The following is a 55,110-nucleotide window of genomic DNA, read 5'->3' on the forward strand; positions in this document are numbered from 1 at the left end:
CTTTCGGCTACCTCACCCCGGCCGAGACCAGGCAGCGGCATCAGCACGCCCTCGCGGCATAACGATCACGTGTCCGAGATCACGGGGAAACTTCAAACTGGGCATGGCCCTGACTCCGGGACCGAACATGATCCACCTTGCCTCTCGCGCGATCACCCAAGGCCGTAGGGCGGGCCTGGTCAGCCTGAGTGGGACCGGGGTGGGATTCCTGTGCTACCTGCTGGCCGCGGCCGCGGGCCTGTCCGCGTTGTTCGCCGCCGTGCCGCTGGCGTTCACGTTGGTCAAGCTCGCCGGGGCCGCCTACCTGGCCTACCTTGCCTGGGGCATGCTCAAGCCCGGTGGCCGCTCGCCCTTCGCCCCGGACCAGGACCTGCCTCCGGTCTCTGACACCCGCCTGTTCTCGATGGGGCTCCTGACCAACCTGCTCAACCCCAAGATCGCTCTCATGTACGCCGCTCTTCTGCCCCAGTTCATGGATCCGCAGGCGGGCCCGGACTGGGCGCAACTGCTCCAGCTCGGTGGTGTGCAGATCATCGTGGGGATCTCCGTGAACGCTCTGATCATGCTGGGCGCAGCCCGGGTTTCGGGGTTTCTGGCCGCCCGGCCCCGCGTGATGACCGCTCAGCGGCTCACATCAGGCGGCTTGCTCGGTGTCTTCGCGCTGCGCACTGCCGTGTCCCGTACGCCTGTGTCGGCCTGAGTCATGGCCGCGCGCAGGTGACACCGGCGCGCGGAGGCGGATTGGCGCGGGCGTCGGCCGCGTGCTTGTGGTGAGGGGGCAGCCGCAGCTGGTGCGGGCGTACGTGCCTTTGGGGGCGAGTCACCCGCCCACTCCTGGTTCACGAACTGCTGCAGAGCCTGCATGCCAGATGGCACTGAGCCGTTCCACCTCCCCAAGCTTCACACCCACCAGCACGCCGTTCACCAGGAAAGATCGGGAGAGCTAACGAAGCACGGCTAGGACGTCAACTGCGCCCGCAGCCACTCCTCCACCTCGCCCACGTGCGCGGCGGCCGCCGCTCGGGCCGCCTCCGGGTCGTGGGCCACCAGTGCGCGATGGATGGCCGCGTGCTCCCTGCGCGTCCGTTCGAACGCGCCTTCCTCCTGATAGCCACGCCACACCCGCGCCCGGAAGGTCCTGGACGACAGGCCCTCCAGGATCGCCGCCATCGTGTCGTTGCCGGCCGCCACCGCGATCTCACGGTGGAAGGCCAGGTCGTGGGCGAGGATCTCCTCGGGGTCGTCGGTGGCGTTCATCGCCGTGAGGTGTTTCTCCACCTCGGCGAGCTGGTCGGGGGTGATGCGGGCGGCGGCCAGCGCGGTCGCCGTGGACTCCAGGATGCGGCGGACCTCCAGGAGCTCCACCAGACGCGGGCCCCGGGACAGGTCGGCGACCACGCCGAAGGTCTCCAGGAGGTCACCGGCCTCCAGTTGGGTGACGTAGATGCCGGAGCCGTGCCGCGCCTCCAGTACCCCCAGGACCGTCAGCGCGCGGATCGCCTCCCGCATCGAACTGCGGGAGATGCCCAGCTGGACCGCCAGATCACGCTCGGTCGGCAGCCGCTGGCCCGGCTCCAGGCGGCCCTCGCCGATCATCGCCTTGATCTGCTCGATGGCGCGCTGCGTCACGGTGCCCTTCTGCGGGGCTGTCTCGTCCACGCCACTCCTCCACTCGCCGGATGCCACCCACCGGGATGCCACCCACCGGTGCGCCGCAGTCTAACCGCCGATGTGGTCGGACCACTATGGCCGGAAGTGGGGAAAATGTGCCGTCGAAGGGTATTGCCAACGGTGAGTGGTCTGATAAGTATGCCGTCATCTGCTCGAACACGCTCATGCTCGACCACGCGAAGCACGCTCAACGAGGAGCCGCCAGATGCCCGGCAGGACAGTGGGGAAGCGGAACAGGTTTCGGATCATCGGCGCGGTGGCCGCGGCCGCGAGCGCCTCGCTCGTGCTCGCCGCGTGCGGCAGCACCAAGGACACCGGCAGCGCCGGCAGCGAGGGAGGCGACGGGACCGGCAAGGTAGGCGTGATCCTGCCGCTGCTGACCTCGCCGTTCTGGCAGTCGTACAACGACTACGTGCCCAAGATGGCCAAGTCCGAGGGGGTGGACACGCTGAAGACGGTCAACTCCAACAGCGACCCCTCCCAGCAGATCACCGACATCAACAACGAGCTCAACCAGGGCGTGAAGGGCCTGGTCGTCGCCCCGCTGGACAGCGCCGCCATCGAGGCCGGCCTCGACCAGGCCGAACGCAAGGGCGTCCCGGTCGTCGCCGTCGACGTGGCCCCCGACAAGGGCAAGGTCGCCATGGTCGTACGCGCGAACAACGTGTCGTACGGCGAGAAGGCCTGCCAGTACCTCGGGGAGAAGATCCCGTCCGGCAAGGTCGTGCAGATCATGGGCGACCTGGCCTCCGTCAACGGCCGCGACCGCTCCGAGGCCTTCCGGGCCTGCGTGAAGAAGAACTTCCCGAAGCTGAAGGTCCTGGAGATCCCCGCCAAGTGGGAGTCCGACACGGCCGCCTCGCAGCTGAGCACCCTCCTGAACGCCAACCCCGACATCAAGGGCATCTACATGCAGGCCGGCGGTGTCTACCTCGCGCCGACCCTGCAGACCCTGAAGTCCAAGGGGATGCTGAAGAAGGCGGGCACCGCGGGCCACATCACCATCGTCTCCAACGACGGCATCCCGCAGGAGTACGACGCCATCCGTAAGGGCGAGATCGACGCCACCGTCTCCCAGCCGGCCGACCTGTACGCCAAGTACGGCATGTACTACATCAAGGCGGCGATGGAGGGTAAGACCTTCAAGCCAGGACCGACCGACCACGACTCCACGATCGTCAAGCTGGCCGGCGGAATCCTGGAGGACCAGCTGCCCGCGCCCCTGGTCACCAAGGACAACGTCGACGACCCCAAGCTGTGGGGCAACACGGTCAAATGAGCACCCCACTCGTTGAGGCTCAGGGGGTCGTCAAACGGTACGGCCCCACCACCGCCCTCGCCGACGGCCGCCTCACCGTCCTGCCCGGCGAGTCCCATGCCCTCGTCGGCCGCAACGGCGCGGGCAAGTCCACCCTCGTCACGATCCTCACCGGTCTCCAGGCCCCCGACGAGGGCACCGTCCGCTTCGACGGCGAGCCCGCGCCACCGCTCGCCGACCGGGACGCCTGGCGGAGCAAGGTCGCCTGCGTCTACCAGAAGCCCACCGTCGTACCCGAGTTGACGGTCGCCGAGAACCTCTTCATCAACCGGCAGCCTCTGGAAAAGGGGTTCATCAGCTGGCGCAGGCTGCGGAAGGAGGCCGCCGAACTCCTCGACACCTGGGACGTGCGCGTCGACCCGGAGGCGCGCACCGCCGACCTCAAGGTCGAGGACCGTCAAATGGTGGAGATCGCAAGGGCGTTGAGCTTCGGCGCCCGCTTCATCGTCCTCGACGAGCCGACCGCGCAGCTCGACAAGCGGGAGATCGAGCGGCTCTTCGGCCGGATGCGCGCGCTCCAGGACTCCGGTGTCACCTTCCTGTTCATCTCGCACCACCTCCAGGAGGTGTACGAGGTGTGCCAGACGGTGACGGTCCTCAGGGACGCCCGCTGGATCACCACGGCACCGGTCGCCGACATGCCCCGGGGGGCCCTGATCGAGGCCATGGCCGGTGAGACCATCGCCGAACAGGCCGTGGACATCAGGGGCGTTGAAGACGGCGCCCCGGTTCTTCTCGACGCCCGGGGCCTGACCTCCGACGCCTACCAGGACGTCGACCTCACCGTCCGTCGCGGCGAGGTCGTCGGTCTCGCCGGCATCAGCGGCAGCGGCAAGATCGAGCTCGCCGAGTCGTTCACGGGACTCCACACGCCGACCGGGGGTACGGCACAACTCGACGGCAGGCCACTGCCGTTCGGCGATGTGCAGGCCTCCTTGCAGGCGGGCGTCGGGTTCGTGCCGCGCGACCGGCACGCCCAGGGCCTGGTCTTCGGCATGACCATCGGCGACAACGCCACTCTCAGCGTCCTGGACCGGCTCGGCCGGTACGGCTTCGTCGGCACCGAGCGCAAACGCGGTTTCGCCACCGAGCTGATCGACCGCCTCGACATCCACACCGAGGGCCCCGAGCAGCCCGTCTCCGACCTGTCCGGAGGCAACGCGCAGAAGGTCGTCATGGCCCGCGCCCTCGCCTCCGACCCCCGTCTGCTGGTGCTCATCAACCCCACCGCGGGCGTCGACGTGAAGTCGAAGGAGTCCCTGCTCTCCCGCGTGGACACCGCCCGCGACGACGGCACGGCGGTCCTCGTCGTCTCCGACGAACTGGACGACCTGCGCCGCTGCGACCGCGTCCTCGTCCTCTTCCACGGCCGCGTGGTCGCCGAGCACCCGGCCGGCTGGCGCGACCACGAGCTGATCGCCTCCATCGAAGGAGTGGACCACCATGGCTGACACCCAGGCGCCGCCGGTGAAGCAGGTGCGGGTGCCCGAGGCGCGGGCGGCCCGGACGGTCCTGCTGCGCCGAGCCCGCGAACTCGCCCTCGTCCCCGCCCTGTTGCTGCTCATGGTGCTCGGCGCGTTCGTCAACGACTCGTTCCTCACCGAGCGCAACCTGATCTCGATCCTCGGCGCCTCGGCCGCCCTCGCGATGGTGGTCCTCGCCGAGTCGCTGGTCCTCATCACCGGCAAGTTCGACCTGTCCCTGGAGTCGGTCGTCGGCATCGCGCCCGCCGTAGGAGCGCTTCTCATCCTGCCGGTCGCCCAGTCCGGCTGGGGCACCGAGTTCCCCGCCGCCCTCGCCCTGCTCGCGGTCCTCGTCGTCGGCGCGGCGGTCGGTGCCTTCAACGGCATCCTGGTCGTCAAGTTCAAGCTCAACGCGTTCATCGTGACGCTCGCGATGCTGATCGTGCTGCGCGGACTGCTCGTCGGCGCGACCAAGGGCAAGACCCTCTTCGGCATGCCGGACAGCTTCTACTCCCTGGCCACGACCACCTTCCTCAACATCCCGATGTCGGTCTGGCTCGCCGCGGTCGCCTTCGCCGTCACCGGGTTCGTGCTCAAGTACCACCGCATCGGCCGCTCCCTGTACGCCATCGGCGGCAACGCCGACGCGGCCCGCGCCGCCGGCATCCGCGTCGAGCGCGTCATGCTGGGCGTCTTCGTCGTGGCCGGTGTCCTCGCCTCCGTCGGCGGGATCATGCAGACCGGCTACGTCGGCGCGATCAGCGCCAACCAGGGCCAGAACATGATCTTCACCGTGTTCGCGGCCGCGGTGATCGGCGGCATCAGCCTCGACGGTGGCAAGGGCACCATGTTCGGCGCCCTGACCGGCGTACTCCTGCTGGGTGTCGTACAGAACCTGCTCACGCTCGCCCAGGTGCCGTCGTTCTGGATCCAGGCCATCTACGGCGGGATCATCCTGGTCGCCCTCATGATCGCCCGTGTGACGACAGGGCGTGCCCAGGACTGAGCCCGCCCGCCCCGTCCCCTACCGAAAGGCCTTCCGTGTCCTCGACCCCCGCCCGCATCACCGCGGTCGACACCTACGACATCCGCTTCCCCACCTCGCGCGAGCTCGACGGCTCCGACGCGATGAACCCGGACCCCGACTACTCGGCGGCCTACGTCGTGCTGCGCACGGATGCGGCCGACGGGCACGAGGGGCACGGATTCACCTTCACCATCGGGCGGGGCAACGAGGTCCAGGTCGCCGCGATCGAGGCGCTGCGCGGGCATGTGGTCGGACGGTCCGTCGAGGAACTGTGCGCGGACCCGGGGACGTTGAACCGCGACCTGATCGGCGACAGCCAGTTGCGCTGGCTCGGACCCGAGAAGGGCGTGATGCACATGGCGATCGGCGCGGTCGTCAACGCCGTGTGGGACCTGGCCGCCAAACGCGCGGACAAGCCGCTGTGGCGGCTGCTGGCCGAGGGCGACCCCGAGTGGCTCGTCGCCCAGATCGACTTCCGCTACCTCACGGACGCGCTCACCCCTGAGGAGGCGCTGGAGATCCTGCGGCGGGGGCGTGCGGGATCGGACGAGCGCGCAGAGAGGCTCTTGGAGCGCGGCTATCCCGCCTACACCACCTCCGCCGGCTGGCTCGGCTACGACGACGAGAAGCTCACCCGGCTCGCCGCCCAGGCCGTCGCCGACGGGTTCCGGCAGATCAAGCTGAAGGTCGGCGCGGACCTGGAGGACGACATACGGCGCTGCCGGGTCGCCCGCCAGGTCGTCGGCCCCGGCATCCGCATGGCGATCGACGCCAACCAGCGCTGGGACGTCGACGAGGCGATCCGCTGGACCAAGGCGCTCGCCGAGTTCGACCCGTACTGGATCGAGGAGCCCACCAGCCCCGACGACATCCTCGGCCACGCGGCCGTCCGCAAGGCGGTCGCCCCGGTGAAGGTCGCCACCGGCGAGCACGTCCAGAACCGGGTGGTCTTCAAGCAGCTCCTCCAGGCGGGCGCGCTGGACGTGGTGCAGATCGACGCGGCCCGCGTCGGCGGGGTGAACGAGAACCTTGCGATCCTCCTCCTCGCCGCCAAGTTCGGCGTGCCGGTCTGCCCGCACGCGGGCGGGGTCGGACTGTGCGAACTCGTCCAGCACCTCTCGATGTTCGACTACGTGGCCCTCACCGGCACCACCGAGAACCGGGTCATCGAGTACGTCGACCATCTGCACGACCACTTCCTCGATGCCGTGGTGATCAGGGACGGCCACTACACGGCACCCACCGCGCCGGGCTTCTCGGCCGCCATGCGCCCCGAGTCCATCGCGCGGTACACGTTCCCGGACGGCGGCTTCTGGGCAGAAGACCTCGCCGATGACGCGCACAAGACCGATGACGCGCACAAGAAGGGACAGGCGGCATGACCGACTTCGAGGGTCTCAAGGCCCTGGTGACCGGCGGGGCCTCCGGTATCGGCCGGGCCACCGCGGAACTCCTCGCCGCCCGCGGCGCCCAGGTCGCCGTCCTGGACCTGGACCCGTCCTCGGTGCAGAAGCCGCTGCTCGCCTACCGCGCCGACGTCACCGACGACGCCTCGGTGCGCGCGGCCGTCGCCGCTGCCGCGGCCGACCTGGGCGGTCTCGATGTCGTGGTCAACAACGCGGGCATCGGCGCCCAGGGCACCGTCGCGGACAACGACGACGAGGAATGGCACCGCGTCCTCGACGTCAACGTCGTCGGCATGGTCCGGGTCGCGCGTGCCGCCCTGCCCCACCTGCGTGAGTCCGCCCATGCGGCGATCGTGAACACCTCCTCCATCGCGGCCACCGCGGGCCTGCCGCAGCGGGCGCTGTACAGCGCGACCAAGGGCGCGGTGTACTCCCTGACCCTCGCCATGGCCGCCGACCACGTCCGCGAGGGCATCCGCGTCAACTGCGTCAACCCCGGCACCGCGGACACCCCGTGGATCGGCCGCCTGCTCTCCAAGGCCCCCGACCCGGCCGCCGAACGCGCCGCCCTGGAGGCCCGTCAGCCCACCGGCCGGCTCGTCTCGGCGGACGAGGTCGCCGGTGCCATCGCCTACTTGGCGAGCCCGCTCTCGGGTGCCACCACCGGCACTTCCCTCGCCGTCGACGGCGGTATGCAGGGCCTGCGCCTGAGGCCGGTGGGCCAGTGAACACGCTCGGCGGCAGCGGCGTCCGGGTCAGCGGACTGGCCTTCGGCGGCGCCGTCATCGGCAACCTCTTCACCGAGGTGACCGACGACCAGGCGCACGAGGCGGTGACTGCGGCCTGGGACAGCGGCATCCGCTACTTCGACACCGCCCCGCACTACGGCCTCGGACTGTCGGAACGGCGGCTGGGGGAGGCCCTGAAGGCCTACCCGCGCGCGGAGTTCACGCTCTCCACGAAGGTGGGCCGCCGACTGGAGCCGGCCACGGACGGCGGTGACGACCTGGCCAACGCCTTCGCGGTGCCCGCCACGCAGCGCAGAGTCTGGGACTTCTCGGCCGACGGCGTACGGCGCACCCTCGACGCCAGCCTCGAACGGCTCGGCCTGGACCGCGTGGACGTCGTCTACCTCCACGACCCCGACGACCACGCCGAAGAGGCCTTCCGTGAGGGTTATCCGGCCCTGGAGAAGCTGCGTTCGCAGGGCGTGGTCGGGGCGATCGGCGCCGGCATGAACCAGGCGGAGATGCTCACCCGCTTCGTGCGCGACACCGACGTCGACGTGGTGCTGTGCGCCGGCCGCTACACCCTGCTCGACCAGAGCGCGCTCACCGAACTGCTGCCCGCCGCGGTGGAGCGAGGGGTGTCGGTGGTCGTCGGCGGTGCCTTCAACTCGGGTCTGCTGGCGGACCCGCGGCCGGGATCGACGTACAACTACGCGCAGGCACCGGGGGACCTGCTCGACCGGGCTCTGCGTATGAAGGAGATCGCCGAGCGGCACGGCATCAGCCTCCGAGCCGCCGCCCTGGCCTTCTGCGCCGCCCATCCGGCCGTCGCGAGCGTCCTGGTGGGTGCCCGCTCGGCCGACGAAGTCCGGGACGCGGCCCACCAGTTCACCACGCCCGTACCCGCGGCCTTCTGGCAGGAGCTTCGGGACAAGGGCCTGCTCACCACCGAGGAGCCGTCATGAGAGTCGCCCTGCACACCAAGGTCCGCGCGGACCGCATCGACGAGTACGAGGCCGCCCACCGCGAGGTGCCCGTCGAACTCACCGACGCCATCCGTGCCGCCGGGGCCACCTCGTGGACGATCTGGCGCAGCGGCACCGACCTCTTCCACGTCCTGGAGTGCGAGGACTACGGCCGCCTCCTCGCCGAACTGGAGAAGCTGCCGGTGAACGTCACGTGGCAGGCCCGTATGGCCGAACTCCTGGACGTGGTGCACGACTACTCCGGCGAGGGCGCCGACGCCGGCCTGCCCGTCGTGTGGGAGCTGCCTTGACGGTCGTGGACGTGCACCACCACGTGTGGGACCTCTCCGTGCGGGACCAGGACTGGATCGCCCCGGACAACCCGCTGCGACGGACCTTCACGATCGAGGACCTGGCACCCGAGGCCCGCGCGGCGGGCGTCGGCCGCACGGTCCTCGTCCAGACGGTCACCGTGCCCGAGGAGACCCCCGAGTTCCTGGCCCTCGCGGCCGAACACGAGCTCATCGCGGGCGTCGTCGGCTGGACCGACCTGACCCGCCCCGACGTCGCCGACGAGCTGACACGGCTGCGCGGACTCCCCGGCGGCCGGTACCTCAAGGGCATCCGCCACCAGGTCCAGGGCGAACCGGACTCCCAGTGGCTGCTGCGCCCGGACGTCCGCCGGGGCCTGGCCGCCGTGGCCGACGCCGGACTGGTCTACGACCTGGTGGTCCTCCCGCACCAACTCCCCGCCTGCGTCCAGGCGGCCCAGTCGCTGCCCGGGCTGACCTTCGTGCTGGACCACTTGGGCAAGCCGCCGATCGCCTCCGGCGCCCTGGAACCCTGGGCGACCGACGTCCGCGCCCTGGCCGCCCTCCCCAACACCGTCTGCAAACTCTCCGGCATGGTCACCGAGGCGGACCTCGCGACCTGGACGACCCACGACCTGCGCCCCTACGCCGACACGGTCCTGAACGCGTTCGGCCCGGACCGCCTGATGTTCGGCTCGGACTGGCCGGTGTGCACGCTCGCGGCAACCTACGGTGAAGTCCTGGACGCTGCCCGACAGTTGACCGGCGGTCACGACAGCGACCAGATCTTCGAGGGCACCGCCGTCCGTGTCTACCACCTCTGAACCGTCTCCGTCAGCCGCGTCGGCGGCAGATACTCCCGCACGTACGTCCGCTCCCAGCACGCCCCCGTCTCCCGCAGCTCCCGCCATGTCGTGTACCGGTACCGGAAGAGGCGGGCCCGCACATAGCGGGGCGGGGCGTCCGCCGGGAACGGCGAGCGGCGCAACAGCCTCAGCGTGGCCGGGTCGTTCTCCAGGAGCCGTTCGACCATCGTGCCGAACCACGACTCGGCGTACGCCGGGGACAGCGCGGCGAACCACATCATCCAGTCCAGGCGCAGATGGTAGGGGGCGAACTGGCGCGGCCAGTGCCGAGGAGCGCCCGGCTTGCCCTTGAACTCGTACTCCAGCCACTCGGAGTCCCTGCGGGGTACCTCGTCCGCCGTGCCCTCGACCACCACCTCGTAGCGGACACGGCTGACGCTGCCGAACGCGCCGTAGGTGTTGACGAGATGGAGCGGGTCGAAGGAGCGGTTCATGATCTGGCGGCGGGAGAGCATGTTGCGGACCGGGTGGTAGCTCAGGCCCAGCAGGAGTGCGGCGACGGCGAGGACCACGACCTCGTACCAGAGCGGGGTGGCGGGCACGTCCGGCGCACGGTGCGGGAGGTCCAGCGCCGGCACGGCCAGGACGATGGTGATCCAGTTCAGCCAGGCGAAGTTGCCCGACAGCACCAGCCACAGCTGGGTCACGATCATCAGGGAAGCGGCCGCCGTGGCGATCGGCTGCGGGGTGAACAGCAGGAAGGGCACGGCGAGTTGGGTGACATGGTTCGCGGCCACCTCCACCCGGTGCAGCGGCCGGGGCAGGTGGTGGAAGAACCAGCTCAGCGGACCCGGCATCGGCTGGGTCTCGTGGTGGTGGTCGAGGCAGGTGAGCTTGCGCCAGCAGGGGTCTCCCCGCATCTTGATCAGGCCCGCGCCGAACTCGACCCTGAACAGGATCCAGCGCAGCAGGAACAACACCAGGACCGGCGGGGCCGCCTCGTCGTTGCCGAGGAACACCGCGAGGAAACCGACCTCGAGGAGCAGGGACTCCCAGCCGAAGCCGTACCAGGTCTGACCCACGTTGACGATCGACAGATACAGCAGCCACGGCACCAGCCAGAGCAGCATCCCGCCCCACAGCGGCAGTCGGGAGTCGAGCCCCGCCGCCAGCGCCACGGCGACAGCGCATCCCGTCCACGCGCACCCCGCGAAGAAGCGGTCCGAGTAGTGGAGTTGGAAGAGGCTGGGCGCCCGCCGGAACGGCACCCGCGCGACAAAACGCGGGACCGGCAGCATCCCGCGCTCCCCGAGCAGCGCCCGGAACTGCAGGGCCGCCGCCAGGAACGCGACGAAGTACAGCCCGGCCAGAGCCCGCTGGAAGACCAGCCGGCTCAGCCAGTACTCGGGTGCGGTGAACCAGTCCACGGCGTGCTCTCCTGCCTCCATTGTCGCGCCGGAACCCTGGGTGACTCTTTGTGTACCTCCCATCCGCTTGCGTAACCCAAGCGGATGAAGTGGACAATAGTGGCAAATCATCCAGTGTGGGGTTCGGTGCCCGCCCCGGTCGAAGAATCGGAGGAATCCTGGCAAGGTGGCCCCATGGTTGATCGGGGAGCGAGCGCCCTGTCACTCCCGGACGACTGGCCCGCCCACCCGGATCCGATCCTGGCGCTCAACCGCATGGGCAGCTTCGACTGGGACCTGGACACCGGCCTGTTCCACATGGACGCCCAGGCCCACGAAGTCTTCGACCTGCGCCCCGACGAATACGACGACAACCCCGTGAGCCTCGCCGTCCGGGTGCCGAGGGCCGAGGCCCACCGGCTTGACGCCCTGGTCTCCCAGGCGATCAAGGACGGCAGCGAGAACTACGGCACCTACTTCCGCCTGCGCTGCCGCGACGGCAGCCTGCGCTGGACCCACACCCAGGGCTACATCCGCCGCGACGAGACGGGCCGCCCGCGCCGGATCGTCGGCATCGTCCGCGACGCCACCCAGGAGATGAGCGAGCTGGAGGCCCGCCGAGAGCAGGCCGCCCAGGACGAGGCCCTGCGCCGGCAGACCAACGTCGTCCAGCTCACCACCGCCGCGCTCGCCCACGCCAGGACCGTCCAGGACGTCATCGACGTCCTCAAGGACACCCACGGCCTCACCCACCTCGGCGCCACCAGCCTGGTCATGGGGCTCGTCGAGGCCGGCCGGATCCGGCTCATCGCGGAGGGCCCCGCGGGCAGTTTCGTGCCCGGCACCGACATCACCCGGATCGACGAGCCGTACCCGATGAGCGAGGTCGTGCGCACGCTCAGCCCGCGGTTCATCGAGTCACCGGAGGAGTTCGCGGACCGCTACCCGATCCTGTGGCCGCACATCACCGGCCTGAACATCACCTCCGCCGCCTATCTGCCGCTCATCGCCGAGGCCCGGCCGATCGGCGCCATGGGCCTGCTCTACAGCGACCGCTACGGCTTCACCCCCGAGGACCGCAACGTCCTCATCGCCCTCGGCAGCAGCATCGCCCAGAGCCTGATGCGGGCCATGCTGTACGAGCAGGAGAAGGACCTCGCCACCGGCCTCCAGCAGGCCATGCTGCCCCGGACCATTCCCAGCGTCCCCGGCGCCGACGTGGCCGTCCGCTACCGGGCCGCCAGTGCCGAGGGCTCGCTGGGCCGGGACATCGGCGGCGACTGGTACGACCTGATCCCGCTGCCCGGCGGCCGCGTCGGCGCCGTCATCGGGGACGTCCAGGGCCACGACACCCACGCCGCCGCCGTCATGGGCCAGCTGCGGATCGTGCTCAGGGCCTACGCGGCCGAGGGGCACACCCCGGCCACGGTGATGGCCCGGGCCTCCGTCTTCCTGCACGAGCTGGACACCGCCCGCTTCGCGACCTGCCTGTACGCCGAGGCCGACCTGTCCACCGGAGTCGTCCAGGTGGTCCGGGCCGGTCACATCGACCCCCTGGTCCGGCAGCCGGACGGCAACTGTCGCCGGGTGACCGTGGAAGGCGGGCTCCCGCTGGGCCTGTCCGCCGAGTTCGGGCAGCTCGACTACGCCGTGACCACCGTGGAACTCGACCCCGGGGCCACCCTGCTGCTGTGCACCGACGGTCTCGTCGAAGAGCCCGGCGCCGACCTCGACGACGGCATGCAGACCCTCACGGACGTCGTCGCCGCCGGCCCCGACGACGTCTGGGAGCTCGCCGACCGGCTCATCGACGTGGCCGAGGAACGCGGCGGCGACGACGACGTGGCCCTGCTCCTGCTGCGCCGCCGCGGCGTGGACGCCCCGCAGGCCGGCAGCCGCCTCCAGCAGCACGTGGCGCCCGGCGACCCCGAGGCCCTCACCCAGGCCCGGCACATGATCCGGGCCGCGGTCGGCGCCTGGGGCGCACGGGAGCGCTGTGACGAGATCGAACTGATCGCCGACGAGCTGATCACCAACGCCCTGATGCACACCGAGGGCTCCGCGATCGTCACCCTGCGGGTTCTGACCCGCTCCGACCGGCGGCTGCGCGTCGAGGTCGAGGACTCCTCCAGCGCCCTGCCACGCCGCCGGGAGGCGGGGGAGTCGGGGGTCTCCGGCCGGGGCCTGCTCCTGGTCGACCTGATCTCCGACGTGTGGGGCGTGGAGGCGCGGGGCGGCGGGAAGTGCGTGTGGTGCGAGTTCGTGGTGCCGGAGCGCGGCTGACCCGGCTGACCACAGCCGCCCCCGGTGGCACTCTGGACGTATGCCGGAACTCCCCGAGGTGGAAGCGCTCAAGGACTTCCTCACCGAGAACCTGGTCGGCCACGAGATCATGCGCGTCCTGCCGGTCGCCATCAGCGTCCTGAAGACGTACGACCCTCCCCTCACCGCCCTCGAGGGCCAAGAGGTGGTCGCCGTGCACCGCCACGGCAAGTTCCTGGACCTGGAGACGCAGGGCGGCCCGCGTTTCGTCACCCACCTGGCCCGCGCGGGCTGGCTGCACTGGAAGGACCGCCTCCCCGACGGCCCGCCCCGACCCGGCAAGGGCCCCCTCGCCCTGCGTGTGGCCTTGGAAACCGGCGCGGGCTTCGACCTCACGGAGGCGGGCACGCAGAAGCGTCTCGCGGTGTACGTCGTACGGGACCCGCAGGAGGTCCCCGGGGTGGCGCGGCTGGGCCCCGACCCCCTGGCCGAGGACTTCGACGAGGCCCGTCTCGCCGCACTGCTCAAGGGCGAACGACGGCAGCTCAAGGGCGCCTTGCGGGACCAGAGCCTGATCGCCGGCGTCGGCAACGCGTACAGCGACGAGATCCTGCACGCCGCGAGGATGTCCCCCTTCAAGCCCACCTCGACCCTCACACCGCAGGAGACCACCCGGCTCTACGAGGCCCTGCGCGCCACCCTCACCGAGGCGGTCGAGCGCTCCCGGGGCGTGGCGGCGGGCCGTCTGAAGGCGGAGAAGAAGTCCGGCCTGCGCGTCCACGGCCGTACCGGCGAGCCCTGCCCCGTGTGCGGCGACACCATTCGCGAGGTCTCCTTCAGCGACTCCTCGCTCCAGTACTGCCCGACCTGCCAGACGGGCGGCAAGCCGCTGGCGGACCGCAGGATGTCCCGACTGCTCAAGTGACCCGACTTGCCGAACCACTGGGCCGGCAGGACGCTGGAAGTATCCGCGCGGACTTCCCATCGGACACCACCCCCGTGGAGGGGCCCATGTCCAGCACAGTGCGCCTGGCCACGTTCAACTGCGAGAACCTGTTCGCGCGTTGGCGCTTCAGGGACAACGTCGATCCGAGCGAGGCCAACACCCGCGGTTGGGTTGTCGACCGCATCAAGTTCCAGGAACTGGGTGTGGAGAGCAAAGCCATCACCGGCAGGGCGATCCGTGATCTGAAGGCGGACGTGATCGCGCTCCAGGAGGTCGAGAACGTCGACACCCTCAAGCACTTCCGCACCGAGTTCCTCGGGGGGAACGCCGAGTACCCCTATGCCGCCGGCGTGGACGGCAACGACCCGCGTCTCATAGACGTAGCCGTGCTCTCCAAACTGCCGATCACACACATCCGTTCGTATCAGCACCTGCGCGACCCGGACGTGCCGACGAAGCAGCTGTTCTCCCGGGACTGCCTGGAGGTCGACGTCAGGGTGTCGCAGAACCTGACGATCACGCTCTTCGTCAACCACCTCAAGTCCATGATGGGCGGCCGCGCCGAAACGCACGGCAAGCGGGTCCGCCAGGCCGCCGAGGTCCTGAAGATCGTCAAGAAACGCTTCGGGACGCGCCCTGGTGACCAGCCGTTCGTCGTGCTGGGGGACCTGAACGACTACCTGGACGAGACCACCGCCATCGAGGACCTCGTCCACTGGTCCCAGGTCGAGAACGTGGTGGAACGGCTGCCCGAGGATGAGCAGTGGACGCACTACTACGACGACAAGGAGGAGTACCGCCAGCTCGACTACCTGCTGCCCTCCACCTCGCTCGCCGCCGCCGTCCAGGGCCCGCCCGTGATCTTCCGAAAAGGGATGCCCCTGCGGGCCACCCAGTACGAGGGCGAGCGCTACGCGGGCGTCGGACAGGACCGGCCGAAGGCCTCGGACCACTGCCCCGCCTACGTCGACTTCGAAGTGACCTGAACTCACTCCGGGCCGGCGTCAGTTGGGATCGAGTGTCACCAGGTGCTCGCCGCCCGACGTCCGCACCTCGTAGTGGTCGATCTGGTCGGCGTGGAAGGTGGAACTGCCCATCATGGTGTTGGCGCCGGTGGCGTGCCCGGTGGCGTTCCAGCCGGTGACCGTCTCCTCCGTGCCGTCACGGCTGATCGCCACGAGGTGACAGGCGCGGGGGCCGGCCTCGTCCTTGACCTGGAGCTCCACCTGGGTGCCCCAGTCCTCGTCCTCCGTGGTGACCTGGGCCCACACGCCGGACTTGGCGTCGGTGGCCTCGACGCTGACGTCCTTGTCGGCGGTGCCGCCCGCCGCCGTGAACGCGAGCGTCGGACCGCCCACCGCGAGGACGACGGAGGCGGCCACGGCGTACAGCAGCCGCCTGCGGCGGGCCCGGTGACGTGCCGCGACCTCGCCGAGGAGACGGTTGAGAAGCTGGGGGCCGGGCTGGGCCATCGGGTGCACGACCCTCGGGGTCGCCCGGCGGTACAGCATCATCTGGCGGGTCACGGGCCCGAACTCCGTCACGTGTGCCGCGCACCTGGGGCACTCCATGAGGTGGTCCTCGAAGCGGAAGGCCTCCGCCTCGTCCAGCACGCCGAGCGCGTACGCGCCGACGTCGCGATGCCTCTCCAAGGACCTCATGCGGAAACCTCGTGCCGTTGAGTGTGGGTGGGGTTACTGCTTGCTCCCACCGGTACGCACCAGCCCGCCGAATCACTCAAGGCGTCCACCGAATCGTGACCAAGGGATTCGGAGCGGTCGGCACCGCGGATTGGTCCGGATCGAAAGGAATCTAGAAAAGGTGGATGGCGAGGTGACCGAGGGGCAGACCGAGCTGCCACGCCGGTGTCCACACCTTCGGACCCTCGTCCTCACCGATCCCCGATCCACCGCCCGGCACGGCGTTCAGATCGGGCGCGAGCAGCTCCGTCTCCTCCAGCCAGCGCCAGGCCGCCGCCGCGAGCTCCAGATCCGGTGAGGGCTCGCCGGTGGCCACCGCCTCGGCGGTCAGCGCGGCCATCCGCTCGCACACCCAGTCCTGCCACGGCTGGTCGTACGCCGTCAGCGACAGCCAGTTCTCCAGCTGGGAGACCACCTGGATGCCGGAGAGCTCGCCTTCGGTGTCGGCGAGGAAAACGGTCAGCGCCAGCGCGTCCCGCCCGGCGCGGAACTCGAAGGACGTCGGCGGCATCAGATCGCCGGACCGCAGCAGCTCGTCGGCGATGTACTCGGCGTACAACCAGGCCATGGGGACGATGAGTTCGCCGCCGCCGGTGCCGTCCGTGCTCTCTTGACCTCTGTGCAGCATCCCTTCCTGCCTTCCTCCGGTGCGTGCGCGTCGCCCGACCCCGGGCCCCCAGTCCGGAACACGGATGAGGACAGCCGATTACTCAACCGGGGTCTTCAGCAAGGCGCTTTACGGAGGTTTGACTTTTCCATTGGTTTCACCGCAGGTCGGCCGCGTATCCCGGAAGCACCCGGCGCAGGGCGCGCAGCGCGTAGTACGCGCGGGACTTCACGGTACCGGGCGGAATCCCCAGGGCTTCGGCGGCCTCAGCCACACTCGCCCCCTGGAAATACACCAGCACCAGGACTTCACGGTGCTCCGGAGTGAGTGTCTTCACAGCCTCGCGTACGTCGAGGGTGGCGGCCGCCCGCTCGGCGTGATCGGCGCACACCCGCGCGTTCTCCAGCACCGCGTCGCCGACCTCGGCCGGACGCGCCTGCCGGGCCCGCCGCGCGTCGATCGCGAGCCGCCGTCCCACGGTCAGCAGCCACGGCCGTACGGAGTCGAAGTCGTCGGCCCGCAGCGCTTCGGGATGCTGCCAGGCGCGTACGAGGGTCTCCTGCACGAGGTCCTCGGCGCGTTGCCGGTCGCCGTCGCTGAGCCGGAGCAGGAGCGCGAAGAGGGGCCGGCCGTGCTCCCGCTGCAGTGCGGCGAGCTCGTGCTCGGCGGTCGTCCCGTGCGTGAGGGTGGTTCCGGCCGTCATGGCCGTATGGCACCTCAGCGCGGGGCCGGGGGACAGGCCACGCACAAGGATCTGCGGCGGACGGTCGATCGCGTCGACGAACGGTTCGATGAACGGTCCCTTCCGCCCCGGAAGGGTCAACAACGCGGTCAGGCCGTTTGCCGACACGAACAAGCTCATACCTATTCGTCAGTAAATATGACCTCAGTGGGGTGAGCTGATGATTGCACGCAGACGGCAGGTTGCCCTGGCCCTCACGGCGCTTCTCGCCGGAGGTGCCGCCTGCCAGGCGCACGACGACGACACGCCCGGCCATCCGGCCCCGTCCGCCGCAGCGCGCGGCTTCACGCTCGTCGCCTCCGGTGACGTCCTGCCGCACAGCTCGATCATCGACCGGGCACGCTTCGACGCGGGCGGGGGCGGCTACGACTTCCGTCCGATGCTCGCCGGCATCCGGTCCGTCGTCTCCCGCGCCGATCTGGCGCTGTGTCACATGGAGACCGTCTACGGCGCGAACGGGAACTACACCGGCTACCCGACCTTCAAGTCGCCGCCCGAGGTGGCCCGGGGGCTCGCCGCCACCGGCTACGACGCCTGCTCCACCGCCTCCAACCACAGCCTCGACGACGGCGCCGACGGCATCCGCCGCACCCTCGACACCCTCGACCGCGAGGGCGTACGGCACGCCGGATCGGCCCGCACCGAGCAGGAGGCGCACACGGTCACCGTCCTGCGCGCCGGCCCGGCGAAGGTCGCCCACCTCGCCTACACCTATGACACCAACGGCTTCCCGCTGCCCCAGGGGCAGCCCTGGGCGGTCAACCTCATGGACGAGAACAAGATCCTCGCGGACGCCCGGGCCGCTCGGCAGGCGGGCGCCGACGTGGTCGTCGTATCGCTGCACTGGGGCACCGAATGGCAGGACGCGCCCGACGAGCAGCAGCAGGCCCTGGCCCGCGACCTGACCGCCGCCCGCACCGGCACCCGCCCCGACGTCGACCTGATCCTCGGCACCCACGCCCATGTCCCGCAGGCGTACGAGAAGGTCAACGGCACCTGGGTGGTCTACGGCATGGGCGACCAGATCGCCGGTGAGATGTTCAACCACGAGGGCGCCCAGGACCCGCGCGGCAACCAGTCCACGCTCGGCCGGTTCACCTTCGCCCCGCCAGCCCGGCCCGGTGAGCGCTGGCGGGTCACGAAGGCGGAGTTCGTGCCGCAGCTGTTCGACGTGGACGCGGGGCGGGTGGTGAACCTCAACCGGGCGATCGCGCAGGGCGCCGATCTGAACGGCGTGCGCGACCGCGTCCGGGAGGTCGTGTTGAGCCGGGGCGCGGGCAAGGACGGGCTCACGATGGGGCAGTAGCTCAGTCCACGTCCACATGGTCGAAGGTCCGCAGCATCTCCTTCAACACACGTACACACGCCCGGAGTTCGGCGTCGGTGAGCTCGCCGCCGCCGACCTGCCGGTTCAGGGCGTGCTCGCGCGCGAGGATCGCGGTGATGACGGCCACGCCCTCGTCCGTGATCCGGATCAGTGAGGACCGCTGGTGGGCGGGGTTGGGTGTGGCCTCCACCCAGCCCCGGTCCATCGCGTCATTGGTCATGCGCTGTACGAACTGCCGGGTCAGCGCCATGATCCGGCCCATCTGAGGAACCGTCATGGGCCCGTACCTGTGCAGCAGGACGAGCACGGAACGCACGCCGACGGACACCCCGCCCACCGCCTCGTCCTGCTCCAGTTTGCGCAGGCCGCGCCGGTAGAGCGCGCCGACCAGGTCGAACACCTCGCTGACCCGGTTGCCGAGATCGTCGGGTGGCAGTGGCTCGTCGATGTCGTTCACCCGCTCATCATGCACCGATTCATCATGACAACCTGGTTGTCAAAGTTCCCTCAATGTGACACCTTGGTTGTCATGACAGCTGCTTCGGAACTGAGCTTCTTCGCATCTGCCGACGGGGACATCGCGTATCTCGACACCGGCGACGGGGACCTCGTGGTCCTGCTCCACTCCGGCTACGTCGACCACCGCCTCTTCGCGGCACAGATCCCGGCCCTCGCCGCCCACCATCGCGTCATCGCCGTGGACGTCCGCGGTCACGGCTGGACCGCCAACGCCACCAAGCCCTTCCGCTGGGCCGACGACCTCGCCGACCTGCTGCGCCACCTGGACGCGGGGCCCGCGGTCCTGGTCGGTGTCTCGATGGGCGGCGCCATCGCCGGTGACATGGCGATCGAGTATCCGGAACTGGTCCGCGGGATCGTGATGAGCGGCGCCTCGGTCAGCGACTTCCAGTACACCTACGAGACGACCCGCGCGGTCGTGGCCGAGTCGCAGCGGACCCTGTACTCGGGTGACATCGAGGCCTGGCTGAAGGTGTTCCTCCGGTCCGTCGCGGGCCCCTTCCGGGAGGCCGACGAGACGGACCCGCGCATCCTGGACCACCTGCGCGACATGGCCCTGCACACCGTCGCCAAGCACACACTGGACGAACCGAACTGGCACGTACCCATGACCGACACCTGGGCCCGGGTCCCGAAGATCGACGTCCCGGTGCTCATGGTCAACGGCGTGCTCGACTCGCCCGACCTGATCGCCGACGCGGAACTCTTCGCCGCCACCGCCCAGAACGGCCGCTCGGTCCTGGTGGAGGGCACCTCGCACTTCCCGAACCTGGAGAAGCCCGAGGAGTTCAACGCGATCGTGCTGGAGTTCCTGCGCTCGCTCTGATGCTCCTGACGGTTCCTGAGACCCCTACGGCACCACCGTCACCGGCCACCGCCCCGCCTTGACCAGCCGCACCGCCACGGAGCCGACGATCCGGTGGCCGGCCTGTTCCGAGGCGCCTACGACCACCGCGTCGGCCTTGAGCTCGTCCGCGGCCTTCGTCAGGCCGCTGTAGGGGTCGCCGCGGAAGGTGTGGAACTCCCAGCGCACATCGAATATCCCCTTGTTCTGCTCCGTCGCGAGCCGGATCTGGGCGACCAGGTCCTCGGCGATCTCGTCGGTGGTCTCGGCGACCGGCGCTCCGATCGCGGCGCCCGCTGCGATCACCGGCTGGACGTAGACCACGGCGAGCAGCGCGTGCTGCCGCCGGGCCAGACCTCCGGCGTACGCGGCGGCGCGGAGCGAGGAGTCGGAGCCGTCCACGCCGACGACGATCACCTTCGGGCCGTCCGTACCCCGCTCGAACTGGTGCGCATGCTGTTCCGTCACGGCTGTGAGGCTATCGGAAGCCGCAGGTCCGGACGGCGTACGGGACCGTCGGGCGCCGGAACGTGGCGTGAAGCCGCCGGGTGCGCCGCCAGCGCCGTTCCGCTGGGCCGGGTGGGTGTATTCGTGCCGCCGCACCGGTGTTGCTGAGGTGCGTCGGCGGTCCGCCGGGCGACTGATGAGTCATGACGAAGGATCAGTTGCTCACACGGCTGTCGTCGACGGCGGCGGTGCTCACCCGGCGCCGGGCCCTGCTGGCCGGCGCCGCGGTCGGGGCCGCCGGCACGGCCGGAGTGCTCGCGGCGGTCATGGGCGAGGACCCGGTCCGCCCGGCCCTCCGCGCCGCCGGCCCCCCGGCCGTGGCCCGTCCCCTCAAACCCTCCGCCTACCGCCTGCAGCCCCTCACCGGTTACGGCACGCCGCACGCCGCCCACCGCAAGACGCTCGTGCGTCACGAGCCGTTGCTGAAGGTGTCCGGACGCGGCCGGACCATGGTGCTGACCTTCGACGACGGACCCGACCCCCGCTACACCCCGCACATCCTGGACACCCTGGCCGAGTACGACGTACGCGCGATGTTCTTCGTGTGCGGCGAGATGGCCGTCGACAACAAGGACCTGCTGGCCCGCATGGCCGACGAGGGACACGTCGTCGGCAACCACACCTGGTCGCACCCGCTGCTCACCCGGCTCACCCGTTCCCGTATCCGCTCCGAGATGGAACGCACCTGCGACGTCATCGAGGACGCCTACGGGGAGCGGCCGGAATGGTTCCGTGCCCCCTACGGCGCCTGGAACCGCGCGGCCTTCCAGATCGGCGCCGAACTCGGTATGGACCCCCTCGCCTGGACCGTCGACACCCTCGACTGGTCCAGGCCGGGCACCCGCAGCATCGTCGGCCGGGTGGAGAACGGCGCCGCCCCCGGCGTCGTGGTGCTCTCGCACGACGCCGGGGGCGACCGTTCCCAGAGTGTCCGGGCGCTGCGCGACTATCTTCCGCAGCTGCTCGATTCCGGCTATCACGTCACCGTTCCGCGACGACAGTACGCATAGCCGGAATGCGCCCGCCGGGTCGGGGAACGCTCAGCGGACCTCGACCAGGCGGGCGAAGGCGACGACATTGCCGGCGTATCCGGTCTGCTTGGAGAAACCGCCCCCGCAGGTGATGACCCGCAATTCGGGGGTGCCCTTGGAACCGTAGACACGGTCGCCGGGGAAGTTGTTCTTCTCGAAGACCTCGATGCCGTAGATCTCGAAGACCGCTGTCTTTCCGTCCTGGCGCCTGATCTCGACGCGATTTCCCTTCTTCAGGGCCCCGAGTCCGTAGAACACGGCGGGGCCCTGCTTGTTGTCGACATGTCCCACGACGACGGCGGTGCCCTTCTCGCCGGGTGAGACCGCGCCGGTGAACCAGCCCGCCAGGTTCGGGTCCTCCGGCGGCGGCGCGCCGACCCAGCCGTCCGCGTCCAGACCGACCGGCAGCACCGGGGCGTCGACCCGGATCGCGGGGATGGAGACCCGGTCGGGCACGGAGTACGACAGGGGAGCGGGGGCGTTGCCGAAGACCGTGCCGTGCGCCCGGCTGTCCGCCGCGGCCGCCGACGCGGGCTGCGGCGGGCCGACGTCGAACTCCCCCGAACCGTTCCGGATGAGCGCGAGGCCGGTCAGCAGAACAAGCGCTATCACGCCCCAGGGAGCGCGCTTCTTCCGCTGCTCCTCCTCTTCGGCCAGACCGGCCAACTCGGACGCAGACATTGACTTCCCCTCTCGACGCAGCCGTCGCCACGTCATTCGCGCATACGAGAACGCTAAGTGCCGCGCGCGAATGCGGCGACGGGGCCGAGGCGAACGGGTGGCCCCCCGAATACGCGTGGTGCGCCATCCGAGTTGCCGTGAACAGGAATTTTCTGACGGTCCGTGACCTGCGGAGATATCCGATTGTGCGCTTTTCGTTCGGCGTGTCCTCTCACCAGGACGGACCATCGCCGAAATGCGAGTCCGCGCAAGGCATCTGAGGGTCTGTCTGGGAGGCGCTTTCTCGCCGATCAACCGGGGACCGTTCCCGGGGTGCCTCCCGCGGAGGATCACATGCGTACTACTCGTGCCCTGGCGGCCACAGGCGCCGCCGTCGCCGTACTCGGACTCGCCGCCCCGGCGGCCGTCGCGCGGGACGGCATGAACCTGAGCCCGAGCAACGTCGTCGCCCTGCCCAGCGTCATCGCCCGTGGTGGGCAGCTGACGATCACCGTGAACAACTGCACGGCCCCCGCCACCGCGAGCTCGGACGCGTTCCGGCGGGTCACGCTGAGCGTGGGCGCCAACAACCTCGCGACCGGTACCGCGACGGTCAACCGGAACGCGCGCACGGGATCGCACAGCATCAGCGTGGTGTGCGGCAACGGCACCGTCATCAACCCGACGGCCTTCACCGTCATCGGCGGCGTCCGCGGCGGTCTCGGCGGCAGCAGCTCCACCGGGGCCACCCCGACGGACATGGCCATCGGCGGCGGTCTGGTGGCCCTCGCGGTCATCGGCGGCGGCGTCTTCTGGATGCGTCGGCGGTCCGAGCGGCACATCTGATCCCCGCCCCCTTCGGAGATCGGTGACCGCACGTCACACGGCCTTCCACCCCGTCCCTCGCGGGATCCGGGGCGGAAGGCCGTGTCCGGTTCAGGCGCCGTCCTCGCCGCTGCGGCGACGGGAGAAGTGGTGCGCCGCCCCGATCGAGCCCGCGATCAGCGCGGCACCGATGCCGATCTCCTTGAGGTCGAATCCGGCGAAACTGCCGCCCTCACCGGCGTGTACACCCCGGCCGGGGTAGAGCGGCTCCGGTGTGGGGCCGACCGGACGGCCGCCGGCGATGGTCAGGCTCGTGGACCCGCTCACGCCGTCACACGTGAACGTCACCTGGTAGGCGGCCCCGGGTCTGGCGTCCCAGTCGACGACGGCGATCGCCCGGCTCCGGTTCGAGGGGATGGTGATGGTGTCGAAGACCGCCGAAGTGACGGTCGCCGAGCCCTTGCAGCCGCCGTGGTCCCGTTCGAGCAGCAACGTCACCTGTCCGCCCGCGGCGACGGTCGACGGCTGGACGCTGAAGCCGAAGGGCGTGATGTTGTCGCTCTTCGCCACGGCGGCCGGTGCGGAGAAGGTCAGGGCGGTCACACCCAGCAGAGCGGCCGAAGCGACGCGTATCGCGCGCATGGTGGTTCCTCCGGTCCCCGAGGAGCAGCTGCGGACCTGTTCCGCCTACGTGAGAAATGCACCTCGATGACCGAAACGCTAGGAACAGGTGTACGTCTGCGCGATCGCAGTCGCGCCGAATGGGGCATGCGTGTGGGCCGCTCAGGGGACGCCAGCGGCGTGTCGCGCGCCGGACGTCCCCCGGGAGTGCCCGCGATGAGGCGCCGTCAGCCCTCGACGTTCGGGAAGAGGGCCAGGAACGGATCCGCCGACGCCGTGATGCCCCGGCTGTAGGGGGCGTCGAAGTCCCAGATCAGGAAGAGCAGGAAGGCGATCAGCGCGGAGAACAGTCCGGCGAGGATCAGCTCCCGCGCGGTACGCCGGATCTGCAGGGCGAAGATCATCCCGATGGTGATGACACCGCCGCCCAGCAGGCCGAACCAGACCACCCCCGGCATGGTGGGCTCGACCGAGTCGGCGCGTGCGTTGCGGGCCTGGTCCACGGCCGCCACCTGGTCCACCAGCGGCTGGTAGGCCTGGGCCTGGAAGTCGGTCGTCGGCTCGTAGGACGTGACATCGGTGCGGAGCCGGTCGAGCAGCTCGGTGCCGCGCTCGGTCGTGCGGTTGTGGTCGGCCATCTCCTTCCACTCGACGGTGACGACGTGTCCGACATAGGCGTTGACATCGGCGCGAATGCGGTCACGGACGTCGGCCGGGTAGACCTGGACCCGCTCCGAGATCTCGTGGAGCGCCTGTGCCTCCGTCTGGACGTGGTCCTGGGCGGAGCTGCGCGCCTCCCAGACGCCCGCGATGGCCAGACCCAGGACGATGGCGTACACCACCCCGATCCACATCGTCATGTACTCGATGACGTCCGGGGTCTCGCTGGGATCCTCGTCCAGGGGTGCCGCCTTGTGGCGGATGAGCGTGATGGCGACCACCACGGCACACGCGGCCAGCATCGCGAGGATGAGAACAAGCCATTCCGGCAAGGGATGCCTCCAGGATCGGCATTAGCGGGGCCGCAGGGCGGCCACGGCGACCACCGCGGGCACGGTGATGAGCAGGACGTAGATCACGGGCGAGGTCGTGCTGTGTCTGGGCCTCTCGGGCGCCTTCGCGTGGTGATAGGCCGGGTAGGTCACCGGGCTCGCGGAGGGGCTGGGCGTCGGCTCGGGCGACGGCGTCCGTGTCGGGGTGGGGGTCGGTGTGGGCGTCGGGGTGGGTGGGGGCGTCGGTTGCGGCCGGGGTGCCACCGGCAGCGGTGCCGGTGCGGGCGGCGGGGGAGGGGGAGGTGGCTTCGGGGGCGGGACGGGTGTGGGCGTCGGCTTCGGCGGCCGTGGCTTCGGGGGCGGCGTCGGCGTGGGATCGGGAGAGGGAGTGGGCGTGGGCGTGCACGGGGGCTCGGGGGGCGGGGGAGTCGGGGTGGGTGTGGGCTTCGGCTTCGGGCACGGCGGGGGAGGGGGCCAGGTGAGGCTTCCGGCGACCGCCACCACCTCGGCACCGTCGGGGCCGACCGAGGCGCAGGCCCAGGCATCCGCCTCGGCCGCACCGGCCGTAGGGCCGATGAGCGCCCACGTCAATGTCAACAGGGCCAACACCCGTATGGCGGAGGCGGATTGAGGCGTTTCGGGTCGATGCACGACGGAGATCATGAGGCCTGCCGCGCGCTCTTACGCGCGGGCGCGAAGAGATTGCTCCGAAGGAGGGATAAAAGGCCGCCCGATGTTTGGAATCCGGGCGCTCGTCCGTCCGATGAGGCGTACGTGTGTGCGATCTGAGGCGGGTGTGGTCACAGCCTCCGGAAAGAAATTTGCGGGACGGTTGAACACAACCCCTGCCCCGGTGCGTACCCATGGTCGTGCGGCGGCGCAGCAGGGCGCTGCAACACCCTAAGAAAGTATGGGGAGTTGACGATGAAGACCTCCTGGCGGAACGCCTCACTCGTGGCAAGCGCCGCGGCGGTGCTGGTGCTGACGACGGCGTGCGGTCAGGAAAGCGGCACGTCTTCGGTGGGCAGCCAGAACGTCGGTGCCACCGCGGCGGCGGGCGGATACGGCGGTGTGGGTTCCGGCATCGGGACCGGTACCAGCCCCAGTGCGAGCTCGACCTCGGGCGTCGGACAGGGGAACCTCGGAGCCCAGTCGGCCTCGGCCGGCAAGCTCGAGGTGTCCGCGAACGCCGAACTCGGGGACGTGCTCACCGACAGTGCCGGACTCAGCCTCTACCGCTTCGACGAGGACACCGCCGAGCCGCCGAAGTCGAACTGTGACGGCGACTGCGCCACGGCCTGGCCGCCGGTGCCCGCGGACGACGCCTCGGCCGGTGCCGGTATCGACAAGGCGCTGCTCGGCGAGGTGACCCGCACCGACGGCACCAAGCAGCTGACCATCGGCGGCTGGCCGGCCTACCGCTACGCGAAGGACACCAAGGCCGGCGACCTCACCGGCCAGGGTGTGGGCGGCAAGTGGTACGCGCTGGCACCCACCGGCAAGAAGGCGTCCGTCGCCAGCCTGCCCGGTCTGTCCACGCGCAACGACCCCGACCTGGGCGAGATCGTCGTCGACAAGAACGGCATGACGGTCTACCGCTTCGCCAAGGACAAGGCCTGGCCCGAGCCGGTCTCCAACTGCAACGGCGCCTGCCTTGAGAAGTGGCCGGTCGTGGCGCCAGTGTCGGCGAACGACACCAAGGACGTCCAGAAGAAGGGCCTGATGAGCTTCACCCGCGGCGACGGTGTGAAGCAGCAGACGGTCAACTGCTCGCCGATCTACACCTTCTCGGGCGACAAGGAGGCCGGCGACACCAACGGGCAGGGCGTCGGCGGTACCTGGTACGCCGTCCGTCCCAACGGAGAGATGGTCGGCGTCTCCGACAAGTGACCCCGGCCTTACCGAACCACCGGCCCGACCCCTCCGCGCCGCACGGAGGGGTCGGGCCGGTTTGCCGTCATTCACCCCAACTCCCCGCGAGTCGGCGCCCACTTCGGAACTCTCCGCGGTGCGGCGCCTACTTTTCGTAGCGGACCTCGCAGGGGCCCGGAGCGGCACGTGCCGCAGGCAGTGACCGGGAACGGATGGTCAATTTCCGTTTCCGCTCGCTCCATTGGCGGGCGATCAGTAGCCTCAGCTCGAACACCGGATCGTCTACGCCTTGGAGAGATACATGGAGCGTCCCGCCTGGGCTCCCCGGAGCATCGACATCTCGGTGCCGAGCGTGGCGCGTATCTACGACTTCTACCTGGGCGGTTCGCACAACTTCGAGGCCGACCGGGAGGCGGCCCGCAAGGCCATGGAGCACGTTCCCGGACTGCCGAAGATCATGCAGGCGAACCGGGCGTTCATGCGGCGGGCCGTGCGGTTCGCGGCCGACCAGGGCATCACCCAGTTCCTGGACATCGGCTCCGGCATCCCCACCTTCGGCAACGTCCACGAGGTCGCCCAGAGCGCCAGCCCCGGCGCCCGCGTCGTCTACGTCGACCACGACCCGGTGGCCGTCGCGCACAGCCAGGCGGTCATCGCGGACAACCCGGACGCGGACGTCGTCGCGGCAGATCTCCTGAAGCCCCAGGAGATCCTGGAGAGCCCCGAAGTCCAGCGGCTGATCGACCTGAAGCGGCCGGTGGCGCTGCTCCTCGTTGCCATACTGCACTTCGTGGACGACGCGGACGACCCCTATGGTGCGGTGGCGCAGCTGCGCGACGCGTTCGCGCCCGGCAGCCTGCTGGTGCTGACGCATGCCGCGTACGAGGGAATACCGCTGTCGCAGGAGCAGGTTCAGGGCGCGATGGACGTGTACAAGGACATCCGCAACCCGCTGATCATGCGTTCGCACGACGAGATCGCACGGTTCTTCGAGGGGTACGACATGGTGGAACCCGGGCTGGTGCCGATGCCGCGCTGGCGGCCGGAGTCGGAGAACTGGGACCCCGACGACGAGGACCCGTGGGCCTTCTCCCAGTTCGGCGGCGTGGGGCGGAAGGCGTGAGCGCGGAGCCGGACGGCCCGGAGGACAGACTGCGCCGTTTCGCGACGATCTGGAGCCGGGCGGTGTTCCCGGTGACGTCGACGTCCTCGACCCGGCTGGAGTTCGAGGAGCAACTGCTGCCGTTGGCCCGCCGGTTGAGCGAGGCCCTGCGGGCCAGGATCCCCGACACCGACGAGGGCCGGGCGGTCGGCGCCGCCCTCGTCGCAGTGCACTGCACGGACCCGGAGGCACTGACCCGCTCCCTGGACTGCGTGGACGCCTACCTGGTGCTCTACTGCGGCGGCGAGGGCGACTCGGAGGACCTGCGCAGCCGGTCCGCACGGCTCCAGCACGCCATGGCCGCCGGATACGCGCAGGCACTGCGCGAGCGGACGCTGACCGAGCAGGAGGCCATCGCACGGGCCGCGCTCGAGGCGCAGGGCGTGGTGGCGCAGGCGCTGCACGCGACCGAGGCACGCTTCCGCGCGGTGTTCGAGGGCGCGGCCATAGGAATCGGCATCGCCGACCTGGACGGCAACGTCCTCCAGGTCAACGGCGCGCTGCTGCGGATGTTCGGTATCACGGACCAGACGATGCGTGGCCGCAACGTCCGCGAGTGGACCCACCCCGAGGACGCGCCCCAGACCTGGACGCTCTACGACGAGCTCGTCCGCGGCGAGCGCGAGCACTACCACCTCGAAAAGGCCTTCTACCGCCCGGACGGAACGGTCCTGTGGACCAACCTGACGGTCTCCCTGCTGCGCGACGCCGACGGCGTCCCGCAGTACCAGCTCGCCCTCATGGAGGACACCACCGAGCGCCGGCTGCTCAACCTCCGGCTGCGCTACGAGGCCACGCACGACGCGCTCACCGGACTGCCCAACCGCACGCTGTTCTTCGAGCGCCTGGAGAAGGCGCTGAACGCGGGCGACGGCCAGCGGTTCGGGCTGTGCTACCTCGACCTCGACGGCTTCAAGACCATCAACGACAGCCTCGGCCACGCGGCCGGTGACCGGCTGCTCGTCGAGGTCGCCGACCGGCTGCAGACCTGCGCGACCGCGCCGGGCGAGATGGTGGCGCGGCTCGGCGGTGACGAGTTCGTGGCGCTGACCACGGGCCCCGACACCGAGAGCGAGGTCGACGACCTCGCGGCACGCATCATGAACGTGCTGCTCGCCCCGGTCCGTATCGACGGCCGGGAGCTGACCGTGCGCGGCAGCATCGGCATCGTCGAGGGCCCGGCGGGGGAGCGCGGTCCCGCGGAGGTGCTGCGCAGCGCCGACATCACCATGTACCGGGCCAAGTCGGCGGGCGGCAACCGCTTCGAGCTGGCCGACCCGGAGGCCGACGCCCGCGCCATCACCCGGCACGGGCTGACCACGCAGCTGCCCGCGGCCCTGGAGCGGGGCGAGTTCTTCATCGAGTACCAGCCGCTGGTCCACCTCGGCGACGGCACTGTGCGCGGCGCCGAGGCGCTGGTGCGGTGGCTGCACCCGCAGCACGGCGTGCTCGGTCCTGACCAATTCATCCCGCTCGCCGAGCACACCGGGCTGATCGTGCCGCTCGGCCGCTGGGTCCTGGAGCAGTCGGTGCGTCAGGTCCGCGAGTGGCGAGAACGGTACGGGGACGGCGGCCCCCTGCGCATCAACGTCAACCTCTCACCGTGCCAGCTCACCCACCCAGGGCTGGTCCAGGAGACCGTGGACATCCTGGAGCGCGCGGGCGTCGACCCCGAGGCCCTGTGCCTGGAGGTGACCGAGTCGGCCCTCATCGGCGCCGACGACGACCTGCTCAAGCCCCTGCGCCGCCTTGCCGAGATGGGCGTCGACATCGCCCTGGACGACTTCGGCACCGGCTACTCGAACCTGGCGAACCTCCGCCGCCTCCCGGTCAGCGTCCTCAAACTGGACCGCTCCTTCACCCAGAGCATGCAGCAGTTCCCCGCCGACCCGGTCGACCTCAAGATCGTCGAGGGGATCGTCTCACTCGCCCACAGTCTGAACCTCGCGGTGACGGTCGAGGGCGTCGAAACCGGGGCCCAGGCCGAGCAGTTGCGGATACTGGGCTGCGACACGGCCCAGGGCTGGTACTACGCCCGCCCGGGCCCACCGGAGCGACTGCACGAGCTGGCACTGGTGGACGCGACGGGCTGAGCGGGCGTTCCGGCGGTGGCGCCCGAGGGGCGGGGCCGGCGGACCCGGGCGGTCCGCAGCCAGTCCGGTCGAGCCGGGTCGGTGGGCCCCTGTCGACCATGGAACGGCCGGGGCCCCTTCGTCTCCCTCGGGCCCGGTCGAGCCGGCCCCGCCGCTGACTCAGGGCAGCGGGAGCGAGCGAGCTCGCTTGTGCCTGTGCCCTGCGAACCGCCGGACCCCGCGAGCACCGTCCGTCGCCTCAGGCGGTCACCCCCGGGCGGGAGGGCCAGCACGCCACCGCTCACCGCTCCAGCAGCATCCGCTGCAACTCCCGCGCCGCCCGCGGCGGAGCCACATCGCTGCGGTGGGCCAGCGCGATCGTCCGGTGCAGGCCGGGCCGGGCCAGCGGGGTGACCCGCAGTCCCCGCCCCGAGCGCGTGGCGACCATGCGCGGTACGACGGCCACGCCCAGGCCCGCCCGTACGAAGCCCAGCACCGCGTCCATCTCACCGCCCTCCACCGCGAAGTCCGGCTCGAACCCCTCGGCCCGGCACGCGGCCACGGTCAGCTCGCGCAGGTCGTAGCCGTGCCGGAACATCACCAGCGGCTCGCTCTCCAGGTCGGCGATGCGCACGGTACGGCGGCCCGGGCCACCCGGTGCGGGAACCTCCGGCGACGACACGACGACCAGGTCCTCGCGCAGCAGCTCCACCGTCGTCAGCGCCGGGGACGGAGTGGGCAGCGGAAGGACCAGCAGGGCCAGGTCGAGCGCACCGCGCGCGAGCAGCCGTACGAGATCGTGGGAGCCGCCCTCCTCGATCATCAGGCGGATACCGGGATAGCGGTCGTGGAAGGCGCGCAGTACGTCCGGCAGCAGACCCGTGCACAGGCTCGGGGTCGCGCCGAGCCGGATCCGGCCGCTGCGCAGCTGCACCAGCTCCTGCACCTCGTGCCGGGCCGTGTCCGCGTCGGCGAGGATGCGGCGGGCCAGCGGCAGCAGAGCCTCGCCCGCGTCCGTGAGCGTGATGTTGCCGCGCGCCCGCAGGAACAGATCGGCCCCCAGCTCCCGCTCCAGCGCCTTGATCTGCTGGGACAGGGACGGCTGCGCCACGTGCACGAGATCGGCGGCGCGGGTGAAGTGGCGGGTCTCGGCGACCGCCACGAAGTACTGGAGCTGCTGGAACTGCACCCTCGTACGATAGCTGCTTTCTATGGAATCAAGCCGGACCATGTCTTGGACCGATCGGGGTTCCCGGCTCTAGCGTCTTGAGTCATGGCTCTGGCAACGCGGACGGACCGACGACCGTCCATGGCACGCACCGTGTGGGACAGCTCCGTCGGCAAGAAGACCGTGATGGCCGTCAGCGGCCTGATCATGCTCCTGTACCTGGTCGTCCACATGATCGGCAACCTGAAGATCTTCTTCGGGGCGGACGAGTTCAACCACTACGCGCACTGGCTGCGCACGGTCGGCGAACCGTTCATGCACTACGAGTGGACGCTCTGGATCATCCGGGTGGCGCTGGTCGTGGCCGTGGTCGCGCACGCCACGTCCGCCTATCAGCTCAGCCGCCGCGACATCAGGGCGCGGCCCAGCAAGTACGTCCACAAGAAGCCGCGGGCGAGCTACGCGACCCGCACCATGCGGTGGGGCGGGATCATCCTCGGTCTGTTCATCGTGTGGCACATCCTCGACCTGACGACCGGCACCGTGCACCCCGGCTTCCAGCCCGGCCACCCGTACCAGAACGTCGTGGACACCTTCTCCACCGGGTACGGCAACGTCATCTACATCGTCGCGATGCTCGCCCTCGGACTGCATGTCCGGCACGGCTTCTGGAGTGCCGCACAGACCCTCGGCGCCGGCAGCCGCAGCCGCGACCGCGCCCTCAAGGCCGTCGCCAACGTCCTCGCACTGCTGCTCACGGCCGGCTTCATCGCCGTACCCGTGGGTGTCATGACCGGAGTGGTGAGCTGAACATGACGTACCCCAACTATGCGCACTACACGACCGGTGCGCCCCTGACAGACGGCAAGGCGCCCGCCGGGCCCGTCAACGAGCGCTGGGACAAACGGCGGTTCGAGGCCAAGCTGGTCAACCCCGCCAACCGCCGCAAGCACACGGTGATCGTGGTGGGCACCGGCCTCGCGGGCGGCTCCGCGGGCGCGACCCTGGCCGAACAGGGCTACCACGTCGTCCAGTTCTGCTACCAGGACTCCCCGCGCCGCGCCCACTCCATCGCCGCTCAGGGCGGCATCAACGCGGCCAAGAACTACCGCAACGACGGCGACTCCATCCACCGGCTGTTCTACGACACCGTCAAGGGCGGCGACTTCCGGGCACGGGAGTCCAACGTGCACCGGCTCGCGCAGATCTCCGTCGAGATCATCGACCAGTGCGTGGCGCAGGGCGTGCCCTTCGCGCGGGAGTACGGCGGTCTGCTCGACACCCGCTCCTTCGGTGGCGTGCAGGTCTCCCGGACCTTCTACGCCCGCGGGCAGACGGGTCAGCAGCTGCTGCTGGGGGCGTATCAGGCGCTGTCGAGGCAGATCGCGGCCGGGAACATCGAGATGCACCCGCGCACCGAGATGCTCGACCTGATCGTCGTCGACGGACGGGCCCGGGGGATCGTGGCGCGGGATCTCGTCACCGGGCGCATCGACACCTACTTCGCGGACGCCGTGGTGCTGGCCTCCGGCGGCTACGGCAACGTCTTCTACCTGTCGACGAACGCCATGAACTCCAACGCGACGGCCGTCTGGCGGGCCCATCGCCGGGGCGCCCACTTCGCCAACCCCTGTTTCACGCAGATCCATCCGACGTGCATCCCGCGCACCGGCGACCACCAGTCCAAGCTGACGCTGATGAGCGAGTCGCTGCGCAACGACGGCCGGATCTGGGTGCCGAAGGCCAAGGGCGACGACCGGCCGCCGAACAGGATCCCGGAGGAGGAGCGCGACTACTACCTGGAGCGCATCTACCCGTCCTTCGGCAACCTGGTCCCGCGCGACATCGCCTCCCGCGCCGCGAAGAACGTCTGCGACGAGGGGCGCGGGGTCGGTCCCGGCGGACAGGGTGTGTACCTGGACTTCGCCGACGCGATCAAGCGCATGGGGCGCAAGGCGGTCGAGGCCAAGTACGGCAACCTCTTCGACATGTACCAGCGGATCACCGACGAGGATCCGTACGAGGTGCCGATGCGGATCTATCCCGCCGTGCACTACACGATGGGCGGACTGTGGGTCGACTACGACCTCCAGACCACGATCCCCGGCCTGTTCGCGATCGGCGAGGCCAACTTCTCCGACCACGGGGCGAACCGCCTGGGCGCCTCGGCGCTGATGCAGGGCCTGGCCGACGGCTACTTCGTGCTGCCGGCGACCATCAACGACTACCTCGCCCGCAACCCGCACCAGGACGCGGTGACCGGCGAACACCCCGCCGTACAGGAGGTGTTGGCGGAGACCGAGGACCGGCTGAACCTGCTCCTCGCGGTCGACGGCGACCGCACTCCGGACTCCTTCCACCGCGAAGTCGGCGAGCTCATGTGGGAGTTCTGCGGGATGGCCCGCACCGACTCCGGGCTGCGCAAGGCACTGGAGCGCATCCCGCAGATCCGCGAGGAGTTCTGGCGGCGGATCAAGGTCCCGGGCACCGGCGAGGAGTTCAACCAGTCGCTGGAGAAGGCGAACCGCGTCGTCGACTACCTGGAGCTGGCCGAGCTGATGTGCCTCGACGCGCTGCACCGCGCCGAGTCCTGCGGCGGTCACTTCCGCGAGGAGTCCCAGACTCCCGACGGTGAAGCAGCCCGCAGGGACGACGAGTTCGCCTACGCGGCGGCCTGGGAGTTCACCGGCACCGGCGAGGCTCCCGTCCTGCACAAGGAAGACCTGGTCTTCGAGTACGTCCACCCCACCCAGCGGAGCTACGCATGAAGCTCACCCTGCGCGTCTGGCGGCAGAAGAACGCCGACGCCGACGGCGCCATGTCCACGTACGAGGTGGACGGCATCTCCTCCGACATGTCCTTCCTGGAGATGCTGGACACCCTCAACGAGGAGCTCATCCTGCGCGGTGAGGATCCCGTGGCCTTCGACCACGACTGCCGTGAGGGCATCTGCGGCGCGTGCTCGCTCGTCATCAACGGCGACGCGCACGGACCCGAGCGCACGACCACCTGTCAGCTGCACATGCGGTCCTTCTCGGACGGCGACACCATCGACATCGAGCCGTGGCGGGCGTCCGCGTTCCCGGTGATCAAGGACCTGGTCGTGGACCGGTCCGCGTTCGACCGGATCATCCAGGCCGGCGGATACATCACGGCTCCCACCGGAGCGGCCCCCGAGGCACATGCCACGCCGGTGCCGAAGCCCGACGCCGACTTCGCCTTCGAGCACGCGGAGTGCATCGGGTGCGGGGCGTGCGTGGCCGCGTGTCCCAACGGGGCGGCGATGCTGTTCACCTCCGCCAAGGTCAACCACCTGAACGTGCTGCCGCAGGGGGCGCCCGAGCGGGAGACACGGGTGCTGGACATGGTGGCGCAGATGGACGACGAGGGCTTCGGCGGGTGCACGCTGGCCGGTGAGTGCGCGACGGCCTGCCCGAAGGGGATTCCGCTGGTGTCCATCACGAGCATGAACAAGGAGTGGCTGCGGGCGACCCGGAAGGTCGCGAAGCGCTAGCCGCGCACAGACGTTCGCCGTTCGGTGCGGACGGGCGGGGCCGGGAGTGGTGCTCCCCGGCCCCGTCTCGCACATGTGGCCTCTGTGCAGTGCGCTCATGATTTTCGGGCGCAAGGGGAGGGAGCGGTTTCTCGAGGCCGCCGCCGGTTTCGGGACCGCTGTCCGGGAGCGGGACAGCGAGCGTGCCCAGCGCGCGCTCCAGGAGATGCAGCAGCGCTACGGAGCGGGTGCTGGACGAGGACGAGACGCGCGGGTGGCTGGAACGCTGCGCTCCGACGAAATGACGGCCACCTTCTGAGGGCTCGGGACGGGTGTGCTGCCCCGGACCGAGCCGTTCAACAACCGCACATCGGCTCTCCCCGCACCGGACACGCGGAGGTCAGCCGGCATCGGAAGAACAGGTGCGGCAGATCGCACTCCCCACGGTCTGCGCCCGCTCCGCCGAACCGGCCCGCAACCAGGAGAGTGCCATGACCGGCGTTTCCACCCTCGACCGTCCCCCGCAGAGCGTCGCCCCCACCCGCTACACCGTCACCCTGGCCCGCGACGAGGACGACGTACGGGCCGCGCAGCGGCTGCGGCACGACGTGTTCGCCGGCGAGATGGGCGCCCTCCTCACCACCCCGCAACCGGGCCTCGACGTCGACGGCTTCGACGCCTACTGCGACCACCTGCTCGTCCGCGACACCCTGACCGGCCAGGTCGTCGGTACCTACCGGCTGCTGCCCCCGGAGCGGGCCGCGGTCGCCGGACGCCTGTACTCGGAGAGCGAGTTCGACCTCGCGCCGCTCGACGCGATCCGCCCCGGTCTCGTCGAGGTGGGCCGCTCCTGCGTGCACCCCGAGCACCGCGACGGCGCCGTCATCGGCCTCATCTGGGCCGGCATCGCCCGCTACATGGTGGACCGCGGCCACGACTGGCTGGCCGGCTGCTGCTCGATCCCGCTCGCCGACGGCGGCGCGCTCGCGGCCGGCACCTGGGACCGGGTGCGCACCAAGTACCTGGCCCCCGAGGAGTTCCGGGTACGGCCCCTGCTGCCCTGGGAGCCCGCGGAGGGCACCCCGGCCGCCCACACCGAGCTGCCCCCGCTGCTGCGCGGCTACCTCCGCCTCGGCGCCTGGGTGTGCGGACAGCCCGCCCACGACCCGGACTTCGGGGTCGCCGACATGTACGTGCTGCTGTCGATGCGCCGGGTCAACGCCCGCTATCTGCGGCACTTCCTCTCGCTCGTCCCGGCCTGATGAGCGTGTGGCTGCCCAGCGCGCCCTGCACCCCCCGGGCGTGTCTGGAGACCGCGGGATCCGCCACGGCCGTACCCCGTGCCGTGCTGCGGCTGGTAGCGGTCACGGCGGTCACCCTCGCCGGGATCGTCCTGCTCCCGGTCGGCCGGTGGATCCCGGTCGGCGCGGTCAGGTGGTGGTGCCGGGCGGTGGTGCGGGCCTCGGGGGTCCGGGTCCGCATGTCCGGCGCCACCGCGCCCACCGGCGGGGTGCTCCTGGTCGCCAACCACATCTCCTGGCTGGACATCCCCCTGCTCGCCGCCGTACGCCCCGCCCGGATGCTCGCCAAGTCGGAGATCCGGCACTGGCCCGTGGCGGGGTGGCTGACGGCTCGCAGCGGCACCCTGTTCATCGACCGGGACCGGTTGCGGGCCCTCCCGGACACGGTGGCCCGGATCGCCGGCGCGCTGCGCGGGGGCGCCGCGGTCGCCGTCTTCCCCGAGGGCAGCACCTGGTGCGGCCGCGCCCAGGGCCACTTCCGCCGCGCGGTCTTCCAGGCGGCCCTCGACGCCGGGGTCCCGGTCCAGCCGGTGAGCCTGCGCTACCGCCTCGTCGACGGCGGTGCCAGTACGGCCCCCGCCTTCATCGGTGACGACTCCCTGCTGGCGTCGGTGTGGCGGGTGGTGTCGGCACGAGGACTGGTTGCCGAGGTGGAGGTGTTGCCGCTGATCGAGCCGGGCGCCCACACCGAGCGGAAGTCACTCGCCCGCGCCGCGGAGACCTGGGGGTCGCGCGGCGACGGTCGGGCACACACGCTGGCCGCCGGTGCCGATCGGAGGGTCGACGCGGGTGTGTGAGACCGGGGTGTTCGGAGTTGCGGCCGGGGTGTGAGGCCGAGGACGTCCGCGAGCGTGGACCGGCTGTGAGGCGGGGGCGTTCGGGAGCGTGGGCGTGTGCGACCGAGGCGTTCGGCGGTGTGGGCCGGTCTGAGGCTGGGTCGTTCCGGGGGATCGGCGTGTGGAGCCGGGTGTTCGGGGGTGTGGTCCGGTGTGTGGGGCGGGGCCCTTCGGCGGCGTGCGCTGGTCTGTGAGGCTGGGGTGTTCCGGGGGGCGGGCGGATCGGCGTGTGCGACCGGGGTGTGCGGGGTGTGAGGCGGGGCCGTTCGGCGGCGTGCGCTGGTCTGTGAGGCTGGGGCGTTGCGGGGAGCGGACCGGCCTGTGAGACCGGGGCGTTCGGGGCGTGGTCCGGTGTGTCACGCGGTCGTGACGGCCGCCAGATAGGGCGCCGTCGCGCTTCCCTCCGCCCGGGCCACCTCGGCCGGAGGACCCGTCGCCACGATCCGCCCGCCCTCGTCCCCGCCGCCCGGCCCCAGGTCGATCACCCAGTCCGCGTCCGCCACGACCGACATGTCGTGCTCGACGACGATCACCGTGTGGCCGGCGTCGACCAGGCCGTGGAGCTGGCGCATGAGGACCTCGACGTCGGCCGGGTGGAGACCCGTGGTGGGTTCGTCGAGAAGGTAGAGGGTGTGGGCGCGGCGGACGCGCTGGAGTTCGCTCGCGAGCTTGATGCGCTGGGCCTCGCCGCCGGAGAGTTCGGTGGCGGGCTGGCCGAGACGGAGGTAGCCGAGGCCCACGTCGAGGAGGGTGGCGAGGCTGCGGGCCACGGCCGGGGTGTCCGCGAAGAAGTCCGCCGCCGACTCCACCGTGAGGTCGAGCACCTCGGCGATGTTCCGTCCCCGGTACGTCACTTGGAGCGTCTCGGGGTTGTAGCGGGCGCCGTCGCAGTCGGGGCAGGGAGCGTAGGTGCTCGGCAGGAAGAGGAGCTCGACGCTGACGAACCCCTCGCCCTGACAGGTCTCGCAGCGCCCGCCCGTCACGTTGAAGGAGAACCGGCCCACGCCGTAACCGCGTCCACGCGCCTCCTCGGTGCCGGCGAAGACCTTGCGCACGACGTCGAACAGGCCCGTGTACGTCGCCAGGTTGGAGCGCGGGGTCCTGCCGATCGGCTTCTGGTCGACCGAGACCAGACGGCCCACCCCCTCCAGCTCCTCCGTGATCTCGCCGACGAGCGTGGACTTGCCCGACCCCGACACCCCGGTGACCGCGCTGAACACGCCGAGCGGGAACTCCGCCGTCACCCCGCGCAGGTTGTGCCGGCTGACCGGCCCGACTTTCAACTGGCCGCGTGGGACGCGCACTTGACGACGCACGGCTGCGTGGCGATCGAACAGGAACCGTGCCGTGGCGGACTCCTCGACCTTCGCCAGCTCCGCCACCGGCCCGCTGTGCAGCACCCGGCCGCCGTGCTCGCCCGCCCGCGGCCCCACGTCCACCAGCCAGTCCGCGCCCCGCATGACGTCGAGGTGGTGCTCCACCACGAACACCGAGTTGCCAGCCGCCTTCAGCCGGGCCAGAACCGTGAGCAGTGCCTCGGTGTCCGCCGGGTGCAGTCCGGCGGAGGGTTCGTCGAGGACGTACACGACACCGAACAGCCCGGACCTCAACTGGGTGGCGAGCCGCAGTCGTTGGAGCTCACCGTCGGAGAGGGTGGGGGTCGCGCGGTCCAGGCTGAGGTAGCCGAGGCCGAGTTCGACGACCGGTGCGATACGGGACTTGAGGTCGTCGGTGAGGACCCGCGCGGTCTCGGACCGTGCGTCGAGCAGCGAAGCCAGCTCCACCAGAGGCACCGAAGCCAGCTCGGCGATCGTACGGCCGCCGAAGGTCACCGCCAGCGACTCGGCGCGCAGCCTGCTGCCGCCGCACACCGCACAGGGCTCGGAGACCAGGAAACGTTCGGCCTTCGCCCTGAGCGTCTGGCTCCTGGAGTCCGCGAACGTCTTCATGACATAGCGGCGGGCGCTCATGTACGTGCCCTGGTAAGGGCGTTGGATCCGGTCCGCGTCCCGTACCGGGTGCACGGTGACCACCGGCTGTTCGTCGGTGAACAGGATCCACTCCCGCTCCTCGGCGGGCAGTTCGCGCCAGGGCCGGTCCACGTCGTGACCGAGCGCGTCGAGGATGTCCCGCAGGTTCTTGCCCTGCCAGGCGCCGGGCCACGCGGCGATCGCGCCCTCCCGGACCGACAGCGACGGGTCGGGCACCAGGGACTGTTCGGTCGTACGGTGGACTCGGCCGAGCCCGTGGCACTCCGGGCAGGCTCCCGCGGTCGTGTTGGGGGAGAAGGCGTCCGAGTCGAGACGCTCGGCGCCGGGCGGGTAGTCACCGGCCCGGGAGAACAGCATCCGCAGCGAGTTCGAGAGATTGGTGACCGTCCCGACGGACGAGCGGGACGTCGGCGCGGAGCGGCGCTGCTGGAGCGAGACCGCGGGCGGCAGCCCGGTGATCTCCGCGACCTTCGGCGCCCCCACCTGATGGATCAGCCGCCGCGCATAGGGCGCCACCGACTCGAAGTACCGCCGCTGCGCCTCCGCGTAGATCGTCCCGAACGCCAGCGACGACTTCCCCGACCCGGACACCCCCGTGAACACCGCCAGTACATCCCGTGGCACGTCGACATCCACACCCTGGAGATTGTGCTCACGGGCACCGCGGACGCGGACGTACGGGTCGTGGGAATCGTGGGGGTTTGGCATGAGAACGACTCTAACCGGTGGTGATCGACGCCAATCGCCCGTAGGAGTCAAGGAGCGCCTCGCGGTCGTACGTGCTGGTCGTGACCAGGATCTCCTGGGCTCCCGTCTCCTTCAGCACCGTCTCCAGCTCGTGGGCGACCTGCTCCTCGGTGCCCGCGATGTGCCCGGTGAGTCCGGACTCGTAGAGGCCGCGTTCCCTGGCCGTCATCGCCAGCGTCTCGACGCGCTCGGCGGGCGGCAGGGGCGGGAAGGTGCCGTGCGTGCGGGAGTACGCCATCGACCAGGCCTCCGGGATCAGCAGCCGACGGGCCGCTTCCTCGGTGGCGGCGACGGCGACGGTGCCGGAGATGACGACGTACGGCTCGGGCGCCCAGGGGGAGGGACGGAAGTGGCTGCGGTAGTGGTCGATGCCGCGCTGCATCTTCTCGCGGTTCCTGAGGTCGCCGATGACCATCGGCAGGCCCGCGCGGGCCGCGATCGTGGCGCCCTCGCCCATGGCCAGCACGAACGGCGGCACGGTCAGGCCCTCTGCCGGTCGGGCGTGCACCCCCGTCGGGGAGGTCCCGCGGAACCAGCCGAGCAGCTCCTCCAGCTGTACGGCGAAGTCGTCGGCGTCGTCCTTGCCGCGCCCCAGCGCCCTGCGCACACCGTCGGTGAAGCCGACCGAGCGGCCCAGGCCCATGTCGATCCGGCCGGGAAACAGGGACTCCAGCACCCCGAACTGCTCGGCGACGACCAGGGGTTGGTGGTTGGGCAGCATCACACCGCCGGTGCCGACCCGCATCGTCTCCGTCGCCGAGGCCACCGCGGCGGCCAGTACCGTCGGCGCGGAACCGGCCACGCCGGGCACGCCGTGGTGCTCGGAGACCCAGAAACGGTGGTAGCCGAGTCCTTCCAGCTCCCGCGCCAGCCGCACGGTGTCGCGCAGGGCCTGCGCGTTCGTGCCGCCCTCGCGGGTGCGGGAGCGGTCCAGGACGGAGAAGCGGGTGGCGGCGATCACGGAACTCACACAGGGTTCAACGTCCGACCGGATGCGGTATTCCCCCGGAAAACCTGATGACCGCGATCACCGCAGGTCAGCACAATGGCCGGGTGACCCTCCAGAACATCCTGCTCTCCGGCGTCGTCGGCTCGACCGCGTACGGACTCGCCCGCGCGGGCTCCGACGTGGACCGGCTCGGCATGTTCGCCGCGCCCACCGAGACCCTGCTCGGTCTGCACACGCCGAAGGAGTCCCACGTCACCACGGCACCCGACCGCACCCTGCACGAGGCGGCGAAGTGGTGCCGGCTCGCCCTCGGCGGCAATCCGACCGTGATGGAACTGGTGTGGCTGCCGGACGAGCTGTACGAGGTGCGCACCCCGCTGGGCGACGAACTCATCGGCATCCGCGGGTCGTTCCTGAGCGCCCTGCGGGTGCGGGACGCGTATCTCGGGTACGCCACCCAGCAGTTCAGGAAGCTGGAGAGCCGCAGCGGCGACCCGCGCACCGCCAAGCACGCCCGGCACCTCAAGCGCCTGTGCCACCAGGGTCTGGAGCTGTACGCCACCGGGCGGCTCACCGTGCGGGTCGAGGATCCCGAGGAGTACCACCGCTTCGGGGACGCCGTGGCCGCGGACCCCGCGCACGCCAGGGCGCTGCTGGCCCAGTACGAGACCGCCTTCGCCGAGACCCGCAGTGCGCTGCCGGACCGGCCCGACGAGGGGCCGGCCGAGGCATGGCTGCGCCGGGTCCGCGCCGAGTTCTACGACACGGCGGCGTGAGCGTGGGCTTCGGCGGCCTCGTGGTCGCAGGTCTCGTCGATGCCGTACGTCTCCCAGGCGGGGAAGGGGTCGACCACGGGAGCGTCTTCGTGTGGGGCGAGCAGGCAGGTACCGAGCGCCTTGTGCAGCTCGGCGGGGTCCAACTGCGTTCCGATGAAGACGAGTTCCTGCGCGTACGGCGCCTCGGCGTCCCGTGCGGCCGACGGCTCGAAGCGGGCCACCGAACCGGCCTGTGACCACAGGCCCGTCACGTGCGGGCGGCTGGCGAGGGTGAAGAACCCCTTCGAGCGCAGGATCCGCCCGTACGCCCCGCTGTCCAGGTCCTCGGTCACGAAGTCCCACAACCGGCCGGGGTGGAAGGGGAGTTCGGAGCGGAAGACGGTGGAGGAGACGCCGTACTCCTCGGTCTCGGGGATGTGCTCGCCGTTGAGCTCCTGGACCCAGCCCGGTGCCTGCTGGGCGCGCTCCAGGTCGAACAGGCCGGTGCCGAGGACCTGTTGGAGGTCCACGCGGGAGTGCTCGGCCTCGACGATCCGGGCGACGGGGTTGAGCCGTACGAGAGCCGCGCGCAACCGGGCCGCCGCCTCCGGGGTGACCAGGTCGAGCTTGTTGAGGACGAGGACGTCCGCGAACTCGATCTGGTCGACGAGGAGATCGCTGACCGTGCGCTCGTCGTCCTCGAACGGGGCGAGGCCGCGCTCGGCCAGCTCGTCGCCGTTCTCCAGCTCGGGCAGGAAGTTGGCCGCGTCCACGACGGTGACCATGGTATCGAGGCGGGCCACATCGCCGAGGGTGGCGCCGTCGTCGCGGGCGAAGGCGAAGGTGGCCGCCACCGGCATGGGCTCGGAGATCCCGGACGACTCGATGAGCAGATGGTCGAAACGGCCCTCGCGGGCCAGCCGGTCCACCTCTTCGAGGAGGTCGTCGCGCAGGGTGCAGCAGATGCAGCCGTTGGTCATCTCGACCAGGCGTTCCTCGGTCCGCGACAGCGCGGCCTCACCGCCGCGCACCAGCGCCGCGTCGATGTTGACCTCGCTCATGTCGTTGACGATGACGGCGACCCTGAGGCCCGCACGGTTGGCGAGGACGTGGTTGAGCAGCGTCGTCTTGCCCGCCCCGAGGAAGCCGGAGAGGACGGTGACGGGCAGGAGGCGGTCGTACGACATCCGGTCCTCAGCCCTCGGGGCGCAGCAGGCCGCGCTCGTACGCCTTGACCAGGTTCTGCGGGACGAGATGCGCGACCCCGTCGACCGTGACCGGCACCAGCTGTGCGGTGGTGGCCTTCCACTGCGAGCGGCGGTGGCGGGTGTTGCTGCGGGACATCTTCCGCTTGGGGACAGCCATGGCGGGAACCTCCTCGGTGGCGGGGTGAGCACCGAGGACGCTACATGAAAATGGATCCCATTAACAATCAGCGGCGGCGCCGGGACCGCACCCTCGCCTCCCGTGGCGGCTCGATGAACTGCAGCTCCAGCGTCAGGGGCGGCTCGGCGACCCCCGGACCGCCCGCCGCCGCCCACTGCACGACCTCCTCGGTGCCCTCGTCGTCCATGACGAACCCGATCCAGGCGGCCTTGCCACCTGCCCGGCGCCCGGCGGCCGAGGGGCGCACGACGATGACGTTGGCCTGGTCGCAGGGGCCGAGGCAGTCGGTCGTACGCACCTGGAAGCCGTGCTCCGCCGCGCCGGCCCGCAGCAGCTCCAGCTGCCAGGCGTGGTCGGTGCCGGGGTGCTTGCGGGCGTCGCCGCAGCAGCAGCCCCGGCAGACGACGAGGGTGCAGGAGGCGGAGCCGGTCAGGAACGTACGGGGCGTCGAGGACATGGGAGAAGCATGCGGCCTGCACTGATCACGGGGTGCGGGCGGGGTGCCCCTGTGTCAGAACCGCGCTCCGATGGCCGTCCCGCTGCGAGGTACCAGGAAGGAAGGTGCCGACGGCAGTGAACCGTCGGCCGACCGCGCCCCGGTGATCGCCGACGGGTCGGTGCTCAGCACCGAAGAGGCGTTCCAAGTGCCTCCCAGATCCCAGGAGTTGCCGCTGGAGACGGTCGCCGAACCCAGGGCAGCCGCCTTGGCGTCGGCGACGGACAGGTTCGCGGTCAGCCGGGCCGTGCCGCCCGAGATGTCGGCGTCGAAGCCCGTACCGCCGTTGGCCCACGTGGTGTTGCGGGTCAGGGCCAGGGCGCCGGTGTTGCCGTTGTCCGTGATCCCGTGCGCCGCGTTCTTGAAGGAGATCGAGTTGCGCAGGGTGTGCGCCACCGCCGGTGCCGGGCTGCCGCCGCCGAGCTTGAAGCCGTTGCCGTCACCCGCGAAGTCGGGGAAGTTCCAGCGGTTGAATCCGTTGCCGTACGCGATCGTGTTCTCGATGAGCACCGGCGAGGTGAACTTCCAGTCGTCGAAGCCGTCGTCGACGTTGTTCCACAGCCGCGCTCCCCGGACGACGTTGCCGGTGCCCGAACCCTCCTTGATGGCAAGGCCGTCGGCGCTCTCGCCGTTCTTGCGCGGATCACGGTTGGCCCAACTGTCCAGGTTCAGAATCTGGTTGCCACTGGAGGCGCCCTGGAGCTGGAAGCCCGACTCGTAGTTGTCGTGGGTCCTCAGACGGGCGAAGACGTTGCCGTTGCAGCCGTCGCAGTAGACCCCGTAAGGGCCGTTCACGATCTCCAGGTCCGAGATCCTCCAGTACGACGCCTCCTGGTGGATCGCCCCGCGCTCGGCCCGCGGGATGCTGCCACCGACCGGTGTGTGGCTCGCGGCGAGTTGCTCGCCGTCGATGACGACCCGTTCGCCCTGGTAGGCGCCCAGGGAGATGGGCTGGGACGCGGTGCCGGAGGTGGCGATGGTGATGTTGTCCGTGAGCGCGTAGGTCCCACCGCGTACGGCGATGCTGTCGCCGGGTTTCGCCAGGTCCACGGCCCGCTGGACCGTCCGCAGCGGCTGGGCGAGCGTGCCCGGCGCGGTGTCGCTCCCGTTCGTCGCCACCACCAGGGTCGTCGGCGCCGCGGACGCCTCGGTAGCCGGTAAGGCGACGGACAGGGTCGCGCCCGCCAGTGCCGCCGTCCAGATCGCCCTGTTCACACGCATGAAGTCTCCCGCCTCGGCCTGACTGCTGTGTCGAGGGGCAGTGGTCGCCCGGGGCGGGAAGGTTGCCGGGGTCGGGGCTGTTGCCCGTAGCCGACCTCATCCGCAGGCCAGGCCCTAGGGTGGCCGTGTGACCGACAGCGACAAGCCCCCGCTCGCCGTGTTCGACCTGGACAACACCCTCGCCGACACGGCCCACCGGCAGCGGTTCCTGGAGCGCAAGCCGCGTGACTGGGACGCCTTCTTCGCGGCCGCGCCCGCGGATCCGCCCATCCCGGAAGGCATCGCGCTGGTGCTGGATAGCGCCGAGGAGTGCGAGATCGTCTACCTCACCGGGCGGCCCGAGCGCTGCCGACGGGACACGCTCGCCTGGCTCACCGCGCAGGGACTGCCCGAGGGGCGCGTCCACATGCGCCGCAACGACGACCGGCGGCCCGCCCGGCGCACCAAACTGGAGATCCTCAAGCAGCTCGCCAGGACCCGCGAGATCCGGGTGCTGGTGGACGACGACGAGCTGGTCTGCCAGGACGCCGAACGCGCCGGCTTCACCGTCGTACGGGCACGCTGGACCGCCCCTTCCGCCGCGCTGAAGGTGGCGCAGGAGGGGGAGGGGCGGACCTGAGTGCCGTCAGTCGGGCCTGACAGCCGTCAGTCGGACTCGTCCAGGCGGAAGCCGACCTTCAGCCCCACCTGCCAGTGCTCGATCTGTCCGTCCTCGATCTGGCCCCGCACTTGGGTCACCTCGAACCAGTCGAGATTGCGGAGGGTCTGCGAGGCACGGGCGATGCCGTTGCGGATCGCCTGGTCGACGCCGTCGGGCGAGGTGCCGACGATCTCCGTGACCCGGTACGTGTGGTTCGACATGCGGGTACTCCTCTCCGCCGTGACGGCTGTGTCACACCTCCACCACCGTGCCCCAAGCGGGCGCCGAGCGCGAGGTGGCCGGTGCTCAGAACCGGTCACGCGCGTGTTCCAGCACCCGTCGGGTGTGGCGCGCGCTCGACGCCTGGACGCTGAGGCAGTCCATCGCCTCGCGATAGCGCGCCGTGTCGTGCCGGCTGTCCAGGTGGGTCGCGCCGACGAGGTTCGTGGAGGCAGGATGAGGTGACCTCCAACCAATCGTGGGCGGCGTTCTGTCAGATCCGTTCCCGGGCCCCTGATGTGCCAGGTGCGCGGGGATGAGACGGTGCCCGGTATCGCTCGACCAGCGGCCCGACACGGGTCGTCGAGGATCCCGGGTTCACACTGGTTCCAACCCACGGCCGGGAACGGCGAGGGTGACCGCGTTGCCGCGCGGCCCCTCGCCCACGGCTTCGGATGTCTCCTCAGCGCACCACGCTCAACGAGAGCGCGAACCGTCCCTCGCTGTCCGTCCACCAATGGGCCAACTCCAGCCCGGCGGCGGAGAGTTCACTGCGGACACCCTCCTTGCGGAACTTCGCCGAGATCTCGGTGTGCAGCTCCTCGTCCGCCGCGAAGTCGACGGCCAGGTCGAGCGCCGGGACCTTCACGGTCTGTTCCGTACGGGAGCGCAGCCGCATCTCGATCCACTCGTTCTCGGCGTCCCAGAGGGCCACGTGGTCGAAGGCGCCGGGATCGAAGTCGGCGCCCAGTTCGCGGTTGACGACGGTCAGGACGTTCTTGTTGAACGCGGCCGTCACCCCGGCCGCGTCGTCGTACGCCCTGACCAGCACATCCTCGTCCTTGACCAGGTCCGTGCCGAGGAGCAGCGCGTCACCCGGGGAGAGCAGCGAGCGGACGGAGGACAGGAACGCGGCGCGCTCGACCGGCAGCAGGTTGCCGATCGTGCCGCCGAGGAAGGCCACCAGGCGCGGACCCGGTGTCTCCGGCAGGGTCAGCCCGGCCGTGAAGTCGGCGATCAGCGCGTGCACGCTCAGCTCGGGGCGCTGGCCGATCAGGGCGTGCCCGGCCTGGGTGAGCGCGCTCTCGCTCACGTCGACCGGCACGTACGTGTGCAGCCCGGTCAGCGCGTCGAGCAGATACCGGGTCTTCTCCGAGGAGCCGGAGCCCAGCTCGACCAGGGTGCGGGCACCGGTCGCCGCGGCGATCTCGCCGGAGCGCGCGACGAGGATCTCCCGTTCGGCGCGGGTCGGGTAGTACTCGGGCAACTCGGTGATCTGCTCGAAGAGTTCACTGCCGTGGGCGTCGTAGAACCACTTCGGCGGCAGCGTCTTGGGCGTGTGCGTCAGGCCCTTGAGGACGTCGGCGCGCAGCGCGGCCTCGGTCGCGTCCTCGGGCAGGGTGCGGGTCAGCAGGAACGGACTCACGTGTGGGGCTCCTCGAGTGGTTCCACGGACGGTTCCTTGAGCGGCGTGAGCAGGACGTCGGTGCGGCTCGCCGCGAGCAGCGTGCGGTCGGGGACCTCGTGCCAGTGCGGATCGTCGTCGTACGGCTCGGAGGCCACGACCGTGCCGGTGCCGGGGCGTTGGAGGTACCAGAGGGTGTCGCCCCAGGCGGTCGCGGCGATGGACTCCCCGTTGGTCAGCAGGAGGTTGAGCCGGGAGCCGGGGGCCGCCTCGGCGACCTCCAGGACCGTGTCGGCCAGCGCCTGGCCCTCCTCGTCGCCGCCGCGCAGCCGGTTCAGCACCAGGGCCCACACGAACGCCGAGTCGTTGCGGGCCTCCATCGACAGCAGCTCCGCCGGCGGCAGGGTGGCGGTCAGGGGGGCCAGGGAGCCTGGCCAGCCCTTGACCGCGCCGTTGTGGCTGAACAGCCAGGGCCCCGAGGCGTACGGCGCCGCGGCCGCCTCGGCGTCGGCACCCGCGAGGGTCGCGTCCCGGACGGCGGCCAGGATCGCGGGGCTTTTCACGACCCGTGACAGATCGGCGAAGGAGAGGTCGGCCCAGATCGGCCCGGCCCGCCGGTAGCGTGCCGGTGTCGGGTCGCCCTCGGCGTACCAACCGACCCCGAAACCATCGGCGTTGACGGTGCCGTACCGCTGCCGTCGAGGTGCCCACGACTGGCGGTACAGGGCATGCGGGGGCTCCACGAGGAGCTGGCCGAGCGGCTCCTCGGGTCCCAGGTAGGCCAGATGACGGCACATCAGACGGCTCCCGCGGAACGGGCCGTGCGGAAGCCGGAGAAGATCTGCCGCCGGATCGGGTAGTCCCAGTTGCGGAACGTGCCCCGGCAGGCCACCGCGTCCACGGCGAACGACCCGCCGCGCAGCACCTTGTGGTCGGGGCCGAAGAACACCTCCGAGTACTCCTTGTACGGGAACGCCTGGAACCCGGGGTAGGGCTCGAAGTCGCTCGCCGTCCACTCCCACACGTCACCGATCAACTGGCGTACCCCCAGCGGGGATTCGCCCTGCGGATAGCTTCCGGCGGGGGCGGGACGCAGGTGTCGCTGGCCGAGGTTGGCGTGTTCCGGCGCGGGGTCGGCGTCGCCCCACGGGTAGCGCATGGAGCGGTTGCCGGCCGGGTCGTGGCGGGCTGCCTTCTCCCACTCCGCCTCGGTGGGCAGCCGCCGTCCGGCCCAGCGGGCGTAGGCGTCGGCCTCGTACCAGCACACGTGGACCACCGGCTCGTCAGGCGGCACGACCTCGGTGACGCCGAAGCGACGCCTCAGCCACTGCTTGCCGTCGCGGCGCCAGAACAGCGGGGCGTGGATGGAGTGTTGGCGGATGTGCGCCCAGCCCGCCGGCGCCCACCAGCGCTCGTCGTCGTAGCCGCCGTCCTCGATGAACGCCTGGTACTCGGCGTTCGTCACCGGAGTGGTGTCGATGTAGAAGGCGTCCACCTCCCGCCGGTGCGCCGGGCGTTCGTTGTCCAGCGCCCACGGCTCGTCCGAGGTGCCCATGGTGAACGGGCCCCCGGGGACCAGGACTTCGGCCGGGCCGGTGAACAGCGGGGCCGGTTCCGGGTCCGGGGCGGTCAGGGCCGCGGGGCCCTTGCGGAGCTGATGGGTGATCAGCATGGTCTCGTCGTGCTGCTGTTCGTGCTGCGCGATCATCCCGAAGGCGAACCCGGCCTCGGTGAGCCGGGTCCCGTGCAGCGCGCTGCCCTCCAGGATGTCGAGGACCCGCCCGCGCACCTCGGCGGCGTAGCGCCGGGACTCCGCGGGCGACAGCAGGGGCAGGGTGGGGCGTTCGGAGCGCGGGTGCTCGAAGGCGTCGTAGATGCCGTCGATGTCGGGCCGTATCGCCTCCTGCCCGCCGACGGTCCGCAGCAGCCACTGCTCCTCCTGGTTGCCGATGTGGGCGAGGTCCCACACGAGCGGCGACATCAGCGGCGAGTGCTGGGCGGTCAGGTCGGGGTCCTCGACGCAGCTGGTGAGCAGCGTCGTACGGTCCCGGGCGGTGACGAGCGTGGTGACAGCCCGCTCGCGGAAGGCCTCGGGGTCGACGGAGGGGTCGACGGAGGGGTCGACGGAGGGGTCGACGGACGGGTCGGTCATGTGCGGATTTCCTTCCCGAGCGAACCGTGCGTGCGGTCCAGCAGATCGTCGGCGGGGCAGCGGCCCCGGATCACATAGCGGTGCAGATACGTTTCGACGGCGTCCGTGACCTCCGGAGTGGCGCCGAGCCTGGGCAGGGCCTCCAGGGCGGCCGCGAAGCACGCGATGGCCGCCTCGTGCAGCTCGGGGTCGGCCAGGCCGTGACGGGCCGCGTCGATCCACAACGGGTTGTGGGGGGCGGGCAGGGACAGGGTGCGCTCGGCCAGCGGCTTGACCACCCGGTAGGCGGTCTCGGCGGTCTCCGGGTCGTCGAAGAGTGCCGTCGTCACGGCGAGCGGGACGATCCAGCCGTCCTCGCCGGGCTGCGCGTCGATCATGCGCAGTTCGAGATGGCCGCGCGGCCGGACCGGCGGGAACAGGGTCGAGACGTGGTAGTCGAGATCCTCCCGGGTCGGCTGCCGGGGCTCCCCCGACCTGGCCCACTCCCGGAAGGTGAGCCCCTCCGGGACGTCCCAGGGGCCGCTGTCCCGCCGTATGCACATCACCGGCGCGTCCAGGACATGCCGGGCCCAGGCGGTGCGGGGGTCGGTGTCCAGGGACGGACCGCCCGCCCGGTCCTTGCCGATCTCCGTCCACCGCAGCTGGCGGGTGGAGAGCCAGCCGGTGGGCTCGGAACCGGCGAGGGGGGAGTTGGCGAAGGCGGCCACCAGGACCGGGCCCAGCTGGTGGGCCAGCAACCAGCGGCGTCCGAGACCCAGCGGGCCGGGCTCCTCGTATCCCGCGTCCACGCACACCTGTACGGAGGCCGAGGTGCACATCATGGCGCGCCCGGCCGGGCCGGTGCGGTCGAGGCAGGTCTCCAGGGCGTCGTAGCGCGGTTCGTGCAGGAACCTGCGGGGCGGGTGCCAGGGGTCGTGGCCGAGGCCGACGAGGCCGAGACCGTGCTCGGCGAGGGCCGCCCGGACGGCGGCGAGGTCGGCGGAGACGGTACCGATGCACTCCATCAGGGAGTCGGCGGGCTGAGAACTCAGCTCCAGCTGGCCGCCCGGTTCGACGGTGAGTGCCGACTTCAGGGGCACGGTCCGCAGTGCGGCGTAGGCCGCCGCGAGTCGTTCGGGTGTGACGGGGAGCCGCGGGCTGCGCAGCTCGTGGACGAGCCATTCCACTTCCACCCCGATGCGGCGGGGCGGGCCGGTCTTGAAGCAGATGCCTCGGACCAGGGCCTCGAGCTCTGCTTCCGGTAGCGACGTACGAGGCTTCGTACAGTCGCCCAGAGAGTCGGACATGTCGGGATCCTCCTGAGATTCCACCATGCCACCGGTCCGGGGATCAGGTGGGTCGAACCGGCAACGCTCGTCCCACCCAAGACCCTCGTGCCGTTCCGCACAAGGGGGCACATCTGCGCATTAGGGGCTGTGGATCTCCGTTTCCCCGGGGTTTTCGAGGTGTTTTCCGGCTGTGCCGGGCGCCGGAAAATCTGTTGCACCGCATCACCTGAATCGCCGACGCTTCCTGTATGAGCACGACGGGGGAGACCGCGGGGCGTGCGGTCACGGCGCTTACGGGGGTGGCGCCGTGAGCGCGCGTCTGCGCGGGATCGCGCAGGAGACGGAACTGATCGTCGCGGCGGGGCGCTATCGCGCGCCGGACGGCCGCGAGGTGTCCCTGGGCGCCGAGATCGCGGCGGCGCGGGCGGGGACGCGCATGTATGGTCCGGAGCCTGTGGCGGCGCCGGCCTTCGCCACTGGGGACACGTTCTTCGAGGTCACGGGCGAGAGCAGCCTGGAGGCGGCTCGTCGGCTCGGCGGGCGGGTGGCCGTGCTGAACTTCGCCTCGGCCCGCAATCCGGGCGGCGGCTATCTGAACGGCGCCCAGGCCCAGGAAGAGGCCCTGTGCCGGGCTTCCGCGCTGTACACCTGCCAGCTTCGGGCCCGTGAGTTCTACGACCATCACCGGGCCCATCGCGACCCGTTCTACACGGACCGGGTCATCCACTCACCGGCCGTGCCGGTGTTCCGGGACGACCGCGGCGGGCTGCTGGACTCGGCGCACCTGGTGGGCTTCCTGACGGCGGCGGCACCGAACGCCGGGGTGGTGCGGCGGACGGCACCCGAGCGGGCCGCCGAGCTGCCGAGGGCCCTGTCGGCGCGCGCCGGTCAGGTGCTGTCCGTGGCCGTGGCGGAGGGCTACCGGCGGCTGGTGCTGGGCGCCTGGGGCTGCGGGGTCTTCCAGAACGACCCCGCGCAGGTGGCGGGGGCGTTCCGGACGCTCCTCGGACCCGGCGGACGGTTCAGCGGTGCCTTCGAGCACGTGGTGTTCGGGGTGCTGGACCGGACGCGGGGGGAGGTGGTGCGGGAGGCGTTCGTACGGGCGTTTCCCGAGGAGCGCGTGGTCCTGAAGGGGTAGCCGTCAGGGGAAGGGGTGCGTACGGGCGTTTCCCGAAGAACGCCTGCTCCTGAAGGCGTAGCTGTCAGGTCCAGCCGTACCGCTCGTGCAGCCGCTGCCTGACCAGGTTGAATCGGCCGCGGTCGAGGGCGCAGGCCTCCCGGCGCATGCCGTCCTCGTGGAGGCGCAGGACTCGGTCGACGTCCACCCAGGAGTCGCGCCCGGACTTGTCCCAGGGGCCGCCGCCGATCGCGACCCACTCCCGGTCCCCGTCGTGCCGCTTGCTCGACAGCTGGACGGCGAGGAAGGTGCCGCCCGCCTCCCGGGCGACCACGAGCACGGGACGGTCCTTGCCGCGCCCGTCGTTCTCCTCGAAGGGCACCCAGGTCCACACGATCTCCCCCGGGTCGGGGTCGCCGTCGTGTGCGGGGGAGTACTCGGTGCGCACCTTGCCGACCTCGCGGGGGTCGGCCTCGGTGGTGGCGGTGGCGCCGAAGCGGCCGGGGACGTTCTCATCGGTGTCATGGGTAAACGCAGTCACGTCGGAACCTTAAGGCGTCCCCGAACCGGGCGAGCGGTACGGTCGGTTGGATGAACGCAGCGGCGAGCGCGACGGCGAGCGCGGTCACCTTCGTGTGGCTCGGGATGGTGCTGGCGATCTCCTTCCTGGAGGCACCGCTGAAGTTCCGCGCCCCCGGAGTGACCGTCCGGATCGGCCTGGGCATCGGGCGACTGGTCTTCCGGGCCCTGAACCTCGCGGAGTGCGTCCTGGCCACGGTGGTGGTCGTGGCGGTCGCCGCCGGTGACGCACCGGGCAGGGCCATCGGCTGGACCGTGGCCGCGATGGTGCTGCTGGTCGGCCAACTGGCCGTGATCCGCCCCCGTTTGAACCGGCGCTCCGACCGTGTCCTGGCCGGCGAGGACCTGCCCCGCTCGCGCGGTCACCTCTTCTACGTCGTCTTCGAGGCCGCCAAGGTCGTCGCGCTGCTCGGCCTGGGCGTCACGCTGCTCACGCTGCTCAGGCGGTGAACGTGGGGGGTCCGCACGCTGTGCACATGGGCGGTCCGGGACCCTTTTCTCCAAAGGCCCCGGACCGCCCGGCCCTTACTCCTGCACCGGCACCTTCTGGGCGGGCGGTGAGGCCACCCCGTTGAGCGAGGTGCCGTTGACGGGCTGCCCGTTCTGGTTCATCGACGCCAGCAGCTGACGTGCCAGACCCAGTCCGGTGCCGCCCATGGTGAGCGCCTTGGCGAACATGTCCGCCATGCCGTCCGCGCCGTTGAGGACCACCATGTTGTCGACGTTGCCGAACGCGGACGCGCCGGCCTTGACGATCTCCGGCCAGTTCTCGGCGAGTTGCTGGGCGACGACCGCTTCCTGGTTCTCGGCGAGGGCGGCGGCGCGGGCCTTGATGGCCTCCGCCTCCGCGAGACCCTTCGCCCTGGCGGCCTCGGCCTCCGCGAGTCCCCTGGCCTGAGCCGCGGCGGCCTCGGCCTCACCGGTGGCCCGGGTGGAGGCCGCCATGGCCGTACCGCGGGCCTTGGTCGCCTCGGCCTCGGCACTGGCTGCCGCCTTGACCCGGGTGGCCTCGGCCGCCGCGGCCAGCTCGGTCTCCTTGGCCTTGGCCTCGGCGCCCGAGATCCGCGCGTCACGCTCGGCCTCGGCGAGCGTGCGCTTCTCGTAGGCCTTGGCGTCCGCCGGCTTGCGGACGTCCGCCTGGAGCTGCTGCTCCCGCCGGTGCGCCTCGAGTTCGGCGACCCGGGTCTCCTGGACGACGACCTCCTGCCGGGCCGCGGCATCGGCCAGCGGACCGGCCTGGCGCGCCGCGGCGCCCGCCTTGTCCCGCTCGGCCTGGTAGCCGGCCTGAAGGATCTCGCTGTCCCGGGTGGCCTGCGCCATCCGCGCGAACGACTGCTGCTCGGCCTCGGTGGCCAGCCGGTTCGCCTCCGCCTGGGCGATCCGCGCGTCCCGCTGGACGGCGGCCGCGTGCGGCATCGCGAGGTTCTGGATGTACCCGGTCGGGTCCTCGATCTCATGGATCTGCAGGGAGTCGACGATGAGCCCCAGCTTCTCCATCTCCGTGCCGCAGGCGGCCCGGGTCTGCCCGGTGAGCTTCTCCCGGTCGCGGATCATGTCCTCGACGGTCAACCCGCCGACGATGGACCGCAGATGACCGGCGAACACGTTGTGCACGCGCTCCGACATCAGCTTCTGCTGGTCGAGGAAGCGCCGCCCCGCGTTGGCGATCGACACGAAGTCGTCGCCCACCTTGAAGATGACCACGCCCCGCACCTTGAGCGGAATGCCCTGGTGGGTCACGCAGTCCACATGCAGTTCGGTCTCGTTCAGGTCGAGCGAGAGCTTGCGCACCGCCTGCACACCGGGCAGCACCAAGGTGCCGCGCCCGGTGACGATGCGGAATCCCATGCCCGCTTCGAGCCCCTCGGTCTTGTGGTTGGAGCCCGAGATGATCAGTGCCTCGTTGGGTTCCGCGACACGCCACATCAGCTTGAACAGACCGATCAGAACGGCGATGGCACCAACGGCCACCCCCGCAACGACGCCGACAACCATCGGCATACGCCCCCTTGAAATGGTGCCCTTTCGGCACCGAACGAAGGGAGTGTGCGCCTGTTCGAGGCCCGGGAGAAGACGCCGGCGAATCCTTGTCGAAACCTTGATACAAACGCTCTCACCTGGGCGTTGGCAGGCTCAACTGTCGTACGCGGCCTGCACGTAGACCGTCCTCGGCGGCAGATACTCCACCACCATCACCACCGTCCCCCGCTCGATCCGGTCCGTGCCGGAGGCGGGGTAGGCGAGGAAGTGCTCGGCGCCGCCCCGCACCCGGACGATCACCTCACCGACGAGCCCCGGCCCGATCGCCCCCGTGACCCGCCCCATGAGCCCGACCATCGACGCATCGTCCATGGTCACAGGGTACGGGCGGTTCTCGTCACGCGGCGGGGGAATCCACCGCGACCTGCCGGGGCGGCCACCTCTCGTGCCAGCGCAACTCCGCCTCCAACTGGGCCGCCAGCGAGAGCAGAAGCGGCTCACTGTTCGCAGGACCGAGCAACTGTGCCCCGACGGGCAGACCCCCGCCGACGAACCCGGCGGGCACATTGACCCCCGGCCACCCCAGCACGTTCCACGGCCAGGCGTACGGACAGGCCGCGATCATCGACCGGTCGGTGGCCAGACCGCTCAGCTCCAGCATCGCCCCGATGCGCGGCGGCGGAGCGGCCGTCGTCGGGGCGAGGACGACGTCGTACGACGTGAAGAACCCCCCGATACGGCGGTGCAGGACCGCCTCCGCGCGCCGCGCCACCCTGAGCGGGAGCCCACCGAGCAGTCCGCCGAGCCGGGCCGCCTCACGGGTGCGGCGATCCAGGAGCGCGGGGAAGGGCGCCTCCCGGACGCGCTCGGCGAGGCCGACGGTGGCGCGCGGGATGAAGGTGAGCCCGATCTGCCCGTACGGGGGATCGGCCTCCTCGACGGTGTGTCCCAAGGCGCCGAGTTTTTCGGCGAGTTCGACGACCCGTGCGCGTACCTCGGGCTGGAGCCGGGCCGGCAGTGCGGTGAAAGGCGGCTTCAGGGCGAGCGCGATGCGCAGCCTTCCGGGGTCGCGGCCGACCGCCGCCAAGGCGTCGACGGCGGGCGGGCGGTGCGGGTCCAGGTCGTGGTTGCCGCCGGCCGCGTCGAGGAGCAGGGCCGCGTCGGCGACCGTGCGGGCCAGTGTGCCGTTGACGGTGATGCCCTGGAAGGACTCGCCGCGCGGCCAGGTGGAGATACGGCCGCGCTGTGGCTTGATGCCGACGAGGTGCGTCCAGGAGGCGGGGATCCGTACCGATCCCGCCCCGTCCGAGCCGAGCGCGGCAGGCACCAGACCGGCGGCGACGGCCGCGGCGGAACCGCCCGACGAGCCACCCGGTGTGTGCTCGGGGCTCCACGGATTGCGGGTCGCCCCGAAGGCGGGCCCTTCGGTGAACGGCCACTGCCCGAACTCGCAGGTGTTGGTCTTGCCGATGATCACGGCCCCGGCCGCCCGCAGCCGCCGGACCGCCTCCCCGTCCCTCGCGACCGCCGGGAAGTCCCCCTGACAGCCGAACGCGGTGGGCTCACCGGCCACGTCCATGTCGTCCTTGACGGCGACGGGCACGCCGAGCAGCGGTT

Annotated in this window: 56 protein-coding genes (1 of these 56 only partly in view); 29 read left to right on the forward strand and 27 right to left on the reverse strand. The window is 70.8% G+C overall.

The features are described 5' to 3' along the window. Positions 1–103 precede the first annotated feature (103 nt). Positions 104–700, forward strand: a complete 597-nt coding sequence (locus AB0D34_RS43455; RefSeq protein WP_362672794.1) for a LysE family translocator — start codon at positions 104–106, stop codon at positions 698–700. 257 nt (positions 701–957) lie between these two features. Here the strand turns inward: AB0D34_RS43455 and AB0D34_RS43460 are convergent, their stop codons facing one another. Then, on the reverse strand, positions 958–1,659 hold the full coding sequence (locus AB0D34_RS43460) for a FadR/GntR family transcriptional regulator (RefSeq protein ID WP_362672796.1): 702 nt from the start codon (positions 1,657–1,659) through the stop codon (positions 958–960). Between the two features lie 217 nt (positions 1,660–1,876). Here AB0D34_RS43460 and AB0D34_RS43465 point away from each other — a divergent pair, with 217 nt between their 5' ends. Genes AB0D34_RS43465 through AB0D34_RS43500 form a run of 8 tightly spaced genes read left to right on the forward strand, consistent with a single transcriptional unit; the run spans position 1,877 to position 9,713 of the window. Beyond that, on the forward strand, positions 1,877–2,950 hold the full coding sequence (locus tag AB0D34_RS43465) for a sugar ABC transporter substrate-binding protein (protein WP_362672799.1): 1,074 nt from the start codon (positions 1,877–1,879) through the stop codon (positions 2,948–2,950). Then, on the forward strand, positions 2,947–4,440 hold the full coding sequence (locus tag AB0D34_RS43470) for a sugar ABC transporter ATP-binding protein (protein WP_362672801.1): 1,494 nt from the start codon (positions 2,947–2,949) through the stop codon (positions 4,438–4,440). The genes AB0D34_RS43465 and AB0D34_RS43470 overlap by 4 nt, the downstream gene beginning before the upstream one ends. Next, positions 4,433–5,458 carry an ABC transporter permease gene (locus AB0D34_RS43475; RefSeq protein WP_362672803.1) on the forward strand — a complete coding sequence of 342 codons (1,026 nt, stop codon included), beginning with the start codon at positions 4,433–4,435 and terminating at the stop codon, positions 5,456–5,458. Before AB0D34_RS43470 ends, AB0D34_RS43475 begins: the two co-directional genes overlap by 8 nt. A 35-nt stretch (positions 5,459–5,493) precedes the next feature. Continuing rightward, positions 5,494–6,861, forward strand: a complete 1,368-nt coding sequence (locus tag AB0D34_RS43480) for an L-fuconate dehydratase (RefSeq protein WP_362672806.1) — start codon at positions 5,494–5,496, stop codon at positions 6,859–6,861. Beyond that, positions 6,858–7,613, forward strand: a complete 756-nt coding sequence (locus AB0D34_RS43485) for an SDR family oxidoreductase (RefSeq protein ID WP_362672808.1) — start codon at positions 6,858–6,860, stop codon at positions 7,611–7,613. The genes AB0D34_RS43480 and AB0D34_RS43485 overlap by 4 nt, the downstream gene beginning before the upstream one ends. Continuing rightward, the gene (locus tag AB0D34_RS43490; protein WP_362672810.1) at positions 7,610–8,578 is read left to right on the forward strand and encodes an aldo/keto reductase; all 969 of its coding nucleotides are present in this window, start codon (positions 7,610–7,612) and stop codon (positions 8,576–8,578) included. The genes AB0D34_RS43485 and AB0D34_RS43490 overlap by 4 nt, the downstream gene beginning before the upstream one ends. Beyond that, complete coding sequence (locus AB0D34_RS43495; protein ID WP_362672812.1) at positions 8,575–8,889, forward strand: L-rhamnose mutarotase; 315 nt, start codon at positions 8,575–8,577, stop codon at positions 8,887–8,889. The genes AB0D34_RS43490 and AB0D34_RS43495 overlap by 4 nt, the downstream gene beginning before the upstream one ends. Continuing rightward, complete coding sequence (locus AB0D34_RS43500; protein ID WP_362672815.1) at positions 8,886–9,713, forward strand: amidohydrolase family protein; 828 nt, start codon at positions 8,886–8,888, stop codon at positions 9,711–9,713. Before AB0D34_RS43495 ends, AB0D34_RS43500 begins: the two co-directional genes overlap by 4 nt. Here AB0D34_RS43500 and AB0D34_RS43505 read toward each other — a convergent pair. After that, entirely contained in the window at positions 9,701–11,122 is a 1,422-nt protein-coding gene (locus AB0D34_RS43505) for a lipase maturation factor family protein (RefSeq protein ID WP_362672818.1), read from the reverse strand. The genes AB0D34_RS43500 and AB0D34_RS43505 overlap by 13 nt on opposite strands. 174 nt (positions 11,123–11,296) lie before the next feature. Between AB0D34_RS43505 and AB0D34_RS43510 the strand changes: the two genes are divergently transcribed. From AB0D34_RS43510 to AB0D34_RS43520, 3 genes are all read left to right on the forward strand, one after another. Beyond that, positions 11,297–13,384, forward strand: a complete 2,088-nt coding sequence (locus tag AB0D34_RS43510; protein ID WP_362672820.1) for a SpoIIE family protein phosphatase — start codon at positions 11,297–11,299, stop codon at positions 13,382–13,384. A gap of 40 nt (positions 13,385–13,424) precedes the next feature. Further along, a complete protein-coding gene (locus AB0D34_RS43515; protein WP_362672822.1) occupies positions 13,425–14,288 on the forward strand; it encodes a DNA-formamidopyrimidine glycosylase family protein in 864 nt (287 codons plus the stop codon). An 86-nt stretch (positions 14,289–14,374) separates the two neighbouring features. Beyond that, complete coding sequence (locus AB0D34_RS43520; RefSeq protein WP_362672824.1) at positions 14,375–15,295, forward strand: endonuclease/exonuclease/phosphatase family protein; 921 nt, start codon at positions 14,375–14,377, stop codon at positions 15,293–15,295. A gap of 18 nt (positions 15,296–15,313) precedes the next feature. Here the strand turns inward: AB0D34_RS43520 and AB0D34_RS43525 are convergent, their stop codons facing one another. The 3 genes from AB0D34_RS43525 to AB0D34_RS43535 all read right to left on the reverse strand — a co-directional run bounded on the left by AB0D34_RS43525 (position 15,314) and on the right by AB0D34_RS43535 (position 17,319). Beyond that, the gene (locus tag AB0D34_RS43525) at positions 15,314–15,970 is read right to left on the reverse strand and encodes a zf-HC2 domain-containing protein (RefSeq protein WP_362672826.1); all 657 of its coding nucleotides are present in this window, start codon (positions 15,968–15,970) and stop codon (positions 15,314–15,316) included. 151 nt (positions 15,971–16,121) lie between these two features. Then, a complete protein-coding gene (locus AB0D34_RS43530) occupies positions 16,122–16,637 on the reverse strand; it encodes a hypothetical protein (protein WP_362672829.1) in 516 nt (171 codons plus the stop codon). A gap of 136 nt (positions 16,638–16,773) precedes the next feature. After that, complete coding sequence (locus AB0D34_RS43535) at positions 16,774–17,319, reverse strand: sigma-70 family RNA polymerase sigma factor (protein WP_362672832.1); 546 nt, start codon at positions 17,317–17,319, stop codon at positions 16,774–16,776. A gap of 199 nt (positions 17,320–17,518) precedes the next feature. Here AB0D34_RS43535 and AB0D34_RS43540 point away from each other — a divergent pair, with 199 nt between their 5' ends. Next, a complete protein-coding gene (locus AB0D34_RS43540; protein ID WP_362672834.1) occupies positions 17,519–18,664 on the forward strand; it encodes a CapA family protein in 1,146 nt (381 codons plus the stop codon). A gap of 1 nt (position 18,665) precedes the next feature. Here the strand turns inward: AB0D34_RS43540 and AB0D34_RS43545 are convergent, their stop codons facing one another. Then, complete coding sequence (locus AB0D34_RS43545) at positions 18,666–19,142, reverse strand: MarR family winged helix-turn-helix transcriptional regulator (protein WP_362672837.1); 477 nt, start codon at positions 19,140–19,142, stop codon at positions 18,666–18,668. A gap of 72 nt (positions 19,143–19,214) precedes the next feature. On the opposite strand from AB0D34_RS43545, the gene AB0D34_RS43550 reads away from it, so the two are divergent. After that, the gene (locus AB0D34_RS43550; RefSeq protein ID WP_362672840.1) at positions 19,215–20,030 is read left to right on the forward strand and encodes an alpha/beta hydrolase; all 816 of its coding nucleotides are present in this window, start codon (positions 19,215–19,217) and stop codon (positions 20,028–20,030) included. Positions 20,031–20,054: 24 nt separating this feature from the next. Here AB0D34_RS43550 and AB0D34_RS43555 read toward each other — a convergent pair whose 3' ends face one another. Continuing rightward, a complete protein-coding gene (locus AB0D34_RS43555; protein ID WP_362672842.1) occupies positions 20,055–20,516 on the reverse strand; it encodes a universal stress protein in 462 nt (153 codons plus the stop codon). Between the two features lie 182 nt (positions 20,517–20,698). Between AB0D34_RS43555 and AB0D34_RS43560 the strand changes: the two genes are divergently transcribed. Continuing rightward, positions 20,699–21,565 carry a polysaccharide deacetylase family protein gene (locus tag AB0D34_RS43560; RefSeq protein WP_362672845.1) on the forward strand — a complete coding sequence of 289 codons (867 nt, stop codon included), beginning with the start codon at positions 20,699–20,701 and terminating at the stop codon, positions 21,563–21,565. Between the two features lie 30 nt (positions 21,566–21,595). On the opposite strand, the gene AB0D34_RS43565 is transcribed toward AB0D34_RS43560, so the two are convergent. Then, positions 21,596–22,267 carry a class F sortase gene (locus AB0D34_RS43565; protein ID WP_362672847.1) on the reverse strand — a complete coding sequence of 224 codons (672 nt, stop codon included), beginning with the start codon at positions 22,265–22,267 and terminating at the stop codon, positions 21,596–21,598. A gap of 333 nt (positions 22,268–22,600) precedes the next feature. On the opposite strand from AB0D34_RS43565, the gene AB0D34_RS43570 reads away from it, so the two are divergent. Then, on the forward strand, positions 22,601–23,092 hold the full coding sequence (locus tag AB0D34_RS43570) for a hypothetical protein (protein WP_362672849.1): 492 nt from the start codon (positions 22,601–22,603) through the stop codon (positions 23,090–23,092). Between the two features lie 90 nt (positions 23,093–23,182). Here the strand turns inward: AB0D34_RS43570 and AB0D34_RS43575 are convergent, their stop codons facing one another. From AB0D34_RS43575 to AB0D34_RS43585, 3 genes are all read right to left on the reverse strand, one after another. Continuing rightward, a complete protein-coding gene (locus tag AB0D34_RS43575) occupies positions 23,183–23,713 on the reverse strand; it encodes a hypothetical protein (RefSeq protein WP_362672851.1) in 531 nt (176 codons plus the stop codon). Positions 23,714–23,919: 206 nt separating this feature from the next. Continuing rightward, the gene (locus tag AB0D34_RS43580; RefSeq protein ID WP_362672854.1) at positions 23,920–24,684 is read right to left on the reverse strand and encodes a DUF4239 domain-containing protein; all 765 of its coding nucleotides are present in this window, start codon (positions 24,682–24,684) and stop codon (positions 23,920–23,922) included. A 21-nt stretch (positions 24,685–24,705) separates the two neighbouring features. Beyond that, on the reverse strand, positions 24,706–24,837 hold the full coding sequence (locus AB0D34_RS43585) for a hypothetical protein (protein WP_362672857.1): 132 nt from the start codon (positions 24,835–24,837) through the stop codon (positions 24,706–24,708). 241 nt (positions 24,838–25,078) lie between these two features. Here AB0D34_RS43585 and AB0D34_RS43590 point away from each other — a divergent pair, with 241 nt between their 5' ends. The 4 genes from AB0D34_RS43590 (at position 25,079) to AB0D34_RS43605 (ending at position 29,811) form a co-directional block, all read left to right on the forward strand. Continuing rightward, positions 25,079–25,315 carry a hypothetical protein gene (locus AB0D34_RS43590; RefSeq protein WP_362672860.1) on the forward strand — a complete coding sequence of 79 codons (237 nt, stop codon included), beginning with the start codon at positions 25,079–25,081 and terminating at the stop codon, positions 25,313–25,315. Between the two features lie 293 nt (positions 25,316–25,608). Beyond that, a complete protein-coding gene (locus AB0D34_RS43595; RefSeq protein ID WP_362672862.1) occupies positions 25,609–26,574 on the forward strand; it encodes an SCO0930 family lipoprotein in 966 nt (321 codons plus the stop codon). Positions 26,575–26,857: 283 nt separating this feature from the next. Further along, positions 26,858–27,679, forward strand: coding sequence for an SAM-dependent methyltransferase (locus AB0D34_RS43600; protein WP_362672864.1), 822 nt, complete (start codon positions 26,858–26,860; stop codon positions 27,677–27,679). Continuing rightward, on the forward strand, positions 27,676–29,811 hold the full coding sequence (locus tag AB0D34_RS43605; RefSeq protein WP_362672867.1) for an EAL domain-containing protein: 2,136 nt from the start codon (positions 27,676–27,678) through the stop codon (positions 29,809–29,811). The genes AB0D34_RS43600 and AB0D34_RS43605 overlap by 4 nt, the downstream gene beginning before the upstream one ends. 280 nt (positions 29,812–30,091) lie before the next feature. On the opposite strand, the gene AB0D34_RS43610 is transcribed toward AB0D34_RS43605, so the two are convergent. Beyond that, complete coding sequence (locus AB0D34_RS43610; RefSeq protein WP_362672869.1) at positions 30,092–30,979, reverse strand: LysR substrate-binding domain-containing protein; 888 nt, start codon at positions 30,977–30,979, stop codon at positions 30,092–30,094. A 120-nt stretch (positions 30,980–31,099) separates the two neighbouring features. On the opposite strand from AB0D34_RS43610, the gene AB0D34_RS43615 reads away from it, so the two are divergent. From AB0D34_RS43615 to AB0D34_RS43635, 5 genes are all read left to right on the forward strand, one after another. Continuing rightward, on the forward strand, positions 31,100–31,768 hold the full coding sequence (locus AB0D34_RS43615) for a succinate dehydrogenase (RefSeq protein ID WP_362672872.1): 669 nt from the start codon (positions 31,100–31,102) through the stop codon (positions 31,766–31,768). A 2-nt stretch (positions 31,769–31,770) separates the two neighbouring features. Then, positions 31,771–33,726, forward strand: a complete 1,956-nt coding sequence (locus tag AB0D34_RS43620) for a fumarate reductase/succinate dehydrogenase flavoprotein subunit (RefSeq protein ID WP_362672875.1) — start codon at positions 31,771–31,773, stop codon at positions 33,724–33,726. Then, positions 33,723–34,472 (forward strand): succinate dehydrogenase/fumarate reductase iron-sulfur subunit, encoded by a 750-nt coding sequence (locus tag AB0D34_RS43625; protein ID WP_362672877.1) that lies wholly within the window; start codon positions 33,723–33,725, stop codon positions 34,470–34,472. Before AB0D34_RS43620 ends, AB0D34_RS43625 begins: the two co-directional genes overlap by 4 nt. Before the next feature lie 470 nt (positions 34,473–34,942). Further along, on the forward strand, positions 34,943–35,713 hold the full coding sequence (locus AB0D34_RS43630; RefSeq protein ID WP_362672880.1) for a GNAT family N-acyltransferase: 771 nt from the start codon (positions 34,943–34,945) through the stop codon (positions 35,711–35,713). After that, on the forward strand, positions 35,713–36,549 hold the full coding sequence (locus tag AB0D34_RS43635; protein WP_362672883.1) for a lysophospholipid acyltransferase family protein: 837 nt from the start codon (positions 35,713–35,715) through the stop codon (positions 36,547–36,549). The genes AB0D34_RS43630 and AB0D34_RS43635 overlap by 1 nt, the downstream gene beginning before the upstream one ends. A 395-nt stretch (positions 36,550–36,944) precedes the next feature. Here the strand turns inward: AB0D34_RS43635 and AB0D34_RS43640 are convergent, their stop codons facing one another. Next, entirely contained in the window at positions 36,945–39,287 is a 2,343-nt protein-coding gene (locus tag AB0D34_RS43640) for an excinuclease ABC subunit UvrA (protein WP_362672886.1), read from the reverse strand. Between the two features lie 10 nt (positions 39,288–39,297). Beyond that, a complete protein-coding gene (locus tag AB0D34_RS43645) occupies positions 39,298–40,296 on the reverse strand; it encodes an LLM class flavin-dependent oxidoreductase (RefSeq protein WP_362672889.1) in 999 nt (332 codons plus the stop codon). A 47-nt stretch (positions 40,297–40,343) separates the two neighbouring features. Here AB0D34_RS43645 and AB0D34_RS43650 point away from each other — a divergent pair, with 47 nt between their 5' ends. After that, positions 40,344–41,051: a nucleotidyltransferase domain-containing protein gene (locus AB0D34_RS43650; RefSeq protein ID WP_362672892.1), complete on the forward strand. Its 708-nt coding sequence runs from the start codon at positions 40,344–40,346 to the stop codon at positions 41,049–41,051. Here AB0D34_RS43650 and AB0D34_RS43655 read toward each other — a convergent pair. The 4 genes from AB0D34_RS43655 to AB0D34_RS43670 all read right to left on the reverse strand — a co-directional run bounded on the left by AB0D34_RS43655 (position 41,033) and on the right by AB0D34_RS43670 (position 44,133). After that, on the reverse strand, positions 41,033–42,217 hold the full coding sequence (locus tag AB0D34_RS43655) for a GTP-binding protein (RefSeq protein WP_362672895.1): 1,185 nt from the start codon (positions 42,215–42,217) through the stop codon (positions 41,033–41,035). The genes AB0D34_RS43650 and AB0D34_RS43655 overlap by 19 nt on opposite strands. A gap of 7 nt (positions 42,218–42,224) precedes the next feature. Further along, complete coding sequence (gene rpmF, locus AB0D34_RS43660; RefSeq protein ID WP_330262935.1) at positions 42,225–42,395, reverse strand: 50S ribosomal protein L32; 171 nt, start codon at positions 42,393–42,395, stop codon at positions 42,225–42,227. Positions 42,396–42,462: 67 nt separating this feature from the next. After that, the gene (locus tag AB0D34_RS43665; protein ID WP_362672897.1) at positions 42,463–42,873 is read right to left on the reverse strand and encodes a (2Fe-2S) ferredoxin domain-containing protein; all 411 of its coding nucleotides are present in this window, start codon (positions 42,871–42,873) and stop codon (positions 42,463–42,465) included. A 54-nt stretch (positions 42,874–42,927) separates the two neighbouring features. Then, positions 42,928–44,133, reverse strand: a complete 1,206-nt coding sequence (locus AB0D34_RS43670) for a right-handed parallel beta-helix repeat-containing protein (RefSeq protein WP_362672899.1) — start codon at positions 44,131–44,133, stop codon at positions 42,928–42,930. A 127-nt stretch (positions 44,134–44,260) separates the two neighbouring features. Between AB0D34_RS43670 and AB0D34_RS43675 the strand changes: the two genes are divergently transcribed. After that, the gene (locus AB0D34_RS43675) at positions 44,261–44,752 is read left to right on the forward strand and encodes an HAD family acid phosphatase (protein ID WP_362672902.1); all 492 of its coding nucleotides are present in this window, start codon (positions 44,261–44,263) and stop codon (positions 44,750–44,752) included. A gap of 26 nt (positions 44,753–44,778) precedes the next feature. Here AB0D34_RS43675 and AB0D34_RS43680 read toward each other — a convergent pair whose 3' ends face one another. The 5 genes from AB0D34_RS43680 to egtA form a co-directional block, all read right to left on the reverse strand. Further along, positions 44,779–44,994 carry a dodecin gene (locus AB0D34_RS43680; protein WP_362672905.1) on the reverse strand — a complete coding sequence of 72 codons (216 nt, stop codon included), beginning with the start codon at positions 44,992–44,994 and terminating at the stop codon, positions 44,779–44,781. A gap of 461 nt (positions 44,995–45,455) precedes the next feature. Next, positions 45,456–46,418: an L-histidine N(alpha)-methyltransferase gene (gene egtD, locus AB0D34_RS43685; protein ID WP_362672907.1), complete on the reverse strand. Its 963-nt coding sequence runs from the start codon at positions 46,416–46,418 to the stop codon at positions 45,456–45,458. Further along, positions 46,415–47,194, reverse strand: coding sequence for an ergothioneine biosynthesis protein EgtC (egtC, locus tag AB0D34_RS43690; RefSeq protein WP_362672909.1), 780 nt, complete (start codon positions 47,192–47,194; stop codon positions 46,415–46,417). The genes egtD and egtC overlap by 4 nt, the downstream gene beginning before the upstream one ends. Next, positions 47,194–48,549, reverse strand: coding sequence for an ergothioneine biosynthesis protein EgtB (egtB, locus tag AB0D34_RS43695; RefSeq protein ID WP_362672912.1), 1,356 nt, complete (start codon positions 48,547–48,549; stop codon positions 47,194–47,196). The genes egtC and egtB overlap by 1 nt, the downstream gene beginning before the upstream one ends. Then, a complete protein-coding gene (gene egtA, locus AB0D34_RS43700; protein WP_362672914.1) occupies positions 48,546–49,835 on the reverse strand; it encodes an ergothioneine biosynthesis glutamate--cysteine ligase EgtA in 1,290 nt (429 codons plus the stop codon). Before egtA ends, egtB begins: the two co-directional genes overlap by 4 nt. Before the next feature lie 289 nt (positions 49,836–50,124). Between egtA and AB0D34_RS43705 the strand changes: the two genes are divergently transcribed. Beyond that, positions 50,125–50,955, forward strand: coding sequence for a TIGR02452 family protein (locus tag AB0D34_RS43705; protein ID WP_362672916.1), 831 nt, complete (start codon positions 50,125–50,127; stop codon positions 50,953–50,955). A 64-nt stretch (positions 50,956–51,019) separates the two neighbouring features. On the opposite strand, the gene AB0D34_RS43710 is transcribed toward AB0D34_RS43705, so the two are convergent. Continuing rightward, positions 51,020–51,475, reverse strand: a complete 456-nt coding sequence (locus AB0D34_RS43710; RefSeq protein WP_362672918.1) for a type II toxin-antitoxin system PemK/MazF family toxin — start codon at positions 51,473–51,475, stop codon at positions 51,020–51,022. Between the two features lie 50 nt (positions 51,476–51,525). Here AB0D34_RS43710 and AB0D34_RS43715 point away from each other — a divergent pair, with 50 nt between their 5' ends. Continuing rightward, positions 51,526–51,963, forward strand: coding sequence for a hypothetical protein (locus tag AB0D34_RS43715; RefSeq protein ID WP_362672921.1), 438 nt, complete (start codon positions 51,526–51,528; stop codon positions 51,961–51,963). Between the two features lie 75 nt (positions 51,964–52,038). Here AB0D34_RS43715 and AB0D34_RS43720 read toward each other — a convergent pair whose 3' ends face one another. The 3 genes from AB0D34_RS43720 to AB0D34_RS43730 all read right to left on the reverse strand — a co-directional run. Then, positions 52,039–53,514, reverse strand: coding sequence for an SPFH domain-containing protein (locus AB0D34_RS43720; RefSeq protein WP_362672923.1), 1,476 nt, complete (start codon positions 53,512–53,514; stop codon positions 52,039–52,041). Positions 53,515–53,646: 132 nt separating this feature from the next. Next, entirely contained in the window at positions 53,647–53,865 is a 219-nt protein-coding gene (locus AB0D34_RS43725; RefSeq protein ID WP_242436198.1) for a hypothetical protein, read from the reverse strand. A 25-nt stretch (positions 53,866–53,890) separates the two neighbouring features. Further along, on the reverse strand, positions 53,891–55,110 hold the 3' portion of the coding sequence (locus tag AB0D34_RS43730) for an amidase (RefSeq protein WP_362672926.1). It continues 205 nt past the right edge of the window; 1,220 of the gene's 1,425 nt are visible here — the last part of the coding sequence; its start codon lies beyond the right edge, outside the window; the stop codon is at positions 53,891–53,893.

The sequence above is a fragment of the Streptomyces sp. NPDC048420 genome, from assembly GCF_040651535.1.
Lineage (GTDB): Bacteria > Actinomycetota > Actinomycetes > Streptomycetales > Streptomycetaceae > Streptomyces.

What these genes read in the sequence shown, in the direction of transcription:
- AB0D34_RS43455 (WP_362672794.1), top strand. Translation starts at nt 104, where the DNA reads ATGGCCCTGACTCCGGGACCGAACATGATCCACCTTGCCTCTCGCGCG.
- AB0D34_RS43465 (WP_362672799.1), top strand. Translation starts at nt 1,877, where the DNA reads ATGCCCGGCAGGACAGTGGGGAAGCGGAACAGGTTTCGGATCATCGGC.
- AB0D34_RS43470 (WP_362672801.1), top strand. Translation starts at nt 2,947, where the DNA reads ATGAGCACCCCACTCGTTGAGGCTCAGGGGGTCGTCAAACGGTACGGC.
- AB0D34_RS43475 (WP_362672803.1), top strand. Translation starts at nt 4,433, where the DNA reads ATGGCTGACACCCAGGCGCCGCCGGTGAAGCAGGTGCGGGTGCCCGAG.
- AB0D34_RS43485 (WP_362672808.1), top strand. Translation starts at nt 6,858, where the DNA reads ATGACCGACTTCGAGGGTCTCAAGGCCCTGGTGACCGGCGGGGCCTCC.
- AB0D34_RS43495 (WP_362672812.1), top strand. Translation starts at nt 8,575, where the DNA reads ATGAGAGTCGCCCTGCACACCAAGGTCCGCGCGGACCGCATCGACGAG.
- AB0D34_RS43510 (WP_362672820.1), top strand. Translation starts at nt 11,297, where the DNA reads ATGGTTGATCGGGGAGCGAGCGCCCTGTCACTCCCGGACGACTGGCCC.
- AB0D34_RS43515 (WP_362672822.1), top strand. Translation starts at nt 13,425, where the DNA reads ATGCCGGAACTCCCCGAGGTGGAAGCGCTCAAGGACTTCCTCACCGAG.
- AB0D34_RS43520 (WP_362672824.1), top strand. Translation starts at nt 14,375, where the DNA reads ATGTCCAGCACAGTGCGCCTGGCCACGTTCAACTGCGAGAACCTGTTC.
- AB0D34_RS43525 (WP_362672826.1), bottom strand. Translation starts at nt 15,970, where the DNA reads ATGAGGTCCTTGGAGAGGCATCGCGACGTCGGCGCGTACGCGCTCGGC.
- AB0D34_RS43530 (WP_362672829.1), bottom strand. Translation starts at nt 16,637, where the DNA reads ATGCTGCACAGAGGTCAAGAGAGCACGGACGGCACCGGCGGCGGCGAA.
- AB0D34_RS43535 (WP_362672832.1), bottom strand. Translation starts at nt 17,319, where the DNA reads ATGACGGCCGGAACCACCCTCACGCACGGGACGACCGCCGAGCACGAG.
- AB0D34_RS43540 (WP_362672834.1), top strand. Translation starts at nt 17,519, where the DNA reads ATGATTGCACGCAGACGGCAGGTTGCCCTGGCCCTCACGGCGCTTCTC.
- AB0D34_RS43550 (WP_362672840.1), top strand. Translation starts at nt 19,215, where the DNA reads ATGACAGCTGCTTCGGAACTGAGCTTCTTCGCATCTGCCGACGGGGAC.
- AB0D34_RS43560 (WP_362672845.1), top strand. Translation starts at nt 20,699, where the DNA reads ATGACGAAGGATCAGTTGCTCACACGGCTGTCGTCGACGGCGGCGGTG.
- AB0D34_RS43565 (WP_362672847.1), bottom strand. Translation starts at nt 22,267, where the DNA reads ATGTCTGCGTCCGAGTTGGCCGGTCTGGCCGAAGAGGAGGAGCAGCGG.
- AB0D34_RS43570 (WP_362672849.1), top strand. Translation starts at nt 22,601, where the DNA reads ATGCGTACTACTCGTGCCCTGGCGGCCACAGGCGCCGCCGTCGCCGTA.
- AB0D34_RS43575 (WP_362672851.1), bottom strand. Translation starts at nt 23,713, where the DNA reads ATGCGCGCGATACGCGTCGCTTCGGCCGCTCTGCTGGGTGTGACCGCC.
- AB0D34_RS43595 (WP_362672862.1), top strand. Translation starts at nt 25,609, where the DNA reads ATGAAGACCTCCTGGCGGAACGCCTCACTCGTGGCAAGCGCCGCGGCG.
- AB0D34_RS43600 (WP_362672864.1), top strand. Translation starts at nt 26,858, where the DNA reads ATGGAGCGTCCCGCCTGGGCTCCCCGGAGCATCGACATCTCGGTGCCG.
- AB0D34_RS43615 (WP_362672872.1), top strand. Translation starts at nt 31,100, where the DNA reads ATGGCACGCACCGTGTGGGACAGCTCCGTCGGCAAGAAGACCGTGATG.
- AB0D34_RS43620 (WP_362672875.1), top strand. Translation starts at nt 31,771, where the DNA reads ATGACGTACCCCAACTATGCGCACTACACGACCGGTGCGCCCCTGACA.
- AB0D34_RS43625 (WP_362672877.1), top strand. Translation starts at nt 33,723, where the DNA reads ATGAAGCTCACCCTGCGCGTCTGGCGGCAGAAGAACGCCGACGCCGAC.
- AB0D34_RS43630 (WP_362672880.1), top strand. Translation starts at nt 34,943, where the DNA reads ATGACCGGCGTTTCCACCCTCGACCGTCCCCCGCAGAGCGTCGCCCCC.
- AB0D34_RS43635 (WP_362672883.1), top strand. Translation starts at nt 35,713, where the DNA reads ATGAGCGTGTGGCTGCCCAGCGCGCCCTGCACCCCCCGGGCGTGTCTG.
- AB0D34_RS43640 (WP_362672886.1), bottom strand. Translation starts at nt 39,287, where the DNA reads ATGCCAAACCCCCACGATTCCCACGACCCGTACGTCCGCGTCCGCGGT.
- AB0D34_RS43650 (WP_362672892.1), top strand. Translation starts at nt 40,344, where the DNA reads ATGACCGCGATCACCGCAGGTCAGCACAATGGCCGGGTGACCCTCCAG.
- AB0D34_RS43655 (WP_362672895.1), bottom strand. Translation starts at nt 42,217, where the DNA reads ATGTCGTACGACCGCCTCCTGCCCGTCACCGTCCTCTCCGGCTTCCTC.
- rpmF (WP_330262935.1), bottom strand. Translation starts at nt 42,395, where the DNA reads ATGGCTGTCCCCAAGCGGAAGATGTCCCGCAGCAACACCCGCCACCGC.
- AB0D34_RS43665 (WP_362672897.1), bottom strand. Translation starts at nt 42,873, where the DNA reads ATGTCCTCGACGCCCCGTACGTTCCTGACCGGCTCCGCCTCCTGCACC.
- AB0D34_RS43670 (WP_362672899.1), bottom strand. Translation starts at nt 44,133, where the DNA reads ATGCGTGTGAACAGGGCGATCTGGACGGCGGCACTGGCGGGCGCGACC.
- AB0D34_RS43680 (WP_362672905.1), bottom strand. Translation starts at nt 44,994, where the DNA reads ATGTCGAACCACACGTACCGGGTCACGGAGATCGTCGGCACCTCGCCC.
- egtC (WP_362672909.1), bottom strand. Translation starts at nt 47,194, where the DNA reads ATGTGCCGTCATCTGGCCTACCTGGGACCCGAGGAGCCGCTCGGCCAG.
- egtB (WP_362672912.1), bottom strand. Translation starts at nt 48,549, where the DNA reads ATGACCGACCCGTCCGTCGACCCCTCCGTCGACCCCTCCGTCGACCCC.
- egtA (WP_362672914.1), bottom strand. Translation starts at nt 49,835, where the DNA reads ATGTCCGACTCTCTGGGCGACTGTACGAAGCCTCGTACGTCGCTACCG.
- AB0D34_RS43715 (WP_362672921.1), top strand. Translation starts at nt 51,526, where the DNA reads ATGAACGCAGCGGCGAGCGCGACGGCGAGCGCGGTCACCTTCGTGTGG.
- AB0D34_RS43720 (WP_362672923.1), bottom strand. Translation starts at nt 53,514, where the DNA reads ATGCCGATGGTTGTCGGCGTCGTTGCGGGGGTGGCCGTTGGTGCCATC.
- AB0D34_RS43725 (WP_242436198.1), bottom strand. Translation starts at nt 53,865, where the DNA reads ATGGACGATGCGTCGATGGTCGGGCTCATGGGGCGGGTCACGGGGGCG.